Source organism: Adlercreutzia sp. CNCM I-6207 (genome assembly GCF_977072305.1).
The window spans coordinates 1-57,671 of the sequence record NZ_CDRVLZ010000012.1 but is presented as its reverse complement, the minus strand read 5'-3'; the positions used below and the strand labels follow the sequence as shown (position 1 = coordinate 57,671).

Genomic DNA, 57,671 nt, shown 5'->3' with positions numbered 1-57,671 from the left:
TGGCCCCTCGTCGGCTGCGGGGCGATATGCGGGGTTGCGGGAACGCTGCTCGGCTGCGCCTGGGGCGCCCGCTACTCCTTGGAGTCGAGGGATGTGTCGGCAGTCGTCATGGTCTCGTTCCTCGTGGCCTATGGGATCTATTTCGCAATTCTCTTGCTTTACGTCGCAACGCCCTTTGTCGTGGCGGCCCAGGTCGTTGTTGTCTTTCTGCCCCTAGCTTCCTGGGGCCTCTGGTTCTGGGATGCCTCGGCACGTTCGGGGCTTGCTCCCGAGGTGTTCCCCTCCTCTGCTCTCTCTACCGACATAGCGGGTTCGCCGGGTTCCTCGGGGAAGGCTCCCGGTGAGGTGACGGCCGGCTCGCGCGAGCTACATGCGCTTCCGTGGCGCTCGCTGGGGGTGATTGCCGTGGCGGCCCTTGTGGGCAACGTGATGGCCTCGGTCATCATGGGCACTTCCTACGAGGGGGCCGACAGCCTTTACCCGGGTGGCATCGCTCTTTGCGCCTGCATCGCCACCATGGCGCTCGTGCCCCTGACGGCTGAGCGGACGGCCTTCTCCGTAGCGCAGCTGTATCGCATCACCGTCACCTTCAGCGTCGTGGGTCTTGTGGCCATTCTGGTGCTCGGTGCGGCGGCGGTGCCGGTCGGAGGGGCGCTCGTTCAGGGCTGCACGCTGTTCTTCCAGCCGCTCGTCTATGTGGTGGTGACGCGCAGCACCCGCCTTCAGGGCTTGTCCCCCTTGGTGGCCTTCGGTGTGGGCCAAGCGCTGATCAGCGCCGTGGTGCTCGCGGGGAACCTGGCGGGAAAGCTGCTGTTTCAGGTGGCGGGGGAGACGCCTTTGCTGCTGTCTGCCGTATGCGGTGCCGGTGTGCTCGCGCTGTTCTTCATGGTGGTGGCCCGAGCCGCGCAGGTGGGGGAAGAGGGGAACGAGGAGAAAGACGGCGGTACGGAAGAAATGGAAGCCGAAACGAGAGGCGCCGATCGGGTTAAGGCTGCTGCTGCCGGACGCGGCTCTTCTGGTGTTGCGGCAGGAGAACGGCTCTTTGAGGACGGCGGCACCACCGAGGCTGCAACGCTGCCGAATGGTGATTGTGCCGCTGGCGTCGGAGCGCAGGGAGAAGATTCCGCCGCTGTTTTTGCGCGGGCAGTAGGACTAACGGCCCGCGAGACGGAGATCCTCTCACTGCTGGTGCGCGGTCGCACCCTTCCTTACATCGCCAACGAGCTGTTCGTGACCACGGGCACCGTGAAGACCCACGTGCGCCACATCTACGAGAAGGCCCTGGTCAACAACCGACAGGAACTCCTCGACAAGGTGGAGGCCCGCTAGACACATCTCCCGAAATCAGGCGGTCGCGACCTTCTTTGGGCGGCCAGCGGTTCGGGGGCTATTGAAATAGTCTATGACATCGTCGGCTGACACAAGGCGGGCGCTGCCAACTTTCTCGGTTCTCAGAATGCCGTCGCGAATCATGGCGTGTATGCGCGAGGTGCTGACATCGAGGGTATCCGCCGCTTCTTGGACGGTCATGGTGGTGAGGGAAGGCGTGTCGGCATCGCATTCCACGGCAACGGCGATGGCCTTGCCGTTTGCGGGGGTGGGATGGTCCATCCGCGGCTCCGGCAAGGGCCGTCCTTCGCGAAGCGCTTGGGAGATCCAGAGGGTCAGCAGATCTTGCGCCATGAAAGCCGCATCGAACAGAGTGTCCCCCTGGGTGCAGATACCCAGGTCGGGAAACTCTGCCTCCCACCCGCCGCTCCACGGGGTGAGGATGGCTTCGTAGAGAAACTTCATAGGTCGCTTCCTCTCTATTAGGTGAAGTATTAGAGAAGCCCTAGCTTTTCTTTGATGGCTCGCTCGACCCCCGGCGAAAGATCTCCGGGATGCCGGGGGATAGGGAACTCTTCGCCAGCAGCATTCGCGAAAATGTCATGTTTCGCTCCGTGTCTGACGAAGCGGCCGCCCATTTTCTTGGTGAGCCGTATCGCTTCTCTAGCTGTCATGGGCATGTCTCTCGACCTCCTGCATGGCGCAATTTATTGTAACAATTAGTAACAATAAATGCAAGTACTGCCGTCTTCTCAAAGCGAATTATAGCAAACAAATGTTCTTAGAACAATAGTTCATTTCAGGATAATCGAGGGGGTCTCGGCAGAAAGCTCTCGGATTTTCCGATGACATTCGCTGGGGACTTCCTATAACCGGGGTGGCCCGGGTGCCCCTATAATGGGCGAGCGAAAAAATGCGAGACCCAAAGGAGCCCTGAATGAGCGAGCGGATTGGAACGACCTGCGTGCAAGGCGGATGGCGGCCCGGCGACGGCGAGCCGCGCCAGGTGCCCATCTACCAGAACACCACCTGGAAGTACGACACGAGCGAGCATATGGGGCGCCTGTTCGATCTGGAGGAGTCCGGCTACTTCTACACGCGCTTGGCGAACCCCACCAACGATGCGGTGGCGGCGAAGATCGCGGAGTTGGAAGGCGGCGCGGCGGCGATGCTCACCTCCTCGGGCCAGGCGGCGAACTTCTTCGCGGTGTTCAACATCGCCGGCGCGGGCGATCACGTGGTGGCCTCCTCGGCCATCTACGGGGGCACCTACAACCTGCTCGCCCACACCATGGGCCGCATGGGCCTGGAGTGCACCTTCGTCGATCCGCACTGCACCGACGAGGAGCTTAAAGCCGCTTTCCGGCCCAACACGAAGTGCGTCTTCGGCGAGACCATCGCAAACCCGGCGCTGGCCGTGCTCGACATCGAGCGCTTCGCGGCGGCGGCCCACGGCCACGGGGTGCCGCTCATCGTGGACAACACCTTCCCCACGCCGGTGCTGTGCCGGCCCATCGAGTGGGGCGCCGACATTGTGACCCACTCCACTACCAAGTACATGGACGGCCACGGCGCTTCCGTCGGAGGCGTCATTGTGGATTCGGGCCGCTTTAATTGGAACGCCCACGCCGACAAGTTCCCGGGGCTCACGACGCCCGATGAGAGCTACCACGGCGTGGTGTATACCGAGCGCTTCGGCTTGGAAGGTGCCTACATCACCAAGGCGACGGCGCAGCTCATGCGCGATTTGGGCTCTATCCAGTCGCCGCAGAACGCCTTCCTCATCAATCTGGGGCTGGAGAGCCTGCACCTGCGCATGGCCCGGCACGCCGCCAACGGACGCGCGGTGGCCGAGCACCTGGCGAGCCACCCGAAGGTGGCTTGGGTGCGCCATCCGTCGCTGGAAGGCGACTCGGAGGCGGCGCTCGCGGCGAAGTATCTGCCGGAGGGTTCCTGCGGTGTGGTGAGCTTCGGCGTGGCCGGCGGGCGCGCGGCGGCCGAGACGTTCATGAAGAACCTGAAGCTGGCCCAGATTGCCACCCATGTGGCCGACGCCCGCACCTGCGTGCTGCACCCGGCCAACGCCACTCATCGCCAGATGAACGACGCGGAGCTTGAGGCGGCCGGCATCAGCGCCGACCTCATCCGCCTGTCCTGCGGCATCGAGGACGCCGCCGACCTCATTGCCGACATCGACCAGGCCCTGGCTGCCGTGGAATAGGAGGACGCATGCCCATTCGCATTCCCGATGCGCTGCCGGCCACGGCGGCGCTGGAGAACGAGAACATCTTCGTCATGACCGAGCATCGCGCCATGCACCAGGACATTCGTCCGCTGCGGCTGCTGCTGCTGAACCTCATGCCCACCAAGATCACCACGGAGACCCAGATTCTGCGGAAGCTGTCGAACACGCCGCTGCAGGTTGAAGTGGAGCTGCTGCAAACGGCGAGCCACGACTCGAAGAACACGGCCGCCGAGCATCTGGAGGCCTTCTACACCACCTTCGACGCGGTGCGCGACGAGCACTTCGACGGCCTTATCATCACCGGGGCGCCGGTGGAGCGGCTGGAATTCGAAGAAGTGGACTACTGGCCGGAACTCTGCGAGATCATGGAGTGGTCGAAGACCCACGTGCACTCCACGCTGCACATCTGCTGGGGCGCCCAAGCCGGCATCTACTATCACTACGGCGTGCCCAAGCACGAGCTGCCCGAGAAGATGTTCGGCGTGTTCCCCCACGAGGTGGTCAAGCGCACCTCGCCTTTGGTGCGCGGGTTCGACGATAGGTTCTTCGCGCCCCATTCGCGCTTCACCGAGGTGCGGGCGGCCGACATCGAGGCGCATCCCGCGCTCGAGCTGATCGCGGTGTCCGACGAGGCTGGGGTGTACGTGGCGAAGTCCACCGACTCGCAGAACTTCTTCGTGTTCGGTCACCCCGAGTACGACCGCGAGACGCTGAAAGCGGAATACGACCGCGACATCGCCAAGGGGATGAGCATCGCCGTGCCGGCCCACTACTTCCCCGACGACGACCCGACGCGCGAGCCGGTTTCCACGTGGTTCTCCTGCGCCCAGTTGCTCTACACCAACTGGCTGAACTACTATGTGTACCAAACGACCCCCTACGACATCACCCGCGCTGGCGATAGGGAATAGGGGAGATGGGCGTTCGGGCAGCTTCCGTCTGCGCGAAATGAGCAAACGAGGGTACTTCTCGTAGTTTTCTGCAGGGCGATTTCTGTTGCTGGCGCTATTTCACCTGGTGGGGAATTAGCTGTAGAGTGATTTCGCTATCGGCGACTACGAGAAGTAGGCCATTTTGCCCATTTCGAAGGACTCGGGCTTTTCGGTTGTCCGAAAAGGTAGGCAGCGAGACGCGTTTTTGAAAGGTGGAAATCTGTGGCAATCGATCCAAAGAACGACCCCCATGCTCGTATCGTGGTGAAGCCGCTGCCGAGCCAGCGAAAGGGGGAGGGCCGCCCTTCTGCGGTGCTAGGCGAGGGCCAACGGGGGCGCGATAGCCGTGCGGCCACTTTCGCCGACCCCTTCGTTCGCGCGGAGAACGAGGACGACGACGGCTACGACCCCTATTCCGATCGCCCTGCCGAACGAGAGCCCTTGTTCTCGGAAGACCCCTGGAATTAGCGAAGGCGCCCTGGTTTTCGAACCGAGGCGCCCTCTGCATTTGTGCGCTGTCGCATGGTCGCGCTGTGAAACGGTCCGAGCGTCGAACGACCGCTAGCTCGCGTACATGGCCGCGTAAGGGCGGCTGGAGGCGGGGCGCAAAGCGACGAACTCGCTCACGCTCGCGTGCTCGTGGGGCTCGGTGCCGAAGCAGGCGTCGTAGCGGGCGAGCAGCGCGCCGAGGGTCGCCGTGTCCTCGTCGGTCAGCTCCCTTAGATCCAGCCCGTCGGGCACCACGGCCGGCGTGTTGTTGCGGCGCAGATAGATGACCCCGCCGTGCATGCCGGAGGCCAAATGATCGCCGGCGCGGCCCATAAGCACGATGATGCCGCCGGCCATGTACTCGCCGAGGAAGTTGCCCGCGTCCCCGCCAATGACGATGACCGGGCACTTCCCACCGTACTGCTTCATGTTAATGCCGCCGCGCCAGCCGCAGCCGTCGCGCACGATGAGCTCGCCGCCGCGCATGGCGTAGCCGGCCGCATCGCCCACGCGCCCGTGCACCACCACGGTGCCGGCGTTCATGGTGTTGGCGGTCTGGTCCTGGGCGCTTCCGAACACTTCCACCTCGCCGCCGTCCATATAGCAGGCCAGATCGTTGCCCGGGGTTCCGTGAATTTCCAAACGCTTGCCCGCGGGCAGGGTGCAACCAAGGTAGCGCTGGGCGTAGGCCTCCACGATGCAGACGGTGTCGGCTTCGGCAAGGGCCGCGCGCACGGCGGCATTGGCCTCCTGGAAGTGCTTCGTTCCCAATTCCACGATAATGGTTTCAGCCATGCGATCACTCTCCCGCGTACTTCACGCCGAGGATTTCCAGTTCCTTCTCGTTGAGCCCCACGCCGCGCAGCATCAGCCGGTTGCCGCGCAGAGAGTCGATGGCGTTGATGCCCATGCCGCCCATCATCTCCTGAATTTCGCGGTTCCAGCCGGACACGAGGTTCACCACGCGCTCGGCGGCGGCCTCGGGGGCGAGGCGGCTCACCAGATCGGCCCGCTGGGTGGCGATGCCCCAGTTGCAGCGGCCGCTCGCGCAGTCGCCGCACTGGTGGCAGCCCATGGCGATGAGCGCCGCCGACCCGATGGAGACGGCGTCGGCGCCCAGGGCCACGGCCCGCACCACGTCGGCGGCGTTGCGCAGGGTTCCTGAGGCCACAAGACTCACCGTCGATCGGATGCCCTCCTGGCGCAGCCGCTCGTCCACAGCGGCCAGGGCCAGCTCGATGGGAATGCCCACGTTGTCGCGGATGCGCTTGGGGGCTGCGCCCGTGCCGCCGCGGAAGCCGTCCAGCACGATGATGTCGGCGCCGGCCCGAGCCATGCCGGAGGCGATGGCGGCCACGTTGTGCACGGCGGCCACCTTCACGGCCACGGGTTTGGCGTAGTCGGTGGCTTCCTTCAGCGAGAAGATGAGCTGGCGCAAGTCCTCGATGGAGTAGATGTCGTGGTGCGGCGCCGGCGAGATGGCGTCGGTGCCCTCGGGGATCATGCGGGTGCGCGACACCTCCTCGTTGATCTTCTCGCCGGGCAGATGCCCTCCGATGCCGGGCTTGGCGCCCTGGCCGATTTTGATCTCGATGGCGGCGCCGGCGTTCAGGTAGTGCGGGTCCACGCCGAAGCGCCCGCTGGCCACCTGCACGATGGCGCGGTCGGCGTAGGGCTCCAAGTCGCGGTGCAGGCCGCCCTCGCCGCAGTTGAAGTAGGTGCCGAGCTCGCGTGCGGCTAGGGCCAGCGCCTTCTGGGTGTTAAGCGACACCGAGCCGAAGCTCATGGCCGAGAACATGACGGGCACGTCGCACGACAGCTGGGGCGGCAGGGGAGAGACGACGGTGCGGGTGCGCTCGTTCACGCGCAGCTTGCTCGGGCGGCTGCCCAGCACCACGCGGGTCTCCATGGGCTCGCGCAGCGGATCGATGGAGGGGTTCGTCACCTGGCTCGCGTTCAGCAGCAGATGCTCCCAGTAGATGTGGTAGCTCTTCGGGTTGCCCATGGAAGCGAGCAAAACGCCGCCGGTCTGGGCCTGGGCGGTGATGTCGTCCATGGCGCTCTCGGTCCACACGGCGCTTCCGGCGTCCACCTGGGGCCACCGGGTGATGGCGAGAGCCCGGGTGGGGCACAGAAGCGTGCAGCGCTGGCAGTTCACGCACTTCATGGAATCGGCGCGAAGGGCGCCAGTTTTCTTGTCGCGGTAGTGCGCCTCGTTGGCGCATTGGCGCACGCACAGGTCGCATTTGATGCACTCCTCGCGGTCGCGCAGCACTTTGTAGCGGGGGTTGCGGAAGTCGCGCATGATTTAAGCCTCCTTCCGGCGGGGCAGCACGCCGACCTCGTGGGCCAACGGCGCGTTGTGCGGATCGTTCTCGGCGTCGGCATCGGCGGCAGCCTTGGCGGCGACCACGGAATCAAGCTGCACCACGAAGGGCTCGCCGCCCCCGATGGCGCGCATGTTCTCCGCGTCGGGGCACACCAGCTCGATGGCCGCCTGCTCGCTGGCCATGTACACCATGGAGCCCTTCTCGGCGGCCATGAGGGCTCGCAGCTTCAGCCGGTCGTTGATGGCGAGCAGCCCCTCGCTCGAGCCCAGAATCACCGAGAAGGGCCCGTTCACGAGAGCGCTCGCGTAGGTGGTGCGCAGGGCAGTTTCGAAGGCGGCGTCGGCCGCATCCATGGCGTCAATCTCATCCCACGCCGGCGCGGTCATGATGTGAGCGGCCAGCTCCGGCGACAGCCCGTGGCGGCGGCTCAGCAAATCGAACAAGTAGGTGATGACCTCGGTGTCGGTCTGCAGCTCGCAGTCGTAGCCGAACTGCTCCACGTAGCGGCGGTTCGCGTCGTAGCTGGAAATCTCACCGTTGTGCACCACCGACCAGTTCAGCAGCGTGAACGGATGCGCGCCGCCCCACCAGCCGGGGGTGTTGGTGGGGAAGCGTCCGTGGGCCGTCCAGGCCCAGGCGTCGTAGTCGCAGATGCGGTAGAACGCGCCGATGTCCTCGGGGTAGCCCACGCCCTTGAAGGCGCCCATGTTCTTGCCCGACGAGGCGACGAAGGCCCCGTCGATCTTCCCGTTGATGTGGAAGACGTGGGCCATGGTGTACTCGGCCTCGTCCAGGCCGCTGGCCGCCAGGCGCATGGGGTGGGGCGCGGCGAAGTAGCGCCAGATGTCCGGCGGGTTCTTGATGGAGGCCACCGGCTCGGTGGGGATGCGCTCCTGCTTCTCGCTCATAAAGTAGGTGTCCAGGTAGGCCTCGGTCTCACGCCGGGCCTCGTCGGACTCGTACATGATGTGGAAGGCGTACAGCTCCTCGTACTCCGGGTAGATGCCGTAGGCCGCAAACCCGCCGCCCAGGCCGTTCCCGCGGTCGTGCATGAGCGCGATGGAGCGCAGGATGTCGCTTCCGTCGTGGCGCGCGCCGCTTCGGTCCATGATAGCCGCGATGGCGCACCCAGCGGGAATGCGCACATCGCCCTCGCGGGGCGCGCGCGGGTGCCGGTCGCAGGGCGCAAGGCGCGCGGAGCCGGCGACGACCCCAGTGCCGGCGGCGTCGGGACGCGCGGTGCGCGGTCGGTCGAAATCGTACATGGCGTTCTCCTTGTGCATTGTGCGGAATGCTGTATCGTCAGCATAGGAGAGCAATGTTTCGCGAAACCGACCCCGGTGTTTCGCCTTTGTTAAGCCTTGGGGTGAAGGTTAGGAGGCGCGCGTTCTTGCGCGATGTCTTTTGGAGGAAGATCTTGAGCATACCCAGTGTGGAGGTGCTATGACGATCCAGTTACGGGAGAGCTGCTGGCAACAGCTATGGTGTTCGGAATAAACTGATTTGGAAAGAATGTCGAGCAATGAGGGTTGGTTGACCATGGGCGATAAGACGCCGGAGCGCAAGGGGCTTCTGTGGTGGATCGAGCACGAAAACACTAACGAGGCTTGGACAATGAAGAACCCCTGGGCCGTCGGTGCGATTGTCCTGACGATCCTCATTGTGCTGTGCATGTTGGCGACGTTTTTCTGGGGGCTGCCCCGTCCGGTGGCCAATGTGATCGTGAATGTCGCCTTCTACGGTTATTGGGGCGTTCTTCTTGCCTTTGAGATTAAAGCCAAGCACCGCGTCGCTGCCGCGGGCACCGCGTTCACGATGGTATTCTTCGCCTTCTTATGGTGGCTATGAGCTATCTCTTCTCGCGCGCTCTCGTAGGTTTATGGCGTTCGGTTGCCGAAGGGGGCGTTTTCTGCACGAGATCTCGAGTTATAAGCCCCTGAGGAATCAGCGGCGGGACGCGTTACTAAGAAGCATTTTCAAAACCTCAGGTCAGATTGTTGTCTGCAAGGATGAGCCATTCGGGGTCGGCAATTAGACACCTCCGAGACGCTTATAACTCAAGATCTCGTGCATTTTTCGACCAGTTCGTTGACGGATCGCTTCTTGGCGGACGCCCGCACCGCTGTTCTCAGGTGCGAATGGCGCCTAGAAACGCGTAGGATCATTTTGCCTGCCGATTGGGATGACGAAGAGGACGGACGGGGCCTACGATGCCCTCGCATGATTCGAAGCCCGGGGAGATTTGGCTTGCCTACGTTGAATTTCTCGATCATCCAGGCATCGGCAAGGTTCGCCCAGCCTCGCTAAAAGAAGATCATGAACATGCCGAGGGCTAGGCCAACCATGACGGCGAAGGCGGGGAGTTTGCTGCGGTAGATGAGGTAGCTCTCGGGCATGATTTCGCCGAAGACCACGTAGAGCATGGCGCCCGAGGCGAACCCGAGCGACATCGTGAGGCCCAAAGGCCCGATGTCGCCGAGCCAGAAGCCGAGCCACGCGCCGAGCACCGTGGGCAGACCGCATGCGGCCGTGAGCAGCGTCGCTTTCACGCGTCCCGTGCCCCCGGAGATGAGCGGCACGGCCACGGCCATGCCCTCGGGGATGTTGTGCAGGCCGATGAGCACGGCCATGATCATGCCGGTGCCCCACATGAGGTTGTCGGACACGGCGAAGCTCGCGCCGATGGTCATGCCCTCGGGGATATTGTGCAGCGCGATGGCGCAGGCCATGACGACGCCGGCCACGAACAGCGACAGCCTGGAGTCGTTGTGGCGCTTGTGCATGTTCAAGTGGTCGGCGTGCACCAGTTCGTCGATGTCGTCATGGGTCTCGGGATGATGCTCATCGGCGGTGTGCGACACCTCCTTGCGGGTCTTGCGGTCGATGAGGTGGTTCAGCAGGTACACCACGGCCACGCCCAGCGCCACGGCGAAGATGACCAGCACCACGCCGTGCTCGGCAATCTGGCTGGCGGCTTCCTCGGCCTCGGCCAGAAGATCGAAGCACACCATGGCGGTCATGACGCCGCCGGCGAAGGCCAGAAGCAGGCTGATGGTGCGGTTCGACTCGCTTTTGAACAGGGCGCCAATGAAGCCGCCGAGCCCCGTTCCCCCGGCGCCGGAGATGAGCGTGACCAACGTGACAAATGCGAACGGCGACAGCGTTTCCATAGCGAACAGGCTTCCTTAGACCCCGGGATTTCACAAAGCATCCCGTATTGTGCTCCATCGCCTGCGCCCCTGCGAGCGCAACCGCCCGCGTGTAAGCCAACGGAAACAATTCCCCTCGCAACGGCGCAGGCGGGGATGGACTACGCGAGCTTTTCCAGCGCTTTTTGATAAGCGGCTTTTTCTTCAGCGCGAGACGCCTTCGGTTTCTTTCCCGCAAGCGCACCTGCGGCCTTCAGTTCGCTTGATGTCGGTTCGGGGATAGGTGCGATCTTGGAGCACGACCGATTTCCTGCAGTGACAACGAATTCGGCTCCTGTTTCATCTACATGTTGTAAGGCGGAGGGAAGATTCGCCTCCGCTAGGGCAATGCTTGTTGCCACGAAAGCTCCCTTCTAAGGCACCCTGAAGATTTTGGCTATGTTACTTTAATCATGATCATCTGGCTAGTCTGTCGTTCGTATTGATGCGTTGCCAATGACTTTTCAGCAACTATCTCATCTGCGATCGCGCGAAGAGTCGAGGGTATGAAATAAAACCTCCTTCTGAAACGTGTTATTGGTTGAAGGTGAAGAACGCACGCGAAGAAAGGTGGCACGACGGTGACGGAGGAGGATCGCATCGAGCGGCTTGTGTGCGAGTATGGTCGCATGCTGGTGCGGCTAGCTGCCTCGCGGCTTGATTCCGTCGCTGACGCTGAGGATGCGGTGCAGGACGTATTCTGCACGCTCGTGTCCAAAAAGCTCGTGTTCGTGGATCCCGAGTATGAGAAGGCGTGGCTTATCCGCGCGACGATTAATCGGGCGAGCGACTTGCGCCGGCGCAAGTCGCGACTCAATGTGCCGCTCGATGAGGCTCGCGCGGTGCCGGACGATGCAGCCGAGACCGAGCGCCGCGGCCGCGAAATGCTCGCTTGTGTGCGAGCCCTTCCCGAGAAATACGCGGTCGTTCTTCATCTCCATTACTATGAAGGCTGCGGCTTGCGTGAGATCGGAGTCATGCTTCGCGTGCCCGCGGCTACCGTGGGCACGCGGCTGGCGCGCGGTCGTGCGCGGCTGAAAGCGCTCCTAGAGGAGGAATCGCTATGAGTTGGAACGATTATCGGGCTGCTATGGACGAGCTGCCGATTTCCGAGAATTTCGAAGACCGCATCTGCGCGGCGGTGCGAGAAGCGCGCCGCGAAGACGCACGAGCGGTGGTCGTGCGGCCTTCGCCTGCCAGAGCCAAACGTCAGAGCCGTGTCCTCTTCCCGCGTGCTACGACGCTGGGGAAAGTGGCCGTTGCGGCTGCTATTTGCTTAGCTATCGGAGGAACAGCTTACGCCACCGCGTCTTTTGAGGATTTGGCGCGTATTGCCGCCGATGCCGACCAAGCGCAGGTAGCTGAAGTATTCGAACAGGGGGCGGGCGAGCGCATCGATGAGACGCAGCGCGTTGGCGATTTCGACATCACGTTGCTCGGTCTTACCTCGGGTCAAGCGTTGGTGCCCCTGACTGAAGGGGTGAATGCGAACCGCACCTATGCCGTGCTCTCGTTAGCACGTGCCGATGGGTCGCCGATCGATCAGGCCTACCTTGACCAATCGGCAGAACGCTGGCTCGCGAACGGCGTAGATCAAGGGGACGGTAGTATGGAGGTTGATGCCTCTCGCCTTCCCAAAGACGAGCACGGCTTCTCGGCTGACGCTCTTGTTCTTGAGAACCTCGACTTCACGCCGGTCGCTGTTGGCTCCGATGGTGCGATAGCTGCCCGAGGAGAGCAGGGGGTGGCAAGCTATATTGAAGACGGTGCGATCTACTTTGTTGTTGATATGCCCGCGGAAGAGAATGGCCTTCCTGTCAACTATCTGGCAATCTGGCTTGGTGCATTTGCCGACAGCGACAGCCCTGGCAATCGGCTGTCGGATCGCCTTGAGGTGAGCGAACGGGGAACGCTGTCCTTCGTCGGCGGCATCGCTGGTGCCCTTTTTGAGCTACCGCAACGATGATTCTGCTAATTTCCTCAGCGGTCGGTTGCTGAAGGGATCGCTTTTTGCACGAGATTGACGGTTATGAGCGTCTGGAGGGGTGCGAGGCTGTCAGCTGTGAAGGTGCTCCTGCACGTGCGATGCTCTGACCTGGGGTTTGTCAAGCGTCTTCCTGAAATGTGCCTCGTCGCTCGGCCTTTAGACGCTCATAACCGTCGATCTCGTGCATTTTTCGACTGGTTCGTCGACGGAGCGCTTCCCAAGGACGGTCCTTCTCTGCGATGGTGGTGCTCTTTCCGCAACGACGGCCGTCCATCACCCCCACAATGCTCCCATCCTGCCGTTCGCGGGTGGAGTTTTGGCGATTCTTCGCATTCTCGGAGCGGTTTCGTTGACATTCGCGCGCGGGCGGGTGAGAATGCAAAAGTTCGCTTTCAAAAGCCCCGTAAACGCATGGGTTCAAGGAAACGCAACCGCCGAGGGTTGTCCAGGCCCGAAGCACCGCGTGTCGGCGTAGGAAACCGACTTCCAAGGATCGTGCACTTTTGAAAACAAACACTCTGGCGGACGGTTCCACCCCGGCTATCGCGGCTGCCACGCCGACGCAGGGGAGGAGGCTTCAGCCGCCCGACAGAACCTGCAATCTATTGGAGGAAAACAGTGAAGACGTATCATGCAAAGCCCGGTGAGGTTGAGCGCGAGTGGGTCATCATCGACGCTGAGGATCAGGTTCTCGGTCGTGTGGCCACCAAGGCTGCTCAGATTCTGAAGGGCAAGCACAAGCCGCAGTACACCCCCCATGTGGACACGGGCGACTTTGTCATCATCATCAATGCTGACAAGATCAAGGTCACCGGTACCAAGGCTGCCACCAAGACCTACTATCGTCACAGCGGGTTCCCGGGTGGGCTCAAGCAGGAGACGTTCACCGAGGCCATGACCAAGCACCCCGAGCGCGTCATCGAGCATGCCGTCAAGGGCATGCTGCCGAAGAACACGCTGGGCCGTGCGATGGGCAAGAAACTGAAGGTGTACGTCGGCGCTGAGCATCCCCATGCCGCTCAGCAGCCCCGCAAGATCGATCTGGAGGGTTAATCATGGCAGATGAGGCTTTGTACTACGGCACCGGCCGCCGCAAGAACGCGGTGGCGCGCGTCCGTCTCGTTCCCGGCACTGGCAAGGTGACCATCAACGGTCGCGACGGCCAGGAGTACTTCGGCCGCGAGGCGCTGTTCAACTACGCGATGACCCCCTTCAAGGTGACCGACACCACCGGCCACTTCGACGTGAAGGCTCGCATCGACGGCGGCGGCGTGTCCGGTCAGGCTGGCGCCCTGCGTCACGGCATCTCCCGCGCTCTGCTGGAGGCCGGCGACTACCGCGCCGAGCTGAAGAAGGCTGGCTACCTCACGCGCGACGCCCGTATGGTGGAGCGCAAGAAGTACGGTCTGAAGAAGGCCCGCAAGCGCCCGCAGTTCTCCAAGCGCTAAGGCGAGGAGTTGCGCATCGTTTATCGGTGCTGCCGCAATACTGCAACCGAAAGCCCGCTGTCCGCAGCGGGCTTTTTTGTGCCCAGATACTTTCGCGATGGGCGGAAAGGCTTCTCGAGGGGGCGCCGAGGGGGTGGTAAAAACTTTCTAGCGCGCGCCCAACCTCTTGAAGTGGGGCGCGTCTTTCTGAGAACATAGCTTCGTTCGGAGGAAAAATGGGAGAGCAAAGGGGAGGGGACAATCGTGGAATCCAAACCGGCATTTCGCTCGGCACCGCTGCTCGATCGGGCTCTGCGCATCGCCTCCCAGCGGGCGCAAACCTACGACAGTTTGGCGGAATCGCTCGGTGTCACTCCCGAGGATGCGGCGCTGTATTGGTTTTCCATCAACAGCTTGCGCCGCGGTCTCGGGCACGATCTGCCGCCGCTTTCGGCTTCGGCCCGCTGTTGGTACGATCCCACTTGGCACCTGGAGGCTCTTCTCGAAACGTTCCAGATCAACGAGGGGCTTGCGTCCCATTACGGGCGCATCTTCTACGATCCGGAAGGCGGCCATCTGGAGCTGAATATGGCGGCCAACGAGGTGGTGTACGCCATCGGCCTCGAGCATCCCGACATCGATGTCGCGCGGCTGCGGCGCGTGTGCGTGCATGCTTGCGAGCCGGAATGCGGCATCGAGCTTCTGGCAGCCAATGCGGGCAAGGTGCTGTTGTCGATAGAGGAATACCGCGACGAGGCGATCACCCCCGCTTTCGTTGAGATGCTCTACGCCAGGCTGGTGGCCGGCATCGAGGCGGTTCCCGAGGACGTTTCCGCTCGAGTCGAGGGACTCGAGCTGCTCTGCTCGTTCATCAATGGGGACACCGGCCCCCTCAAGGGCCAGTGCGGCGACCATCGCCTTATTGTGGCGCTGACGGCTCTGTTCTTCGTGAGCGCATCGGGTATGTTCCCCGTGGGCAATGCCCCGTTCGCCTACCTGCTGTACTTGCTGCTCCTTCATCGCTCGGGCTACCATTTCTCGGCCCATGTCCCCGTTATGCGCTTGCTCTACGGTACCGACAGCGCCCTGTGCACCCAAGAGCGCGGGCGCTACGCCGCCGAGGCGGACGCGCCGACGCTGCCGTTCGAGCCGGGGGATCTGGCCGTGGAATACGACGGCACCTACGATTGGACGTTCGTGTTCGAACGTGCCGTCGAGCTTATTTTGGAAGAGCAGCGCTGGGTGATGACCAAACTCGAGGGCATGAGCCGGCGACGCGATCGGCTGCGCGCCATCATCGACGCCGACGGCTCGATGAACGCCCGCCAGAAGGAAGTGCTGCTCGAGGCGGTGCTGCATAGCAACGCGGAATTCACCTACGACATCCATATGAAGCGCTATGCCATTTCCTATCCGAGCGCCCGCAGCGATTTCGGGCGCCTGATGGATCTGGGCTTTCTCCAACAGAGCGACGATGGCGTGCGGCACTTCTTCTTCGCCAACGACGACTTGCACGAGCGGTGCCGGGCCTATTTGCGCGAGCATTGCGCTGAAGCCTATCTGCATTACTACGACGACGAGGGGCGGCTGCGTCCGGAATTTCGCGCTACCGACGAGGCGTCCGCGCTGTACAACCGCGACATCGGTTTCTACGAGAAGGCGCTGCTCGACAAGATGTACACCGAGCACTACGACTTTCGACGTGCCTCTATCGCCGACAGCGACGGCCTGATACGGCGAAGTCCAACCCGGGATTAAGCGCTGCGGCCGCACACCGGTGCCGGCGCAGCGCCCATTCCAATTCCATCAAGTTTCGAAAGCCCGGAAAGGAGGCGCGAAGCGTCAGGGGAACCTATTTTCCAAAACCTAAGGAGGAGCTATGAGAGAGCAAGCAACGAGAACGGGGCGGCGCTCGCGCAAGGGGATTGCGTGCGCGGCGGTGCTCGCGTGCGTTTTGGGAGCGGGATGCCTGGCCTGGGGCTGCACTCCGGCTGCCGCGCCGAGCGATGGGGCCGACAAGACGGCTGACTCCACGACAACAACCGAGCCGGCACCGGCGACAAGTGACGGCTACAGCGATCAGCTGGCCAGTATCAGCGGGTTCCCCACGGAGGGCCGCTTCGTGGACGGCGTGACCGCCCTGCCCGGTTTCTATAAGAACAGCGAGAAGAACGCCGCCAACGCCGAGGCCAACGAGCCGCTTCGCTACACCGACCGCAACGGGTTCACCGTGCAGCCGGTGCCTTCCGACGATCGCGCGTTCAACATTACGTACCTGAACGCCGAGAACCGCGGCTGCACCTCGTGCCACACGCTTGAGAGCGCCATCATGAGTCTGCCCACCTACCATCGCCTGATCTTCTTCGGCTATCCCACCGAGCAGACCTTCGCGAACTGCATTGCGTGCCATTCCAAGACCTACCAGGGAACGAACTACCTGGGCGAGGCCATCCACAACACCCACATGACGAACGCGATGTTCACGAGCCAGGGTGGCACCTGCTTCTCGTGCCACTACAACGACGTGGAGACGCAGACCCTCGGCCGTTGGGACGACTACAAGTACAACCTCTACCACGGCATCACCGATGTGGCCGCCGAAGAGGTTCAGGTGACGACGAGCTACGACCAGACCACGATCACTCCGGCCGAGAACCGCTTCTTCAAGACGGTGAAGGACGAGCCGTCCGAGTGGCTCGTGGACGACACGCAGGTGGATCCGTCCATCTACGAGAACTGGACCGTCTCCATCGACGGCGACTGCGACAATCCGGTGACCATGACCCTTCCCGAGATGGAAGAGCAGTTCGGTACCGTGAAGCAGGTCATGAAGATGGACTGCACCATCAACGGCGTGGGCCAGGCCACCATCATGCAGAGCGAGGTGGAGGGCATTCCGCTGTCGAAGGTCATCGAGTTCGCGAAGCCCAAGGCCAGTGCGAACATCGTGAGCCCCATCGGCTCGGATGGCTACGACTACGCCCAGATGCCCATCGATTGGGTGGTGGACAACAACGCCATCCTCGTCACAAAGATGGATGGCGAGACGCTGCCGAACACCCAGGGCTACCCCTGCATGGTGTGGGTGTACAACACCTCCGGCGGCAATTTCGTGAAGCGCATCAGCAACCTCACGTTCATGACTCAGCCTGAGGATGCCGCCATGAGTCAGGTGTACCTGGGCGAGTTCGCCGACGACTGCACGGGCGAAGTGTACTCCAAGCCCAACAGCGGCGTGCTGAACTACCCCACCAATGTGGTGCTCACGGGCGACGAGGCCAAACCGGTGCATCTGGAGGGCTTCGCCGACGCGTGGAACGAGCCCATCAAGAAGCTCGAGTTCTCCTTCGACCACGGCGCGACCTGGACGACGCTGGACACGCCGAATAACGATTCCAAGTACTGGACCTACTGGCGCATGGACTTCACGCCGCCCGAGGCCGGGACGTACCTGATGGATATCCGCACGACGAGCATCGCGCCGGACGGCTCCGATCACGTGAGCCAGTACGATACCCAGTTCATGTTCACGGTGGAGTAGGGGGAGACCATGAAAGATTTGAAATCGAAGGGCCGGGCCGCGGCTGGCGCCTTGGCGAGTTTGACGATGATCGCGTCCATGTCGGCGGTGCCGGCCTTGGCGGTGGCGCCGGGCGATGGCGCTGACGGGAATGCAGCCGCCGACCCGCAAGCGGAGGTGGGCGAGAACGCCGCCGTGGCCGGTGCGGTGAAGGTGGCCCGAGCCGAGGGCGTCTTCTCCTACGACCAGGAGGCCGTCACACCCAACGAGACGATCCGCACGATGTTCCAGAAGGCTGTGCGCGTGGTGTGCGGCGCTGGTATTGCGTTTGCTTCGGAGAACCCGCTCGACTGGCAACTGACGGTGTCGGGCGCGGTGAATGACGCCTACACCGCCTCGGTGGGCGATCTTGCCGGCGACGAGTCGGTGCAGCAGAAGATGACGTGCACCTGCGGCGGCAACCCTGCGGGCGGTCGCGCCATCGTTACGGCGAACGTGAAGGGCATTCCGATCGAGTCCATTCTGGAGCGCGCCGGCGTGCAGCCCGGGGCCAACGCGGTGACGTTCGTGTCGGCCGATGGCACCGAGACCATGCTGCCGCTCGGCTACGTGATCGGGCGCCACGGCGTGCTCAGCTACGAGATCAACGAGGAGGCGCTCACCGCCTCGGTGGGCGGGAGCAACCAGCTGTGGATGACCCGCACGCCCGCGAACTACTTCGTGCGCGATGTGGTGGAGATCGTGGTGTCGGCCGAGGACGAGGCGCCGGCCGTGCCCGGCGAGGCCGACGAGCATCCCAACAGCCCGAACGCCGGCGTGCTGACAGGCGCGCAGGAGTAGATCGCGATGATAGCGCCGCTGTCGGTGGAGGTGGGGCGCCCGGTGCGCTTCGAGGGCTACGCCGAGGACTACGGCGTGCCCATTGTAACGGTGCAGTTCTCGTTGGACGACGGCGAGAACTGGACCGACTACGACGTGTCCGCCTCCACGGGCGATCGATGGGTTCACTGGACGTTCGAGTACACCCCCGAGGTGCCGGGAACCTACTGCCTGCTCGTGCGCTCGGTCAACGAGCGTGGCGGGGTAAGCCCGGAGCCGGATACCGCTACCTTTATCGCCTTCGCGCCGGAAGGCTAGGGGCGGCTGTTTGAAGCTGCACGATTGGCTACAAGGGAGGGCATCCGAGCAGGTGTTCTCCCTCGAGGGGCCCGGTTCGTCCGGGCCCCTTTCAATGACGACCCATGAAGTCATTGTTGTTGATTTGTTACAGGCCGCCACCTCTTTGGGCGCGCGCCCTTGCAGAGGGCCCCTTTGCTGGTACACTGTGCGCCGCATTAATGGCTTGTGCGTTTTCCCAGGTAAAAGTTGAGAAATACGCTCATGGTCAGCGGGGTTCGCCCAAAACGGGGGCCCTACTGGCGTGCGAAGATAGGAATGGCGACATGGCGCATTCTGCCCGTGATCTGCGGCGCGACTGCTATGCGGCGGTGGACATCGGAGCCTCCTCGGGCCGCGTGGTGGTGGGCTTTGTGGAAGACGGCCGCATCCATTTGGAAGAGGTGCACCGATTCGACAACCGCCAGGTGCGCCGGGGCGGCCACGATTGCTGGGACATCGACCTGCTCTACGGCGAGCTCGTGCGCGGGCTTGCCCTGTGCAAGGAGGCGGGGTTCGCGCCGAAATCCGTCGGCATCGACACCTGGGGCGTCGATTTCGTCCTGCTGGATGCTGACGACAACCTGGTGGGCGACGCCGTGGCCTATCGCGACGAGCGCACTCAGGGCATGTTCGAGGTGGCCGACGCCATCATGAGCCCCGAAGAGCTCTACCGCCGCACGGGCATCCAGCGCCAGCCCTTCAACACCATCTATCAGTTCCTGGCCCTGCAGCGCGAGAACCCCGAACAGCTGGAAGCGGCTGAGACCTTCCTTATGATCCCCGATTACCTGGGCTTTCTGCTGACCGGCGAGAAGGCCCTCGAGTACACCAACGCCTCTACGACCGGCCTTCTGAACGCCGAGACCGGCGCTTGGGACGAAACGGTGCTGGCCCGCTTCAACATCCCGCGGCGCCTCTTCCGCAACGTCACCATGGCCGGGGCGTGCCTGGGGCCGGTGAAGCCCTCTATCGCCGAGAAGATCGGCTACGACACGTGCGTGGTGCTGCCCGCCACCCACGACACCGGCAGCGCGTTTCTGGCGGTTCCCGCGTGCGATTTGCCCGCGGTGTTCCTCTCCTCGGGCACGTGGAGCCTGCTCGGCGTGGAGAACCGCAGCCCGCTCACCACGGCGGCGGCCTACGGCGAAAACTTCACCAACGAGGGCGGCTACCACTTCCGGTACCGCTTCCTGAAGAACATCATGGGGCTGTGGATGATCCAATCCATTCGCCGCGAACTGAACGGCATCACCTACGTTGTGGACGAGAAGGCCATCCGCAAGGGCCGCCTGCACCAGTACATGCGTGTGGAGGGCCTCGGTCAGGAAGTGGGCTTCGAGGATCTTATCCGCGCCGCTGACGAGGCGGAATGCGCGGGCGTTCAGGCTTCTATTGTGAACGTGAACGACGATCGGTTCCTCTCGCCTGATTCCATGATCGAGGAGATTTTGGAAGCCTGCGAGGAGACGGGCCAGGCGGTGCCGCAGACTTTGGGAGAGCTGATGCTCTGCGTCTACGAGAGCCTGGCGCGCTGCTACCGCGACGCCGTGGAAGGCTTGAGCTCGCTGGCGGGACACGGCTACAAATCCATCAACATCGTCGGGGGCGGCTGCCGCGACGGCCACTTGAACCGCCGCACTGCCGAGGTGTGCGGCCTTCCCGTGTACGCCGGTCCCGTGGAGGGCACCGCGCTCGGCAACCTAGCCGTGCAGATGCTCGCCGACGGGGTGTTCCCGCACCTCAAGGCCGTGCGCGCCGCCATTGCGGAGTCCTTCGACGTGCAGAAGGTGGAACCCTAGCGATTTTTGTGCGCGAACGAGTAGTTTCTTGATACGGCAACGAAAGCAACCATTCGAATCGACCGAACCAACAAGCAGAAGCAACAGAAAGGAAACCCGATGACTACCATGTACGATTTGGCCCGCGAGGAGTACGCCGCCCTCGGCATCGACACCGAGGCGGTGATGGAGAAGCTGGCCGCCAAGCCCATCTCGGTGCACTGCTGGCAGGGCGACGACGTGCTCGGCTTCGATCAGGAAGGGGGCCTCTCCGGCGGCATCCAGACCACGGGCAACTACCCTGGCCGCGCTCGCACCTTCGAGGAGCTGACCTGTGACTTCGAGGCCGCCATGGCCCTCGTGCCCGGCGCCAAGCGCATCAACCTGCACGCCTCCTACGCCGTCTTCACCGACGAGAACCCCTGGGTCGACCGCGACGCCATCGAGTACAAGCACTTCGAGCCCTGGGTCGCGTGGGCGAAGGCGCACGGCTACGGCATCGATTTCAACCCCACCATCTTCGGCCACCCCATGATGAACAACGAGCTGTCGCTGTCCTCGCCTGATGCGGCGACGCGCGACTTCTGGATCCGCCACTGCAAGGCCTGCCGCAAGATCTCCCAGCAGATCGGCGAGGCGCTGGACGACCAGACCCTTTGCAACATCTGGATTCCCGACGGCCTGAAGGACGTGCCCGGCGACCGCTTTGGCCTGCGCGAGCGCCTGCGCGATTCCCTCGACGAGATTTACGCCGTGAAGTACGACCGCGTCATCGACTCTTGCGAATCGAAGGTGTTCGGCATCGGATTGGAATCGATGACCGTGGGTTCCAACGAGTTCTACCTGGCCTACGCCGCCACGCACCCCGGCGTGTACGATCTGCTGGATCTGGGTCACTTCCATCCCACTGAGAACGTGGCTGACAAGCTCTCGGCCCTGCTGCTGTTCTTCGACAAGGTGCCGCTGCACGTGACGCGCCCGGTGCGCTGGGACTCCGACCACGTGGTGCTCTTCGACGACCCCACCAAGGAAGTGGCCATGGAAATCGCCCACATCCCGGGCGCGTGGGAGAAGGTCATCATCGGCCTCGACTTCTTCGACGCCTCCATCAACCGCGTGGGCGCCTGGGCCACGGGCACGCGCGCCATGGAAAAGTCGCTGCTCTACGCGCTGCTGCAGCCGGGCGAGCGCCTGAAGGAGCTGCAGGACACCTACCAGTTCACCGAGAAGATGATGCTGGCCGAGCAGGCGAAGAGCATGCCCTTCGGTGCCGTGTGGGACGAGTACTGCCGCCGCGCCGGCTGCCCGCTCGATGGCGAGCTGTACCCGGCCGTGGCCGCCTACGAGGCCAAGGTCCTGCCCGAGCGCATGTAAGGAGCAATCATGGCATTTTTCGATCAGGCACAGGAGATGCTTTCCCAAGGCATCGACACGGCGCGCGGGGCGGTGTCCGGCGTGGCCATGGAGCAGCTGGGGTTCGTGCGCGGGTTCGTGCGCCTGTGCAACGACGGCTGGGAGCAGGGCTGGCACGAGCGCAACGGCGGCAACCTCAGCTACCGCCTGCGTCCCGAGGATGTGGATACCGCCCGCAAGTTCTTCGACAAGGAGCCGCGTCCTTGGACGCCCCTCGGCGTTGAGGCGCCGACTATGGGCGGTGCGTACTTCCTCGTCACTGGCACCGGCAACTACATGCGCAATGTGGCGTCCGATCCCTCTCGCAACATCGGCATTGTGGAACTGTCCGCCGCCGGCGACGCCTACCGCATCGTGTGGGGCCTCGACGACGGGGGCCGTCCCACGTCCGAGTTCCCGACCCACGTCATGAACCACGCCGTGCGCGCCGCGGCCACCGACGGCACCTGCCGCGTCATCTACCATGCGCACCCCACCAACATCATCGCGCTTTCCTACCTGTTGCCGCTGGACGCGCGCACGTTCACGCGCGTGTTGTGGAAGGCCATGACCGAGTGCGTCGTCGTGTTCCCGGCTGGCGTCGGCGTGGTGCCCTGGATGGTGCCCGGTGGGGCCGACATCGCCCGGGCCACCTCCGAGCAGATGAAGACCTTCGACGCGGTGGTGTGGGCGAGTCACGGCCTGTTCGTCTCCGGCGCCGACTTCGATAGTACCTTCGGGCTTCTGCACACCATCGAGAAGGCCGCCGACATCTACGGGCGCGCCCGCGCCATGAACGGCGGCTCGGGCGAATTCCTGAACACCATCACCGACGAGGGGCTGCGGCAGATCGGCCGCGAGTTCAACGTCAAGATCAACGAGGCCATGCTGGATTTCCCCGCGGCATCGGCGACCGACAACTAAGCAACTAAGAAAGGGTCTGCAAAACTATGGCTCTGTCCCAAGAGAAAAAAGGCACCATCGCCGTATCACTCACCAACTTCCTCGACTCCGGCTGCATCGTGGCCTCGGGTGTGGCGCTGGCGGCCTGGGCGATCGCCTTCAACTTCGACAACGTGTGGGTGTCCATCTTGGGCGCCGTGGGCGCGAATGCCTTCGGCGCGGCGGTGGGCGCGCTCATCGGCGGCTTTCTGGCCGACCGCTTCGGGCGCAAGTTCATCTACACCTACAACCTGCTCGTGTACGCCACGGGCGTGTTCCTCATTATGTGCGCGGTGAACTTGCCCATGCTCTGCGCCGGCATCGTCATTTCCGGCCTGTCCGTGGGCGCCGGCGTACCGTCGTCGTGGAGCTACATCTCCGAGATGTCCTCCTCCACGAGCCGCGCCGCCAACATCGGCATCAGCCAGTTCGCCTGGTCCTGCGGCCCGGCGGTCATCTTCCTCATCGCGCTTCTGTTCTCGTTCATCTTCCCGACCTTCGGGCCGGACGGCGCGCTTCTGCCGGCGGGCACCTACGGGCCCTTCGACGGCCTGTTCGCCATGCGCCTGCTGTTCCTTATCCTGTTCGTGGTGGCGCTCATCGCGTGGAATCTGCAGCGCAAGCTGGAGGAGTCGAAGGACTGGACGGAAAAGCAGGACGCGGCCGCCGGCAAGCGCGACACCTTCATCCAGATGATGGGCCGCGCGCTGACCAACTCGGTGAACGTGAAGTCTATCGTGTTCCTGGTGGCGGTGTACCTGACGTGGAACATCGTGGCCGGCACCATGGGCCAGTTCATGCCCTACATGTACGCGGCGGCCGGGCATTTGGACGACACGACCATCTCGCTTCTACAGGCGGTCATGTGGATCCTCACGGCGGTGGGTTCGCTTGCCATCTTCTCGAAGTTCGGCGACAAGATCCCGCATCGCATCCTGTTCGCGGCCACGGCCGTGATGGCGCTGGCGGCCTGGGTGGTCATGGTGTTCTTCGGCATGCAGCTGGAAGCGGGCACGGCCGATAGCTGGGGCTGGCTTCTGTGGGTGTTCGTGGCGCTGTGGGGCATCTCAGCCGGCTTCTCGGCCCAGTGCTTCTATGCGCTGTGGTCGACGGAGCTGTTCCCGACGCTGTATCGCGGCGGCGTGCAGGGCATCATGTTCTTTTTGGTGCGCGGCGTGCTGGGCATCTGGTCGCTCGTGGCCGTGGCGGGCCTCGGCGTGGAAACCCCTGCGGGCTTCGTGACTGCCGGCATCATCATGTGTGGCTTCCTTCTGGTGTCGCTCGTGGTGGGCGTCATCTGGTGCCCCAACACCCAGGGCCGCACCCTCGACGAGATCACCGAGGAGCGCTACGGGAAACATATCGATTAGCTGCACCCCAGGCACACCGTCGTGTTGCGCCGAATACGCGCTGCCATTTGCCGAGCGCGATCTTAATTCCTCAACGACCCTGCCTCGGCGGGGTCGTTTTGCGTGGGGCGTGAAAACGAACCGCCCCTTTCGTAACGTCGGTTTCGCTTACCAGAAAACTCCTCGAAACAATGCGCCATTAACTTGGAACGTGCCGGGTGCAGCCGTTGCGGTGGCTCCGACGTGGTATCTTATTCCGATCATCGACCCGAGTGAGGAGCGAACCCGTTATGTCGAAAGTGACCGATCTGTACGGCTCCATGGTGTTCAACGAGCATGTGATGCGCGAGCGTCTGCCGAAGACCACCTACAAGCAGCTGATGAAAACCATCAAGGAAGGCGCGCCTCTGAACGAGGACGTGGCCAACGTCGTCGCCCACGCCATGAAAGAGTGGGCCATCGAGAAGGGCGCCACCCACTACACTCACTGGTTCCAGCCGCTGACGGGCATCACTTCCGAGAAGCACGACAGCTTCATCGATCCCACCGATGACGGCTGCGCCATCATGACCTTCTCCGGCAAGGAACTCATCCAGGGCGAGCCCGATGCCTCCAGCTTCCCCTCCGGCGGCCTGCGCGCCACCTTCGAGGCCCGCGGCTACACCGCCTGGGATCCCACCTCCTACGCCTTCATCAAGGACGAGGTGCTCTGCATCCCCACGGCTTTCTGCAGCTACACCGGTGAGGCGCTCGACAAGAAGACGCCGCTTCTGCGCTCCATGAAAGCCATCGAGACCCAGGGCCGCCGCGTGCTCGACCTGTTCGGCGACGACTCGTCCGATCGCGTGACCACGACCCTCGGCGCCGAGCAGGAGTACTTCCTCATCTCCGAGAAGGACTACGAGAAGCGCCTCGACATCATGCTCACGGGCCGCACGCTGTTCGGCTATCCGCCGGTAAAGGGCCAGGAGCTGGAGGAGCACTACTTCGGCGCCATCCGTCCCACGGTGAACGAGTTCATGAAGGAGCTCGACGACGAGCTGTGGGCGCTCGGCATTTCCGCGAAGACCAAGCACAACGAGGTGGCCCCGGCCCAGCACGAGCTGGCGCCCATCTTCGCCGAGACGAACCGCGCGGTGGACGAGAACCTGCTCACCATGGAGAAGATGAAGCTTCTGGCCAGCCACTACGGCCTGGTGTGCCTGCAGCACGAGAAGCCCTTCGAGAGCATCAACGGGTCGGGCAAGCACAACAACTGGTCCATCTCCGCCGGCGGCCGCAACCTGCTCGATCCGGGCGAGAACCCCATGGAGAACCTGCGCTTCCTCGTGTTCCTCACCGGCGTTATTGAGGCGGTCGACGAGTACCAGGAGCTTCTGCGCATGTCGGCGGCGAGCGCCGGCAACGACCACCGTCTCGGTGCCAACGAGGCGCCGCCGGCCATCGTGTCCATGTTCCTCGGCGACGAGCTGGGCGCGATTGTGGAGGCGCTCATCGACGATCACGACTACACCTCGGCCGAGCGCGTATCCATGGACCTCGGCGTGGACGTGCTGCCGAACTTCATCAAGGACAACACCGACCGCAACCGCACGAGCCCCTTTGCCTTCACGGGCAACAAGTTCGAGTTCCGCATGCCCGGCAGCGCCCAGAACCTGTCGGACGTGAACATGGTGCTGAACACGGCCATGGCCAAGTCGCTGAAGGAATTCGCCGATCAGATGGAAGGCAAGACCGGCGAGGAGTTCGAGGCGGCCGCCATCGACTACATCAAGCGCACCCTGCGCGACCACGAGCGCATCATCTTCAACGGCGACGGCTATTCCGAGGAATGGGAGAAGGAGGCCGAGCGCCGCGGTCTGGCGAACCATCGCACCACGGCCGACGCGCTGCCGTGCCTGGTCGACCAGAAGTCCATCGACTTGTTCGGCGAGTTCGGCGTGCTCACCGAGGACGAGGTTCGCTCCCGCTACGAGGTGAAGCTGGAGAAGTACAACAAGATCATGAACATCGAGATCCGCGCCATGAAGCGCTTGGTGCGCCGCGATTATCTGCCGGCCATCAACCGCTACGCCGCCAAGCTCGCCAACGGCATCACGGCCATCAAGAATGTGCTTCCGGAGGGCGACACGTCGTTCATGAAGGACAAGCTGGAGAAGCTCGTGGCCGGCGCCGCCGAGATCAACCGCCAGCTGGAGAAGCTGCATGAGCTGCACTACGCCTCTCTGGAAGTGGAGGATCAGCAGAAGCGCGCGGACATGAACGCCCACGAGATCATCCCCGTGATGGACGCCCTGCGCGCGGCCGTTGACGCCATGGAGATCATCGTCGAGCGCGAAGCCTGGCCGGTGCCCACCTACAACGAGATCCTCTTTTACGCATAGTCGACTTCGCCGGAAATCTTGCCTATAAAGAAAAGGCCCCCTGGAGGGCCTTTTCTTGTGCGTCTTGCTTGGGGCGCTTACACGCCCTGGCGGAGGCTGGCGGCTACGGCGTGGAGGATGTCGTTGCGCTGGGTGCTCGCCACGAGGCTCGCCAAGGGAGCGGCGGCCAGCGGCATGTTGGCGTCGCAGAGCTCGATGAGCGCGCGGCCCACCACTTCCATCACGTCGTCCAGGGGCGCCAAGGGCACGCCGGCCGTGCGCAGGCAGGCCACAGGGTCCCAGTCGCTGCCGGGCACGTTGTTGCCCATCTCGCTCACCAAATCATTGCGCTCGCGCAGGGCGGCCTCGCCCATGGGGCTCGTCTCCGGCACACGCAGGTAGCAGGCCAGCGCCTCGGGCAAACGTCCCGTCTGCCAGTAGGCGAAGGCCAGCCGGTAGTACACATAGGCGATGTCGTTCCCGGTGACGGCCACGCGCAGGGCATCGCGGGCCACGTCGATGATCCGGTCGTAGTGGTCGCCCTCGGCGAAGCAGGTGATGAGGTCGTTGTAGGCCGGGGCGCTTGTGGGGGCCAGCTCGATGCAGGCTCGGGCCTGGGCCTCGGCGGCGTCCAAGTCGCCCATGTCGCGGTAGATGCGCGAGAGCGACGAGCGGGCCGCCTGGCCGATGTCCGAGGCGCGCACGTAACGCACGGTGGGGTCGCTTTCCACGAGGCTCGTCAGATAGCGGGCGAAGACGTTCTCGCAGTACAGAAGGCGGCGCGGCTCGGCGGGCTGGGCGAGGTCGTCCGCTATGACGTCGGTCGTCGCGGCGGCGCTCGTCTCGGCGACGATGTCCTCCAGCTGGGCCACCGCCAGAAGCAGCGAGTCGTCCTTCTCCTCCATGATGGCGCGGTAGCGGGCGGCCAGATCGGCGTTCTGCTCGCTCATAACGTCCAAATCGCTCACGATGTCGGCATGCAGAAGCCCGCGCAGGTTCTCCGGCAAAGGACGGGTGTCCTCGGCCACGGGGGTGAAGGGAACCGACAGCTCCACCGGCAGCGGCTCGACGGGCTGCAAGTTGCCCGCCTCGTCGATGTTGACGGCGAACTGGGCCAGATGCAGCATGTCGAACAGCGCAGCCGGGTCGCATTCGGTGGCCGGCGCGGAGAACTCGCCGCTGCGGATCTTCGCCATGGCGCCCATGGTGAAGGGGATGCGGCCGAACTCCAGCGACATCACGGTCGGGCCCGCGATGGAACCCTCGCGGCCGTTCACGACGACGCGCGTCACCCCGACGGAGGTGCCGAAAGCGGCGGCGGCAATGAGAGCCGCCAGGCGCAGGGCGTAGGCGGCCGCGGCGGCAGGACGCTGGGCGGTGCAATCGGCCCACTGGCCCGCGGTGCTGCTCCAGCGCGACTTCGGGAACACGTCGGGGGTGGGCAGCGACACGCTGGCCACAATAGTACCCGTGTCGGCATCGCAGGCGAAGCGGTACTCCAGGCGGAAGGGGAGCACCATGGCCTCGCAAGCGGCGGCCAGGCGCGTGGAGAGATCCCAGTTGCCGCCGCGGGTGCCCGTGGTGCCGTACTGGGTGTCCAGCTTGTTGTCGCGGTCGGCGGCGGTCAGGTAATCGTTGGCGTCGTTGGCGATGGAGCGCAGCACCTGCCAGTCCAGCTCGCTGCAGGCGCCCTCGGTCGTGGCGCTCACAAAGGCGGTGCCCTCGTCGCCTTCCAAGGCCTTCGAAATGAGGGCCAAACGATCGAGCACGGACTCGATGCGCAGAATGGTGCCCCGGTTGCCGGCTGAAATCGTGCTGTCGTCGAAGATGGACCAGAACAGGCCCGTGGTGTTCAGGCGGCGCAGCTCCACCGGATGCTCCACGGCGATGGCGCGCAGGCTGGGCGCCTCGGCTTCGGAGAGCAGGCGGGCGGCGTAGGCATCGAAGCCCGAAGACGAGGTCGGGTCGGCCGGGTCGGCCATGGACACGCGGAACAGCAGGCCGTCGATGGCGTCGGGCAGCGGGGTGGCGGTGAACTCCGCCAGCGCGTCGCGGGTGGTGCGGCCCGAGGCGGTGGCGCCGGCCGCGTTCTGGGAGCCGCCGTCTTTGGCGGGCTTCTCGGGGTTGTTGCCCTTTTTGCGGAAGAAATCGAACACGGCGGAACCTTTCACCGGAGTAGTTGGATAAGTCTGCCCATTGTCCCACAGTGCGCGGCGTTTCACCGTGTCAACTTGGGAGAAAGTGCCAGACCATCACGGTTTTCAGGGGTTTTCTCGTCCCAATTGACTGAGCAAGGAAATTGTCAATAACAAAGCTGCGTGGGAAGGTCAGGAATAGGGCTCTTCGGCCCACGTCGATCAGGCATTGTGCAGTTTGTAGCCCATGCCCCACACCGTTTGCAGGTAGTTGTCGGTGCCCGTGGGCTTCAGCTTGCGGCGCAGGTTCGACACGTGCACGTTCACCGTGGAGTCCTCCACCGAGTAGGGCTCGCCCCACGCCAGCTCGAATAGCTCCTGCTTGGTGAACACCTTCTGCGGCCGCCCCATGAGTAGCTCTAAAATGTTGAACTCCGTGCGCGTGAGGGCTACCTCCTCGCCGTCGACGCGAAAGACGCGCCCGTCGGGATCCAGCTCCCAGCGGCGGAAGGCGAGCAGCCGCTGGTAGCCGCCCGCGTCTGTGGCACTCGCGCCCGTCCCGGTGTTCGCGCGCTCGGCGCGGTGGCGCCGCTGCACCTCGATGCGGGCCTGCAGCTCGTCTAGGTCGAAGGGCTTGGTCAGGTAGTCGTCGGCGCCGGCTGAAAGCAGCGCGATCTTGTCAGCGGCGGTGATGCGCGCCGAAATGACGATGATAGGCAGCGCGCTGTCGGCGTCGCGGATGGCGCGCACGATCTCCTCGCCGGGGACGCCGGGCAGCATGAGATCGGTAATGACCACATCCGGGCGCTGCTCGCGCAGAAGCATGAGGCCCTCGGTGCCCGAGAAGGCCTGGCGGCAGCGGTAGCCGCGGCGCTCCAGGTGCGCGCAGACCACCTCGTTGATGGAGGGATCGTCCTCGATGATGAGTATGTCGGCAACGGTTTCCACAGGAAGCAGGATAATACGCGCGGATGCGTTGGCGTCGGCATCTTCAAACAATCTTAACGCTTCGCCAGAACTTTCTTTAATTCCCGCGTCCACACTGAAAGTCATTGGAAATGCGGTATAAGCGAGAAAGGACAAAGCGATGGGATGTATGCGAGAAGGGAGACGGCCGTGAATGTCATTGAAGCGCGCGGGCTGACCAAGGTCTACGACGGTCGGGCTGTGGTGCGCGATTTCACCATGACCGTGGCTGCGGGCGACATCTACGGCTTTGTGGGGAAAAACGGCGCTGGCAAATCGACGGTCATGAAGATGATCTGCGGCGACGCCCTTCCGACGGCTGGCGAGGTCGTACTGTTCGAAAGCGATCGAGCTTCGGCGGGGGACGGGGAGCCCGAAGACGGCGGCGTGCGGCGCATCGGCGTGCTGATCGAAGAGCCGGGGCTGCTTTTGAACCTGTCGGCCTACCGGAACCTCATGGCGAAGGCACTCGCCTGGGGCATCGTGGACGGCCCGGCCCGCTGCGAGGAGGTGCTCAGGCTCGTGGGGCTCTCCTCGGTTGGCAACAAGAAGGTGCGCGGGTTCTCGCTTGGCATGAAGCAGCGGCTGGGGCTCGCCATGGCGCTGCTCGGCAGTCCCGATGTGCTGCTGTTAGACGAGCCTTTCAACGGGCTCGACCCCGAGGCGACGCGCGCCATGCGCAACCTCATCGTGCGCGTGAACGAAACCTTGGGCATCACGGTGGTCGTCAGCTCGCATGTGCTCGATCAGCTCGATCGCATGGCCACGCGCTACGGGGTCATCGCCGACGGGCGCATGGTGCGCGAGATGACGGCCGAGGAGGTGGCCGCCGAGTGTCGCAGCAGCCTGCGCGTTCGCACCGAGAGCCCGGCCCGGGCGCTGGCACTTTTGGAAGAGGCGTATCCCGCGCTCGCCTTCAAGGCGGAGCTGGACGGGGCCATTGTTATCACGGGGGACTACGACGATGGTGCTATCAGCCGTCTGCTTGCCGGCGCCGGTGAGGTGGTGCGTGAGTTGTCCCAAGACCACCGCGATCTGGAAGAGTACTTCGTGGAACTGATGGAAGGGGGCGCGCAGTATGTTTAACCTGTTGAAGAGCGATATCTACCGTCTCGTGCACGGCAAAATGCTCTGGGTGGCCGCTATCGTGCTGGTGGCTCTGTCCGCTCTGGCCGCCGGCATGATGCACTGGGTGTCCTCGCCGGAGTTTCTGCGCATGACGGCGACGAGTTTCGAGATGACCGTGAACGTCGGCGACGGGGTGACCGGCGGGGCCGGCGTCCTGGGCGAAGGAGATGCTGCCGCTGCGAATGCATCAGCGGAAGCTGCGGCTGCGGCCGGCGCCTCGGGGCGCGGCCTGTCGCTGGATGAGCTGGACACGCTAGGCGCTGCCGAGGCCGCCGGATCGGCCGAATCCGAAGAGGACAGCGTGCGCGACGATGAGACGGCGAGCGATTCCGCATTCGCCTCGAGCGAGCTGTGGGATCTTGTCGCTGACAATCCCGAGGCGCTCAGCGACGCCGATTTCGAAGGAGTGTCCCGCGACATGCGCACCCTGGCCTCGCCGGCCGATATGCTGGGAGATATGGCGGTGTCGGGAGGGGCGCTGGCCATGGTCGTCTCGCTGGTGACGGCACTCTTTCTTGCCCAGGACTTCTCCATGCGCTTCGCGCGCAACTTGGTGATGGATCGCCGGGGGCGCGTGCGCTACTACGGCGAGAAGCTGGTGCTCGTCGGTCTTCTCGCGGCCTTCTATCTGGCCGTGGCCGCCCTGGCCGGAGCCGCGTCCTTCGCGGCGGCAGGCTTCACCTATGCGGCGGCAAGCCCGTTGGGCGACCTGGCGCTCTTCCTCGGGCTGGCCTGGCTTTTGGCCTTCGCCTACGGGTGCACGACGGCGGTCATCGTGTGGGCGAGCCGCAGCGCCGGGGCCGGGGTGGCCTGGGCGCTCGTGGTCAGCTCCGGCATCGCCGGCTCGCTTCTCGGCCAGGTGCTGCTTCTGCTGGGCCGGGGCGTGCCCTGGATCGGCGCGTTGGAGCCGTGGATGCTCGCCTCCTGCATGCAGAATGTGGGCAATCACGCCTCGACGCTGCTCGCGACGCCTGCTGCCGCCCCGCTGACCATGGCGCCCCTCGCTGTGCAGGTGCTCATCGTGGGCGGTGTCGCAGTTGCCCTCTGCGCCGCGCTGTCGTTCGGCCCGCTGCGCAAGCGCGATTTGTAGGAGACATCTGGTGGAGTGGCGTGACAACGTCTCACTGCATGCTAGTCTCCGTAGGGGGCGACCTCGGTCGCCCCTTGCCACAACTAGAGCCATGCGACAGGTGCTCTGCAACAAACGAAACGAGAAAGGACAGTTGTGACGCTTGCCATTTGCTTCGGAGGCCTGGCGCTCTGCGGGTTCGCGATGGTGCTGCTGTACGGCCACGAGCTTCGTCGTATGGCCCGCTTTTTGCGAGCTCGCGACGGGCGTTCCAACAGCCGCCTGACCACCGAAATGCCCGGACCTGGTTTCGCCGATCTGGCCCGCGCGGTGAACGGCACGCTGGATGCCGCCGACCAACGCGAGCGCGAGCGCTCCGCCGAGCAGCGCCAGTTCCAGCGCGACCTGGCGAGCCTGTCCCACGACATTCGCACGCCGCTCATGGGTGCGAAGGGCTACGTCTCCCTAGCCGCCGAGGAGCCGGACGGCGCTCGTCGCGCCCATTACTTGCAGGCGGCCGAAGCGCGCCTGGCCGACATGGAAGGCCTGCTGGACGCGCTGTTCGCCTACGCCCGCGCCACCGATGCCGCGTCCGATCTGGATAGGCGCCCCCTTGTCGTTCTGCCCGTGCTCGCCGAAGTGCTCACCGGTCAGTTTCCCGCTTTCGAAGAGCGCGGCTGGGAGCCGGCGGTGGACTTCCCCGACGAATCCTTGATGGTTGAGGCCGACAGCGAGGCGCTGGCTCGCATGTTCGAGAACTTGGTGAGCAATGCCCTGCGCTATGGGACGTCCGCGCCGTCCATCGTTCAGCGGGGCCGCAGCTTGACCTTCTCCAACAAGGTGCCCGATCCGACGGCTATCGACGTCAATCGCCTCTTCGAGCGCTTCTACCGCGCTGATGCGGCCCGTGCCCACGGAGGGGCGGGGCTGGGTCTCGCTGTGGTGGCCAGCCTCGCCGCCGCTCAGAACATAGAGGTCGAGGCCTCTTTGGAAGGCGACGAGCTCTTCTTGACCCTCGTCTTTCCCGCCACCCCCTAAGAGGCGCAGTAGGAGAGAAGGGCACATCTGGATTCACAAGGGCCGCTATCTGCCGCAATGAAAGCGGGGCTGCAACCTCACGTGAGGTTGCAGCCCCGTGTCGTTCTGCCCGACCCTGCGTACGCTAGAGCGCGGCGATTTCGCGGTAGGCGTTCATGGCCGTCTTGCGGCTCATCTTCGACGTGTCTCCCTTGAGAAAGGCGTAGAAGTTGCCCTTGTTCAGGCGGGTGACGCGGCAGGCCTCGGCGCGGGTCATGTTCTTGTCGGCCAGAAGATCGCCGAAGGCGGTCGAGACGTACTTCAGGATTTTGCGGTCGACCTCGATGCGCGAGGAATCGGTGCGCCATTCGACGAGGATAGTTTTGAACGGGTCGCCGTCGGGCAACATGCCCAGGTACACCTCCAACGGACGCCCCGACGCATGCCAGTGTTCGACGAACTCGTCGAACATTTCGGCCGCTTTCGTGCCCTCCGCGCGCCGGAGCAGGTATTCCTCGCGTCCGTCGCAGATCGCAAGCAGAAGAAGCGGCGCGAATGCCTCGGGATGCGCATCCTCGGCGGCGGCGAAGAACTTCTTCGTGCTTGTAGTGTTTAAACCGGTCAAACCTTGGCAGCGTTTAAGTAGGAAATAGCGGAATGAACAGGCCATACTTCTCCTTTCTCTCTGAGAGCCGAAATTATTAATAGAATCAAATAATACTTTTCATGACCGAATTAATCAAGAAAAAGTTCGCGATCGCCACAAATGCCCCAAAATTCGTAGCCCGATCGGGGAAAATGTCAGAAACTCTGAAGAACTGCGGCAAAAAGCTAGGTCGGGCTGCGGATTCGAACGTGCGATCCGCAGCCCGAGGTGGATTTTTGGAACAGAACCCATAGCCAGGGAAAGGAAAATGTCAGGGAACTCAAAGGAGCGCGGCAAAATGTAGGGCCGGGCTACGGGTTGGGATGAAATCAGCTTCCCCTGTGCGGAATGAGCAGAAGCGAATGGCGATTCACTTCCGCTATGTTAAATTAGCAGAAGTGAATCTCGGTTCGCTTCCGCAATGGTTAAAGCAACAGAAGCGAAATCGTGAGCAAGGGGCATCGGCGTGAGTCCCTAGGAGATTCTGCGGCCGTTGCGGCAGGAGATGCGCGGCGGCCGCAGCTCCGCACGGGGTTACAGCTCCACTTCGTCGATGAGGTGGATGAGATCTTGCTGGCTGTGGATGTTCAGCTTGCGGTAGATGTGGCGGATGTGGGTCTTCGCCGTGCCTTCGGAGATGTAGAGCTGCTGCTGGATGTGGGAGGACTTGTAGCCGCGGGCCAGGTAGTACATGACCTCGCTTTCGCGGCGCGACAGCAAGTAGGTGTTGGCGACGATCTCGCAGCGCTGGCGGAAGCGGCCCCGGGCGGCGGGCGTGTCGTCGGCGGGCGCGGGGGCGACGGCCTCCTCGGCGAAGATGGAGCGCGAGAAGTCCATGGCCTGACGGGCGGGGGAGGGGGCAGTGGAGGCAGAGCTTGCGGTGCCGGAAGCGGCGCTTGCATCCGATGCATCGTCCTGCATGGCGTCCACGGCGGTCGGGCCTTCTGCGGCGGAAACGACAGAAGATGCGGAGGCGATCTGCCCCGATGCCGCGCCGGAGGTTTCGCCCAGCTCGGCAAGGGCGGCCACGACGGCCTGCTCCCAGTTCGCAGGGGCCTGGGTGCGCACGTCGGTCTGCTCGGGGGCAGAGGGGACCGCGCCTTCCCGGGCACGTTCCAACGCATCTGCTTTCCCCTCGTTCACCACGATGAGCGGGGCCCGCGAGGCGCTCTGTACGGCCACCTTCCTCGGTGTTACGGCCACGATGGAGGCCATCTCGTGCTCGTCGGGCAGAAGCGCGTAGGCGAGCATCGTGGCGACCAGCACGATGAGCACGGTGCCCATCTCCCCCAGACCCGTCGGCGCGCCGAGGGCGCCGGTGAACAGGGGGAGGGAGGATCCGCCGAGGGCCGCCAGCGCCATAACACCGCGGCCGAGGCCGAATACGAAGATGGGGGAGAGGCGGAAGCGCTGGGAGAGCTCCGAGAAGAAGATCCACATAAGCGCCTCGAAGGACATGTATCCGACAAGCACCACCGAGGTCCCCCAAAACGACGTGCCCCCGGTCGTGAAGGGGATGAAAATGGCCGTTACGGCGATGAACGGGATGAGCGGCCGGAAGAAGATATGCCAGCGCTCGTCGCCGCCGAGGGCGAGAAACGTCACCATAATGAGCACCGTGGCGACGCAGGCGGTGACGAACAGCAACGCCTGATCTTCGAAGGCGCTGCCGGGCAGGATGGTCTCAATGGAGTTTTGGCGCATGATGCCCAGGGCCACGCCGAGGAAGAACACCGGCAATCCGAAGCGCATCACGAAACGCGCGTGATTGATGGGCAGCGGCTGGAAAAAGAGCTGACGATTGTCGAAATCGAGGCTCACGTGGCGACGCAGCACAAGCAGGAGGGCGATTTCCGCAAAGGGGATGAGCGCGCTTGCCGCGCCGCCCCACGGGAAGGGGATCTGGTGCAGCACGAGGCCGTAGATGCCGAATCCGATGGCGATGGAGAGCGCTCCGTTAATGATGATGGAGGCTGAGTCGCGCCGCGAGAAGGCGATGCCCCAAGCAAGCAGCAAGATGGAAGAGCCCGTTCCCGTCAGGATGCCCGAAATGATTTGCAGCGTGCTGCCGTCGAAGGGCGATTCCGCGCCCGACCCGAGCAAGAGAAGCGTTCCCGTTGCGCCGAGTAGGGCGGCTGCAACGAGGGTGGGGGTAGCGTGCAGCGCTCGGATGAGCTTGGTGTCGAGGATGCTTGCGATAAGCAACAGCAGGCCGTAGATGAGGATCGAAACGAAATAGGCCAGGGACAGTTGATCGTTGAAGGGCCCGGCCTGGAGGCCTCCGGTTCCGAAAATGCCGCCTTTGTCGAACATGGAGCTGTAGATCCACGCTTGATGCAGGCCGTAGCCGAACGAAATGAGACTTAATTCGCCGAAGGATGCGCCTTCCTTGAAGTCGATTTTGATCGTAACGCGAGGAACCTGAAACCCCATAATCCCCCTCCTGTGCGCCCGGCCGTCTCACCAGGCAAGATGGTGCTTAATAGTTGAGTCAGGGGATTATAGATAGCGGATGATGCTTCGTCAACCCCGCCTTCCCAAGCCCCTTTCCCGTGGCCCGCGCTGCGTGCGAGTTCCGGCTCGTGCCTGCGACCTCGCGTGCGCGCCCTGCGCAGGATGCGCAGGGCCACCGCTGGTCGACGATGGCCCCGCGACGGTCGGCGACCTACTTGGTCACCGTGATCACCACGTTGTCGTAGCGATCGAGAACGGTCGAGCCATCGCCCTTCGCGGGGGCGGTGTAAGCCTCGCTCACGTTCTGGGACGTGGCGGCGTAGGCGCCTTCCGCGTCCTTGTAGGCCTGCACATCGCCGGTGGGGTACACGCTGATCTCAGCGTTGTAACTGTTGGCGGCGAGGTAGTCGGCCACCGACTGAACGTCATAGTTGTGAATGGCGTCCAGCCCGTTTTGGTTCTCGCTGGAGATGATGCCCTCGGTAAGGACGACATCGGCCGTGCTGCCCGCCGGAACGAACATCAGGTCGGAGTGCACGTCGCCTCCCACGGCGGTCTCGTCGACCACCATGAAGACCTCGTAGCTACCCAGACCGTCAGAGGAATCCGACACGCTGTCGTCGTGCACGTAGTAGAAGCCGTACGCCGGGACAGCGATCAGGGCTGCGCACAGGCAGGCCAGAACCGCGATGGCAAGAACCTTCTTGCCGAATGCTGCGTTGGTCATAAGTGCTCCCTCAATCGTGGTCGCCCCGCAGTTTCGCAACGCAGCCCCATTATGACGCGCGCCCGCGAAAGGTCAAGGGCAAAACCCCAGGTGCAGCGCATAATCATCCTCGCAGAAGGGCGAAATCATCATGAGAGGATGATGCCGCTTTTCGCAAAGATGGGCCTGGTCGTATGAGCTGGGTGCCGCGATGCTTCCTAGAATGTGGGACGAAGAGGATAGGAAGCGGCGTCTGCTATCGGATTGCCCGAGCGAACGAAGGGCGAAGAGAGCCTTCTGCGCATCGGGGATCGCGATGACGACCGCGCGCGAAACGAGAGAGGAAACCTGTATGGCCTATCAGCATCAGGGTTCTTGCGCGAGCGCCGGGGACACCCTCGAGCTGCTCGCCTTCGACGACGAGTTCGACCCCTTGGCGGTGGACGACTCGGAAATCGATCAGGAATGGATGGACGACGAGAACCCCTACGACACCATCGACTACCCCACTATGCGCAACATGCCCGAGACGGTGCACCACGATCCGGTGTACTCGCCGGCACGCCAAGGTAGTGCCACCGAGGCGCTTCAGGCGCTCATTGTCCGCAACCCCAACCGTCGGCCCGTGCTGCTGAACATCATCGGCCTGTGCGAGGGCGGCTGCGCCTCGAGCATCATTTCCGAGCGCGTGGATGAGTGGCAGCGCGACAACTGGTCGGTGTACGCGCCGATGACGCTGTGCCGCATGCTGGAACGCGCCGGGGCGCTCGTGTTGGAGATGCCCGAGGTGACCGACGAGCACGAGAGCGTCGAGGAAGGCGTGAGCTACCTGGAGATTCGCGAGACCGTGGATCCGGTGTGGCGCTCGACGCCCGAAGCCTTGGCCCTGCGCGAGGAATACCTCGCTGGCAAGAGCTTCCGCGCAGTCGTTCTGGGCTCCGACGAGGCGCGCTACGCCGAGGTGTACCGCGCGGTCATGGAGGCGCTCGCCGAGGCGCCCCGGAAGCTGGCCGACATCGAGAGCCTGACCGACACCATGGACATCACCAAGTCGCCGCGCCGCTTCGGCCAGCATTTCATCGACGTGCTGGAAACCTGCGATTGCGTCATCTGGGGCGATGGCGCCTGGAACTTGACCGATTTGGGGCGGGCCATGCTCGCCGAGCTTGCAGACGTTAAGGAGGCGTAAGAGCCATGGCCGTTATGGAAGAAGCCGTTGAGGAAGTTGCCGCTCCCGAGGAGGTGAATCTCGTCGAGCTGATGAATGCCCGCGCCCGATCCTACGGTATGCTGGCGCGCTTGTTCCGCGAAGAGGTGGATTTGCCGACCCTGCGCGAGCTGCAGCAGATGCGCTTCCCTCAGGCCACGGGCAACGCGGCTGCCGACGAGGGGTACCACCAGCTCTACGATTATCTGAAGCGTGCCTGGGACGACTCGGTGACCGAGCTCGCCATCGATTACGTGAGCACGTTCATCGGCCATGGCGTGAACGGGTACTCCGCCGCCTACCCCTACGAGTCGGTGTACACCTCCGAGCGGCGCCTGCTCATGCAGGAGGCCCGGGCCGAGGTGCTGGCCACCCTGCGCGAGAACGAGCTTATGCGCGGCTCCTGGAACGAGGCGGAGGACCACATTGCGCTGGAGCTGGAGTTCATGCAGCGTATGGCCCTGCGCGCCGCCGAGGCTTTGGACGATGCCGCCGAGGACGAGGCTGTCGCCTACCTGCGCACGTCCTACGATTTCCTTGAGAACCACCTGTTGAACTGGGTTCCCATGCTGGTCGCCGATATGCGCATGCATGCCCGCACCCTGTTCTACCAGGGCTTGGCCCAGCTGACGCTGGGCTCCCTCCAGGAAGACGAAGCCGTCCTGCGCGAGCTTCTGGACTCCGTGGAAGCTTAGCGGCTTTTGATGCCTCCGCTGCGACGAGGCGTCCCAACCCTACCAATCCCTTCCTTCTTTCCCCTCCTTTGTCGGCCCCGCCCCTCCTCGGCGGGGCCGACCCATTTTTGGGCGCGCGACCGCACAACGTGTGGGCTGATTTGCTTAAGAAACGAGCGCATAAGAAAAGCCCCAATCGGGGCTTTTCTTGCAGGAGGGCTTCGGGGGAAAGACTAGTCCATGCCCAAATCGGCGAGGAGGGCTTGGCCGCCGAGGGTGATGGGGGCGGCCGCGCCGGCCTCGGCTATGAAGCAGGTGGGGCGCAGGGTGGCGATACGCTCGCCGTCTTCCATGCGCACGCGGGCCACCTGCATCTTCGTGCGCTCGGCCAGCTCGAGGGGTGCTCGGCTGAACGTGGAGAACATCAGCGCGTCGGTGGCTTTGGCGACGCCGGCGGCAAACGTGCGGCGATCGGCCTCGCGCACGCGGTCGCGGTCGGCGTCGGTGGAGACCACCTCGAAGGCGTCGCGGGCGGGCATGAAGCCGTCCACGCAGCCAGTGACGTACAGGGCGCGGTAGCCGCAGCCACACAGCTGCTCGTAGGAGCTGACGCGCACGGCGCGGACGTTGGCCTCGTGGGTGGGGAAGAGCTGCGTCTCGCGGATCATGGCGTACAGGGTCGCGGCGTCCTCGTCGCCGGCCAGCGTCGCGGAAAGCGCTGCGAAGTCGCGCAGCTTGTCGGCGCCGAGGGCCGCCAGCAGGTTGCGCCCGCGGCGTCCCGCATGCGCGGCGATCATCGCGCGACCGGCCTCATAGCGCTCGGCCAGACGTTCGGCCCGGGGGAAGGGCTCCGCTTCGCCGGCGGTGCGGGCGGCCAAGGCCGCCTCCAGGGCGTCCAGAATGCCGGCATTGTGCTCGTCGCACCACTCCATCAGGAAGTGCCAGCCGTCGGAATAGGTGAGGTAGTTGCCGAAGCCCACCCACGCGCGCCAGGCGAACAGGTCGTCCGGGTCGGCCAGCAGGTTCAGCGATGTGTAGGCCACAAGTGCTCGGGCGCGGTTCGTGTCGCGCGGATCGCCGGCCAGGCGCTCGAAGCCCAGCGACGACACCGTAAAGCCGCGGCGGACGAGCATCTGCTCGAAGGCGTGCGCCCACTGCTTGTTGGGGGCGACGACGCAAATGCCGGATTGAGCCGCTTCAGGGTCGTCGGCATTCACGGCGAACAGGTAGCGCGTCAGCCCGTTGAATTCCTCGTCCGGCGTGTTCCACTTCACCGTGGCGATGTCGCGTATGGTTCCCTCGCGCTGGTCGGCCGCAAGCGCCTCCTCGTTGCCCGCGCGGACAACGGCATCGCAGAACGCGGTGACGTTGGGGTTGCCGAAGGCGGTGTCCAGCGTGAACACGGTCACGTTCCGGCGCAGGGTGTCGAAGGTGGCGAAACCCTCGGGGGCCGGGAAGCTCGTGGCAACGCGCACGGTCTCGTCCGGATTGCCGGCGACGATGAGCTGGTCGCGGGCGAGCAGGCACAGGCAGGTCTGCTGAGCTGCGGAAAGGTTCTGGAAGTCGTCGGCGAGCACGAGGGCAAACCACTGTCGCGCGCCAGCGCCCGCATCACTTTGCAGGTAGCGCCCGCAGAGGTAGGCCACCTCATCTTCCAGCATGGCGTTCGTGGCGCTAAGCAGGCGATGGGCCAAATCCAGCACGTCCTTCTCCTCGCCGACGGCCCAGTCCTCTTCGGGGGCAAGCGCGCACCATTGCTGCTTGATGTGGCCGAGCTCCGAGCGCAAGCGGCGGGCGGGCGTCCCCAGGGTTTTCATATCCTCCAGGAAGAAGTTGTACTCGAAGGGCGCGAGCACACGGGGAGTGCGGCCGGTGGCGGCGCGGGTCTCGGGCGCCTCCAGCACGGTGAGGCACACCTGCTGCGCACAGGCCACGGTGATGCGGCCGGCGATGTCTTCCACATCCTGCATCCCGGCGGCGGCCAGGGCGTCCACCAGGCGTCGACGCGCCACGCGGGCCGCCTCGGCCGTGGAGGTCTCGATGAGGATGTCCTCGGGGGCGCATCCGGCGGCCACGGCGGCAGCGGCCCGGCGCAGCAGCGCCTCGGTCTTGCCGGAGCGCGCGGGGCCGACGATTTTGGCCGTGCGGCCGTCGAAAGCGGCGATTTCAGCAATCCTGTCAGTCATCGGTGCCTCCTAATCAGCCAGCGTGCCGGTCGTGGCGTCGAAGTCCCGGGCGCTGCCGTCGGCATAGGTCACCGTCCACTGGTCGAAGGCGATGGCGAAGTCGGCGTCGGGCAGGGCGTACTTCTTCTGGATGTCCTCGCCCAGATGTGCCTCCTCGGCGATGCGCTCGGCCACGATTTCCTCGGCGGTCTTGTCAAGCTCGCCGCGCTCGATTTCTTCCAGGTCGTGGGCGATGCGGGCGCGCACGACGATATCGGCCGCCTCCTCGGCCTCAAGCGCCGCTTCGGCGGCCTCAGCTACCAGAGCGGGGGAGGCCATGAACGACTCCTCGGCGGCCCTCTCGGCAGCCTCGGCCTCGGCTGCGGCCGCCTCTTCGGCGGCGCGGGCCGCAGCGGCCTCGGCCTCTTTGCGGGCCTCAAGCGCTACCATACCGGCGGCGTGCTGCTTCTCGTAGGAGGCCGCGGAAGGCAGCGTCACGGCGACGACATCCTGGCCGAGGGCCCCTGCGTTCAGGGCCTCGCGCACGCGGCTCACCCACTTGCTCTCCTCGGGGTCGATGCCGCAGGTGGAATCCAGCCGCATGCGCACCACGAGGCGACCGCCCTGCAGCTCGATTTCCAGCCACGTGAACACAAGCTCGGGCTTGCTCTCCTCGCGCTGGCGGCGGTTGAAGATCTTCATCTGGTTGTCCACGGCATGCACCTGGTTCAGCAGCCAGTGCTCAATGTAGTCGTTCCACAGTGCGTCGGCGCCTTCCACGGAGGAATCCAGGTACTCGCGGGCTCCCACGCGCACGGTCATGCGGAGGGTGTTCACCGGCTCGCCGTCGGCCGCCGGGTGGGAGCGCACCACAGGCGTTCCCAGGTAAGAGTAGCAGCGGTCGATCTCCAAGCGCAGCTCATGATCGACGATCGACTCGTCCAAATCAAGCGTGAGGGCCATGGAAGGATGGGGCTTGCTCATCCGTCTCTCCTTTCTTTTTGGCAGGTTCCGCAAAAGATCCTTCAGCCGGCTTCGGCTCGTCTTGAATCTTGGGGAAACTGCCGCCTATCCTCTTCGCCATCCAGTATAGAGAGGCCTCGAACAGGTAAATCATCCCATCAAGATGAGCGCGCGGGATGATTGCCGCCCCCTAAATCGGCCTGCTCTTATGATTGCGCGGCCCGCGCGGCCCATACCATTTGCAACCGTTGGGCAACAAAACATCGGTGGCCGCTCGACAGCGGAGGCGACTCTTCACCCCTCCACTCGCGAAGGCCGCCGACGCCGCCGAGGGCCGCCGGTGTTTTGTTGGAAAGCATCGAACGAAAGAGAGAGGAGGACCCATGGCTAAACTTTCACTGACTCGTCGCAGCTTCCTGAAGGCGGCCGCCGTCACGGGCGCTGCGAGCACGCTGAGCTTCGCCGCGGCACCGTCTGCGGCTTTGGCCGAGGGCGTCGACGAATCAGCTGGTGAGGTCAAGCGCATCCGTTCCTGCTGCCGCGCGTGCGGCAAATGCGAATGCGGTGTGTGGGTCACCGTGCAGGACAACAAGGTCATCAAGGTAGAAGGTGACGAGTCCAACGCACACAGCCGTGGACACTGCTGCGCCAAGTCGCAGGCATCCATGCTGGCGCTGTACCACCCCGATCGTCTGCGCTACACCATGAAGCGCACCAACCCCAAGGGCGAGGACGATCCCGGCTGGGTGCGCGTGAACTTCGCCGAGGCCATGGACGAGATCGGCGCCAAGTACAACGAGCTCATCGACAAGTACGGCGGAAAGTCGATCTTCTCCATGGGCGGTACCTCGCGCGTGTGGGCGCAGCCGCCCTACGGCACCCTGAAGTCCGTCTTCGGGACCCACAACTTCCATTCCGCCTACGAGATCTGCAAGGGGCCGCGCCACTTCGGCGGCGTGCTCACCGACGAGAAGGGCTCGCCGTGGATGGAGGTGGAGCAGGGCCCCATCGTGTACGTGCAGTGGGGCACCGCGTCCGAGTATTCCAATTACGACTCCACCAACCGTACCGTCGTGGACTGCTCGCAGCGCGCCTACAAGCACATTCTCGTTGACCCGCGCATGAGCCCGCTTGGCAAGGAGGCAGACATCTGGCTGCCCATCCGCGTCGGCACCGACCTGGCCATGTCGCTCGGCTGGCTGAAGTGGATCGTCGACAACGACGCCTACGACAAGAACTTCGTGAAGCGCTGGTCCAACGGCCCGTTCCTCTACAACCCCGAGGCCGACGGCAAGACCTACAAGGGCTACTTTTTGGAGATGAACGGCGGCATCCACATGACGAGCCGTCTGCTCACCGAGGCCGATCTGGACCGCGAGTGGGTTTCCCAGTTCTGGGAGCCGGCGCCGGAGCAGTACTCCTATCGCCGCTTTATCTGCTGGGACGCCGCCAACGAGAAGCCGACCTACTGGGACGCCGAGGAATGCCAGTGGGAGGGCGAGAAGCACAAGATCCCCACGACCGGCACCTGGATCGAGCACCCCTACAAGCCGATCATCGCCGACGCCTGGCTGCCCGATCCCTCCAAGTTCGCCGATCCGGCCGATCCGGCCTACGACGCCTACTGGACGGGCGAGGGCAACGAGAAGGGCGCCAAGAGCAACCCGAAGGGCCTGCCGAAGGATCCGGAGCTGTGGCCCGACGGTGTGCAGGTCAAGCTCAAGAGCGGCAAGATGATCGAGGCCAAGTCGGTCTGGCAGGAGTGGGAGCACAACCTGGAGGAGTACACGCTCGAGCGCGTCTCCGAGATCACCGAGGTTCCCGCCGACAAGATCGAAGAGGCCGTGCGCACCTACACCACGCGCCTGAACCCGCTTCACGGCAACGGCGGCATCCACTACCAGCTGGCCCCCGACCAGACGGGACATGCCGTGCAGAACACCCGCGCCCTGCAGCTCATCGCCTGCCTCACCGGCAACTCCGACGAGCCGGCCGGCAACCGCGGCTCTTCCAAGGCCCAGGTGGACGGCTGCTGCGGCCGCGCCAACATGATGGTCACCGATCACGACCCGGTCGACTGGGGCATCCGCGAGGGCATCGGCACCATGGAGCTCGGCAACACGCCGCGCGACCTTTCCGTGGAAGACCAGATTCCGCTCATCCAGAACTTCGTGAAGTACCTGCAGGACGAGAACTCCCCGCTCATGGAGCGCTACGGCAACCATATCCCCACCGATGAGGAAGCTCGCATCATCGCCATGCGCAAGGGCGGCGACTACAAGGGATCGCGTTCCTTCCCGGGCCTGAAGACCCCGTTCGAGAACAACGCCGACCAGATTTCCGCCGAGCGCTTCCCGCTTCTGCGCTTCTGGAACTCCTGGACCGACGCCTCCTCCATCTGGGACGCCATCCGCGAGATCGATTCCCCCTACAAGCTCTACGGCGGCATCTGCATGTCCGGCGACTTCATGAACCAGTCGAATTTGCTGGAGGCGTGGGACGCGCTGACGCAGCTCGACTTCTGGGTCGACATCAACCTGTGGTCGTGCCCGAACAACGGCACCGCCGACTACGTCTTCCCCTGCACCCACTGGCTGGAGACCAACACCGGCCGCGTGTCCCAGGGCGCCGGCGGCATCTTCGGCGCGGGCCAGCGCTGCGTCGAGCCCATTGGAGACGTGGTCTTCGACCCGACCTTCGTCGTGTGCCTGCACAAGTCCATGGGCGTGCCATTCAACGACCGCGACCCCGAATACGACGAGTGGCTGAACCTCGACTACCATGACTTCATCCAGGCCGGCGGCTCGGTGGGCTACGAGGAGCAGGAGTACCGCGTGCTGAAGGACGCCACCGACTGGTGGAAGACCGAGGAGTACCCCGACGGCCCCGACTTCCCGCAGTACGCCGCGAAGTTCCAGGAAGAGGGCTGGTTCGACTGCCGCAAGTGGCATCCCGAGCGCTGGGGCACCTACCGCCGCTGGGAGATGGGCTACCGTCGCCAGCAGGCCGGCTACAACCTGTACGCCGCCGTGGACGAGAAGTGCGCCTTCGGCACCCCCACCGGCAAGGTGGAGATCTGGTCGACCATCTGCGAGTCCTACATCGGCGACACGGTGAGCGAGTCCTACGTGCTGGAGACCCCGGGCACCGCGGCCAAGGTGGGGGAGAAGACCCCGTACTTCGCGAACGTGTGCTCGCCGGATCGCGACGCCTATGCCGGCGACATCCCGGACATCGACAAGTTCCCACACTGGTTCGAACCGAAGAACTCGCGGGTGCAGGCGCCCGAGTGGTACGACGCCAACCTGGTGGACGGCGCGTCCTACAACAGCGACAACTACCTGAACAAGCCCTACCACGGCATCGCCGGCGTGGGCACGGGCCAGGCGACCGACAACGGCACCACCGACAACCTCGAGGCCTACAAGCAGGCCGTGAAGGAGAACCCGGAGGCCACCTTCATCTGCACCTCCGGCGCCCGCCAGCCCGTCTACTTCCACTCCGAGCACCGTCAGCTGCCCTGGTGCCGCGAGCTGTGGCCGTCCCCGCGCTTCGAGATGAACCCGAACGACGCGGCGCGCCTCGGCATCGAGCAGGGCGACTGGATATGGGTGCGCACCCCGTGGGGTGCCATCCGCGAGGTGGCCGATCTGTACTACGGCATCAAGGAAGGCACCACCAACGCCAACCACGCCTGGTGGTATCCGGAGATGGACCACGCCGCCCACGGCTTCGAGCTCGTCGGCATCAACTGCACCATGGACAAGTACGCCCAGTGCTGGATCTGCGGTGCCTCCCAGCTGCGCGGCAACCCGATGGTCGTCTACAAGGCCACCGAGGAGAACTCGCCGTTCGGCAACCCCGTGCCGTGCGACCCGTGGGGCAACGAGGCGATCACCAACGCCAACGACCCGCGTCTGAAGGAATGGCTGGCCAACGACCCGCGTCTGGACGACTCCAAGGTGGAGCTCACCTACGCGAGCGCCGATGCGAAGGGCCTGCAGGCGATCAGCCTCATCAAGGAATAGGAAGGAGGAAACACGATGTCCAACTACGCAATCATCACGGATCTCAACCGTTGCACGGGCTGCCTCGCCTGCACCGTGGCCTGCAAGGCCATCAACGGCGTGGACGTGGGCAACTTCTGGATCAAGACCCTGCGCGTCGGCCCGCATCCCATCGAGGGCGGTTCCGGCACCTTCCCGGACGTGGAGATGTACTTCCTCCCCGTTCAGTGCCAGCACTGCGAGAACCCCGAGTGCGTGAAGGTGTGCCCGACCGAGGCGTCTCATGTCGCCGAGGACGGCACCATCCAGATCGACAAGGACAAGTGCATCGGCTGCCAGTTCTGCGCCATGGCCTGCCCCTACGGCGTGCGCTACCTGAACCAGACCGAGCGCGTCGTCGAGAAGTGCACCTTGTGCGAGCAGCGCACGAGCCAGGGCGAGCTGCCCCAGTGCGTGGCCCAGTGCGGCGCCCGCGCCCGCTTCTTCGGCGACCTCGATCAGGGCGTCGAGAACTTCGAGGCCCCGGCGCACCCGGACACCCCCGGCTGCCAGTACGACGACATGACGAAGACCCGCGTCAAGCTCAAGGACTACGTGGAAGCCTTTACCGAGAACGACATTCATCACCTCACCAACAAGGGCAACAACCCCAAGCTCATGTACTTGTTGCGCGAGGGCCGGAAGTGGAGGGAGTAACAACCCATGGAAATTCAGTGGCCCCTTATTCTCTTCACCTTCTTTAATTGCCTGGCCGGCGGCATCTTCTTGATGCAGGGTATTCTCACGCTCGCCGGCAAGGGCAAGGCTATGCAGCTCGCGTCCTGTGTGAGTGCCATCGTGGCCCTCGCCATCGGCGGCCTGTCGGTATTCTTCCACCTGCAGCACCCGCTGCGCATGCTGAACGGCTTCGGGCACATCACCTCGGGCATCACCATCGAGCTCATCTTCGTGATCGTGTTCGCCATCGCCGTGGTGCTGTACTTCCTCATGATGCGCCGCTCCGAGGAGGGCGTGGCCCCCAAGTGGTGCGCCATCCTGGCCATCGTCGTGTCCCTGGCGCTGCCCTTCGCGACGGGCGACTCCTATCTGATGAGTGCCATTCCCGTGTGGGACACCATGCTGCTGCCTCTGTACTACGTGGTGGCCACGGTGATGCTCGGCGGCCTGGCTGCCATGATCATCGCTGGCGCCACGAAAGCTGAGGACGCCGTGAAGCTGTCCGCCACCGTGGCCTTCATCGGAGCCGTGGTGTGCGCCATCGTGAGCGTCATCTACGCGGTCGCTATCTCCGGCATGGGCGCGAACTATACCGAGATGGAGTACTACTTCGATCCGACGCTGCCCGATGTGGCCATGCGCCAGTCCGAGCAGATCACCGGTGCCATTCTGGCCGGCGAGCATGCCGTGGCCTTCTGGCTGGGCAACGTCGTCATCGGTTGCGCGGTGCCGGCGGTGCTTGCGGCTCTCGTGATGGTGGGCAAGATCCCCGCCGAGAAGGCTCTGGCCGTGGCCGTGATCGCCCTGGTGTGCGCCGTGATCGGCACCATCGTGTGGCGCGTGCTGCTCTACGAAGTGGCCGTGAACGCCCTCATCCAGTTCCAGTGGGCGCTTCAGTAAGAGGTTGAACGTGAGAAGGGCCATCTCTGGTCGGTTGGCCCTTCTCTGAAGACGAGTGTTGGACAGGGCGGCTTGATGTAACGGCTTAAGCCCCGCAGGCGACGCAAGTAAACCGCCCTGCCTGTTTCGAAATGGCTTGCAAATAACGATTTTGCGGTTGGAGAACGCGGCAACCGTTATTTGGAAGCCATTTAAGCAAAGAGTGAAGAGGAGACTGCTATGGCTCAAGAGGAAAAGAAGGACGAAGCCGAAGTCAAGCGTGCGCCGCGTGGCGGCATCACGCGGCGCGGGCTGTTCATCGGCGTGGGATCGACGGCGGCGCTGCTAGGTCTGGGCGCTTTGCGCTACGCGGGCCACAACCCGCTGAACCGACCGCCGGGAGGCACCGACGAGGCCCATCTGGTAAGCGGCTGCATCCGCTGCGAGCGCTGCTACGAGGCGTGCCCCCGTGAGGCCATCGTGCCGGCGAAAATCGAGGACGGGCTGCTGGGCATGCGCAGCCCCATGCTCGACTTCAACACGGGAAACTACTGCGATTTCTGCTACGAGGAGAACGGCGGCAACCCCTTGTGCGCGGCCGTGTGCCCCACGGCGGCCCTGGAGCTGCCCGCCAGCTACACGGTGGGCAACCCGGAGACCGGCGAGACGGGCGACATCATCATCGGCACGGCGGAGATCGATCCGCGCACGTGCTTGGCCTATCGCATGACCGGCTGCCGCGATTGCTACGACGCCTGCAACTACAGCGCCATCGAGCTTAAGGACGAGGGCGGCGCGAACCCCATTCCCTACGTCGTGGAAGACAAGTGCAACGGCTGCGGCGCCTGCCAGGCCGCCTGCCTGTCGCTGTCGTCCGGTTCCATCAAGTCCACCGAGCGCGCCATCGTCGTGCGCCCTATTGAAGCCTAAAGGGGGTAAGTTATGGCTCAGAAGAAGGAAACTACGGAAGCGTCCGTTTCATCTCAGGCTGCGGGCGTGAAGGGGAAGGGCTCTGCGAACGCGCTGGCCGCGAAGCTGAAGACGCGTCGGCTGCGCACGGCTGTGGGAGCCGTGGTGTTCGTCGGCATGGCCGCCGGGCTTGTCGCCGGCGTGAGCATGGGCACGATGTCCGGCTTCGGTTGGGACACGTTCTCGATGCTGTGCCCCTTGGGCGCGCTGGGCACCATGATCGCCACGAAGACTATGATTCCCCGCGCGGTGGTGTCGCTCGTGCTTATCGCCGCCCTCGTGCTCGTGTTCGGTCGCGCGTTCTGCTCGTGGCTGTGCCCGACCATGCTCATCGATCGCATCCGCGACTTCTTCCGCTCGCCCAAGAAACGCCGCGAGTTGACGGAGAAGAAGAACTCCGAGATCAAGGCCATCTCGCAGCAGGAGCTGACGAGTTTGAAAGCTGCGAAGGACGGCCACGCCTGCGGCGCCTGCGGTAAGTGCCAGCCGGTTCATCACGGCAAGGTGGACTCGCGCCACGCAGTGCTCGGCGGCGCGCTGCTTTCCACGGCCGTGTTCGGGTTCCCGGTGTTCTGCCTCGTGTGTCCGGTGGGCCTCACGTTTGCCACGGTGCTCGTCATCTGGCGCGCCTTCGCCCACGGCGACGCGACCATCGGGCTCATCCTCATTCCGGCCATGCTCGTCATCGAGCTGGTGGTGCTGCGCAAGTGGTGCTCGAATTTCTGCCCGCTCTCGGCGCTCATGAACCTAGTCGGGCGCTTCTCGCGCACGTTCGTGCCTACCATTAATGATGAGAAGTGCCTGGAGACGGCCCGTGCCACCTCCTGCAGCAAGTGCGCCGAGGTGTGCGACGCCGACATCAACATCCGTCATCCGGAATTCGGTCTGCGCGCCATGGCCGACTGCACGCGCTGCCGCAACTGCGTGGACGTGTGTCCTACGAAGGCCATCACGATGCCGGTGTTTGTCGGCAAGAAGGCGGGCAAGACGGTCGTGGAAATTCCCGATCCGGTCATGGACGACTTGGAACCAAAGTTGGACTAGCGACTCGTTGGGGGGCGGCCCGACCGTCTTGGAAGAGGAGTGATAATGGTTGAGACGATTGATGCGGGGGCCCATCGCTATGTGGGGGCCGCGTTTACGGTCGTGGACAGCGGGGCCATTCGGGTGCATCGGGAGCGGTGCGCGAAGGTGCGCAACCGCAATGTGGACTGCCTGAAGTGCGCGGCGGCGTGCACTTCAGGGTGCATTTCTTTGGATGATGGCGAGTTGGTGATCGATGCCTCGAAATGCGTCGGCTGCGGCACCTGCGCCACGGTGTGCCCCACGTGCACTTTGGAATCTTTGAATCCGTCGGACGCCGAGTTGAAGGTCGCCTGCCTGCGCGCCGCGCGCGGTGACGAGGTGGTCATTGTCTGCAGCCAGATGGAGGCGGCCTTGGGCGATTTGCTGGTGCCTGGTGTTGCGGCGTCCGTGATTTGCGCAGGGCGCGTAGATGAGTCGCTTCTGGCGGGGCTCGCCGCCGAGGGCGTGGGCTGTGTGACGGTGCTCTGCGGCGACTGCGAGCGTTGCGCCCAGCGCCACGGTCGCGACACGGCGGAGCTCGTGGCCGAAACGGCGCGTCAGGTGCTCGGCGCTTGGGGCAACGAGCTGGAAATCGTCGTGACCGACGTGCCTCCGGTGGGCGTTCTTGCTGATGGCGTCGATACCGGAGCCGTCGAAGCTGCCCGCGACGCCCACTTTGCCCAAGAGCCGGCTTGTCCGCCTGTTCGCGAAGCTGAAGAATTTCTCACCGGTTCATCTGTAGAGGCGGATGCCCTGCGCCGTCCCGCCCATTCCCTCCATGTCATGAAGGACGGCACGCTGCCGCACTTTATTCCCGATCGGCGCGAGCGATTGCTGGACGCATTGGCGCAGCTAGGGGAGCCTGCGAGCGGCAAGCTGGAGACCCGCCTGTGGGGTGCGGTGGTCATCGACGGCACGAAGTGCGTTTCTTGCCGCATGTGCGCGACATTCTGCCCTACCGGCGCCATCGCGAAGTTCGACGACGCCGACGGCACCCTAGGCGTTGCCCACACCCCGGGCGACTGCGTGAAGTGCGGCAGCTGTGGGGACGTGTGCCCGGCCGGCGCCATCACGCTGCTCGATGCCGTGCCTGTAAGCTGGCTCACCGACGGCAGCCGCCACCGTTACGTCATGACGCCGCGCCCCGTGAGCCTTACCGACAACCCACACCAGATCCTCGACACCTTCCGCCTCGACTTCAACGGAGACATCTTCGAACGGTAGGGGAGCCGCACCGATCGCCGGGGCCCTCCGCGCAGGGAGTCGGCGAGCCGTTAGCGAGCCGTCCTTCCACGGCGTCTCGCCGAAGCCCGCACGGCGGCGACGGGATCGTCGTGCGGCGAACTTCAGACTTCTCCGCAAAGCAGGAGAGGTCGCATCTCCCGACTGCCCCGGCATCCGCCCCGGCAGCCACGCGACCTCGATCTGCCCCAGCCCCCCGGCGCCCCTATCCTCTTCACGGCGCCGGGGGCGTTTTATACCAAGGGCAAGCGCAGAGTGAAGGTGGTGCCTTCTTGTGCGGTGCTGGTGACGGCGATGGCGCCCTTGTGGGCTTGGGCGATGTCGCGGGCGATGGCCAGCCCCAGCCCGTAGCCGCCGGCGCCGTCGTTTTCGCTGTCGACGGCGTTGTGGGTGCGGGCTTTGTCGGCGCGATAGAAGCGGTCGAACAGGTGGGGCAGGTCGGCCGCATCGATGGGCTCGCCGCTGTTGCGCACGGAAAGGACGGCATCTCCCGTCGCAGCCCGCAGCGTCACGGCCACGGTGCCCCCGGGGTCGGTGTACTTGCAGGCGTTGTCCAAAAGCACGGCCACGGCCCGTTGGAGGCGCGCGGCGTTGCCCCGTACGGCAATGCCCGGCGCGACCGTGCATTGCCAGGTAAGATCCCGTTCGAAGGCCACGGCCTCGAAGGTGAGGGCCTCGCCCTCCACAAGGCGGCTGAGGTCGACGACGGCCGCGGGGCCTTCCGAGGTTTGGGCGCCTTGCGGGGTCGGTCGGGCCAGATCGAGCATATCGGTCACGAGGCTCTGCATGCGCTCCGCCTCCATCTGGGTGCTCTCAATCCACTGGCGCTGGCTGGCGATGGTGTCACTGCCGCGCTGCCGCAGGATGGCGTTGTTGGCGAGGATGACCGTGAGCGGGGTCTTCAGTTCGTGGGACGCGTCGGCTGTGAACTGCTGCTGCTGGGCCCAGGCCTGCTGAACCGGGCGCAGCGCCCAGCGGGAGAAGACGAGATTCAAAAGGAACAGCAGCCCCAGCGCCCCTAGGCCCACGGCGGTGAGCACGAGGGCCAGCGAGCGCCAGCCGTCGGCGGCGCTTCCGTCGGCGAAGGCCACCATGAGGTCGGGGCCTGCCTCATGCTTGGCGAAGTACAGTCCGACGTCGGGCAGATACCCCCAGGGCGCTTCAGCGCTGACGACTTCAGGAATGGCGTGCACGAGCAGCGCCTCGGGCACGGTGGCTCCCGAGCGGTCGGTCAGTTGCATGACCGTGCGGTCGGCAATGTAGTAGACCGCCACGGGCAGCGAGGCCTCCTCGGCGGTGCCGGGGCCTCCGATGCGGGGCGGCGCGAAATCGGGATCGCTGGTGCCGGCGCCGATATCCTGGGTGGGAGCGGGGGCCGAGCCGTCCTCTGTGGGTGCTTCCGCGCCTTCAACGCTTTTGCCCGGGTTTGCGTTGCCGCTCGTGGTGCCTTCCGCGTCGTTGTCCGCGTCGGTGCCACCGGCCGCCTCGTTTCCAGCGCGATTGTCGTCATCGTCCGCGCCATCGGCGCCTGCGGCGTTCTCGCCGTCTTCCCGGGGGCCTCGCCCCGATGGAAAGGCTCGGCGTCGGGGATGAGCTGCGGTTCGTGCAGGGAGCGGCTCGTGGCGGCCATGAGCCGGTTGCGCACGTCGTCGATGTCGGCGCGGTAGTCGGCGTAGCAGATAGTGGCGAACGAGGCGGCCAGCACGAGGGCGGCCAGCGTCATGTTCAGGGCTATGAACTTCGTTCTCAGCTGGCGCAGCATGGGGGCGGCTTCGTCGGCTGCGCGCTTCGGAGTCCTGACGCCCTTCGGGTTCAGCCAGGAGGCGAGGCGCGGTTTCGGAGGGAGGCCCATGGGCGCTTAGCCCTCCTCGGCGAGCCGGTAGCCCACCGAGCGGATAGTCTCGATCTTCGCCTTCGACCCCACGTGGGCCATCTTCTTCCGCAGAAACGAGATGTATGCCTCTACGTTGTTGTCGCTGGCGCTGGATGAGGGCCCCCAGGCGCGGCTGATAAGCTGTTCTTTCGAAAGCACTGCTCCCGGCGAGCCGAGCAGGATGCGGGCGATGGCGAACTCCTTCTGCGACAGGCGGATGGATTCGTCGCCGCAGGTGAGATCCATGGATTCAAGATTCAGCGTGAGATCGCCCACGGTGAGCGTCTCGAAGACGACATCGCCCTGGCGCCGCGTGAGGGCGCGCAAGTGGGCCAGCAGCTCGGCGGGGGAGAAGGGCTTGGTCATGTAGTCGTCGGCGCCGGAGTCGTAGCCGCAGATTTTGTCGCTTATGGCATCGCGGGCGGTGAGCAGCAGAATGGGCGTGCCCACATGCGCTCGGCGCAGGCGCTGGGCCACGGTGAAGCCGTCGGCCTTCGGTAGCATGACGTCCAGGATGATGACGTCGTAGGTGCCGGTCTCGCCGTAGCGCACGCCGGCCTCCCCGTCGTGCACGACGTCGGTAGTATAGCCGTTGTCCTCAAGGATGCGGGCCAGCGCCTCGGCGAGGCGAGCGTCGTCTTCCACGACCAGAACGTGCATGGTGATCCTTTCCGTAAGGGGCTGCCGCCGAGAACCGTCGCGCGCCGACATCTCGGGCCTCGTTGCGGTATTTCGCGGTGCGCGCCGGGACCGTTGCGGCCCCATGGAGCGCCCAGGTTCATTGTAACGGCCCAGCTGAAGGCAACCTGAAAGGAATTGGCTGCTTCAGGCGGTTTTCAGGAAGTCCCCTTATTGTTGGGGCCGGCTCGCGAGGGATCCAGGTTTCGCGGACCGGCGAGAATCAGGATCCGCGGCCAGCGAGGAAGGAGTATCCGTGACCGCCTACAACAGCGTGTTCAAGCGCGTGGAGAAGAAATACCGCATCGATGTGGCCGAGCGTGCGGCTGTGGAAGCGGCGGCGGAGCGCCTCATGGCTGTTGATGATTACGGTCGCACCCGCATCACAAGTTTGTATCTGGACACGCCCGAGCGCGCCATGATCGCCCGTTCGGTGGAAAAGCCGCTCTATAAGGAGAAGCTGCGTCTGCGCGCCTACGGGGATGCGGCTGGGGTGGCCCTCATGGGAGCTTTCGGTGCCGGGCCGATTGTGCGTGAGCCAGGCGGCCTGCCGCTTTCCGATGGGGAAGTGGAAACGCGGGTGGCTGCGGGGCTACGAGTGGCGAGGACGGCCGCAGGGCTGCAAGTGGCGCCTGCTGCCGCCGGGCTGCAGACGATGGGCGATGCTGATGGGGATGCCGTGGGAAGTGTCGAGGCGTGCAGGCCGTGCGCTGGAGAGGCGCTTCGGGGCAACGGTTTGTCAGCGGGCTTCCCTGTGTTTTTTGGCATCGAGAAGAAGTTCAAGGGCATCGTGTACAAGCGGCGGCTCGCCCTGACGCTGCCGGCGGCGCTGGCCTTCGTGAGCGGCTTGCCCTACGAGCAGGCCTGTGCCCGTTGGCCGCTGCCGGATGCGGGGCTTGCGGCCGTGGCGCTCGCGCCGGCCACGCGCCAGATCGCCCGCGAGCTAGAGGCGGCCATGAACCGTTGGCTGCCCCTGGCGCCCTCCATGGGCATCGCCTGCGATCGTGTGGCCTGGGCCTATCGGCCCGAGGTACGCGAGGCGCGTGGGTGCGATGAGCTGTTCGACGCCGATCTGCGCATCACCTTCGACGACTGCTTGGCGTATTTCGACTGTCATCGCTTCCGTTCGCCATGGCGGCCCATCATCGAGTCGAGCGAGTCCGTCATGGAGATAAAGAGCGCCGTGCCCTACCCGCCGTGGCTGGTGGACGTGCTGTCGGCCGAGCGGATCTACCCGGCTTCATTTACCAAGTATGGCAACGCTTATCAGATGGCAACGGCTGTGCCGCGCGCTCGAAATCATCGAAGGGCTATGCGTGGTGGTGCGTGAACCGTTCGGGAAATGCGAGTCCTGGAAATAGGCGAAAAAACGGAGTTGTTAGACATGGGCTAAGCTTCAAGGTCCTTCAACGGAGGAAAAGTGATTCGATCTGAGGCGAAAAACCCACTCGCAGACCCTCTTTTCGGCGAAGCTCAGAACAAAGAAGTCTAACAAGTCGGAATTCCTGCCCAAAACGAGGGAGCGCATTGTCTGGAAGGTTGCTCGCAAGAGTAGGCAGAGAATGAACAAGAAAGGAAACTCATGCTTGAATCAACGTTCTCGTCAGTGTTCGGAACAGCGGAATCGCTGGTAGGGGCCGTCTCGGCGGCGGACTTCTTGCTCTGCTGCGTGTTCTCGGTGGTGCTGGGCGCGGTCTGCGCCGGTGTGTACATGTTCCGGCACAGCTACTCGAAGAACTTCGTGGTGACGCTGGCGCTCTTGCCGCTCATCGTGCAGATGGTCATCACGCTGGTGAATGGGAATTTGGGAGCGGGCATCGCGGTCATGGGCGTGTTCAACCTTGTGCGGTTCCGCTCGATTCCCGGCTCGGCGAAAGATATCGGCAGCGTGTTTCTGGCCATGGCCATCGGCTTGGCCACGGGCATGGGTTTTCTGGGGCTTGCCGTCGTGTTCACCGTGGTGGTGGCTGTGGTGAACCTGCTGTTCGTGCTGACGCCCTTCGGCCGCCCGCGCGAGCCGGGCAAGACGCTGCGCATCACCATTCCCGAAGACTTGGAATATGACGGCGTGTTCGACGCGGTGCTCGGGCGTTATGCGGCCGAGTCGGAGCTGGTGGAGGTGACGACTACCAACATGGGCAGCCTCTTCCAGCTGACCTACCAGCTCCGCCTGCGCGAGCGGGGGCTTGAGAAAGCGATGATCGATGAGCTGCGGTGTCTGAACGGGAATCTGAAGATATCTCTGGGGATGACGCCGCAGGGGCGCGAGACGCTTTAGGTCCTCGGGGCACTCCGCGGGGTGCTTTCCGGCATCGGTGCTCGCCGCCCGCTGATCGCTTTATCCCGCTGCGAACGCGGCAAAAGAAATAGCGGAAGGAACGCACATGAGTCGGTACCATCCCAGCATCGCTGCTGCTGACGTGGAAGCTATTTCTTAACGGCCGCGTTCTTCGCGGGGCGATCAGAGGTCGGCGAGCACCGATGCTGGAAAGCACCTAGGGAGATAGACCCAATAGCAGCGCAAGATCATAAGGACGAACGATCAAAGGGAGAAACATGTTGAAGTTGAAGACGAACGAGATAATGGGCGCTTGCGTGGCGCGACGACGGGCTTGGGGTCGCGGGGCCTTGGCCGTGGCGTTGGCGGGATCGCTGGCGCTGGCGGGGTGCACCGGGGGCACCTTCGAAGAGGCCGCCGAAGGTGCCGGCGAGAAGACCGAGCAGGGACAGAGTGGCCAGGCCCAGGGCGACAACGGCGCCACGGGTGCGACCGATGCGGTGGACTGGGCGTCGCTCATCGACATCCCCGGTATGGATTTCGCGTACTCCGACCGCGACCGGGACGCCTCCTACGATGAGGCCGCGGCAACGAAGATTGCGCTGACGGGCCAGGGCGCGACGGTGTCCGGCGAAGGGGCTGCGGTGGAAGGCTCCACGGTGATTATTACCGCGGCGGGCACCTACGTGGTGAGCGGCGAGTTGACGGCCGGGTCGCTCACGGTGAACGCGGGCGATGCGGACAAGGTGCAGATCGTGCTTAGCGGCGCCTCCATTCGCAACGAGGCGGGACCGGCGCTGAACATCCAGCAGGCCGACAAGGTGTTCGTGACCTTGGCCGCAGGTTCGCAGAACACGTTGGCCGACGGTGCAAGCTACACGTTGGCGGAAGGGGAGGACGAGCCCAACGCCGCGCTGTATTCCAAGGCTGACCTGACCATCAATGGCACGGGCGCGCTGACCGTCGAGGGCAACTACCGCCACGGCGTGAACTCCAAGGACGATCTGGTTGTCACCGGCGGCACGCTTACCGTGACCGCCAAGGAGGACGGGCTGCGCGGGAAGGACTGCGTGAAAGTGGCCGACGGCTCCTTCGCCATCACGGCTGGAGGCGACGGCGTGAAGTCGAACAACGACGAGGATCCGACGCGCGGTTTTGTGTCCATCGACGGAGGCACGTTCGCCGTGGAGGCGGGCGACGAGGGCTTCCAGGCGGCCACGTACCTGCGCCTGGCCGGCGGCGATGCGCAGATCAAGGCGGCCGATCACGCCCTGCGCTCCGATGTGGAGGCGGCCATGAGCGGCGGCACCTACGTCGTGGAGGCCGGCGGCAAGGGCATGAATCCCGAGACGAAGTTCACCATGGATGGCGGCACGTTCACGGTGGCGGGCTGCGAAGAGGGCATCGAGGCCCAGGAAGTGATCGTCAACGACGGCGAGCTGAACATCACTGCGTCCGATGACGGCATCAATGCCGCGGTGGCCGAGCGTTCCGACGAGACCGCCGAGGCGGCTGTGGCGACCAATGCGAGCGAGGATTGCCTCATCCAGATCAACGGCGGCATGGTAACCGTCGACGCCGGCGGCGACGGGCTCGACTCCAACGGGTACGTGGAAGTGAACGGCGGCGTGGTTCTTGCGAGTGGCTCGGCCGGCGGCGGCGATAGCGCGCTCGACTACGAGTACGGCGCCAAGATCACGGGCGGCGCGGTGATTCTCGCCGGCGCAACTGGCATGGCCGAGACCTTCACCGAGGGCACTCAGCCCTTCGCGATGGTGGCGGCCGAGGGGGCCGCGGGTACGAATCTGGCCGTGACCGACGAGGCGGGCACCGTGCTCGTCAGCTATACCGTGCCCAAGGCCTTCCAGTGTGCCGTCGTGTCCGCTCCCGGCCTGACCGAGGGTGCAACGGGCAAAGTGATCGTCGGGGGTACGGTGACGGGCGCCGATAGCGCTGGCTATGCCACTGGCGCTGCGGTCGAGGGTGGCACGACGGTGGACTTCACCGCCTCCACCACGCCGAGCAACGAGGTGGGCCGCATGGGTGGCGGCGACGGCGGTCGTCGCGGTGGCGGTCCGCGCGGAGGCGGCGCGCGTGACGCCCAGGGCAATGCGACCGAAGGCGAGGGCGCCACGGCTGGCGAGCAGAACGGCACCGCCCCGCAGCAAGGGCAGAATACCGGCGCCGACCAGCAGGGTACGAGCGGCCAGGGGCAGCAGAGCGCCTCGGCGCAGACCCCGCAGCCCGAGGTGGTCGCCTAGCGCCAGTGTCGGCGCTCCTTTTTTTCGCGCGAATTGGCTTGGTTGGGGGTGCGGACAGTTACTTGGACAGCGGCCTACGCCGCCAGCCCCAACCGCCTCCTGCGGTTGTCTATCGTATCGTAGACGGTCCTGCCGCCCTCCCG

The 57,671-nt window shown here is 64.4% G+C and carries 48 protein-coding genes (1 of these 48 running past the window's edge); 32 read left to right on the top strand and 16 right to left on the bottom strand.

Translation table 11 applies throughout. The features are described from left to right. On the top strand, positions 1 to 1,329 hold the 3' portion of the coding sequence (locus ACW4QM_RS07455; RefSeq protein ID WP_181869738.1) for a response regulator transcription factor. 345 nt of this gene lie to the left of the window's left edge; the window shows 1,329 of its 1,674 coding nt (coding positions 346-1,674); its start codon lies beyond the left edge, outside the window; its stop codon occupies positions 1,327 to 1,329. Between the two features lie 15 nt (positions 1,330 to 1,344). Here the strand turns inward: ACW4QM_RS07455 and ACW4QM_RS07450 are convergent, their stop codons facing one another. Continuing rightward, positions 1,345 to 1,794 carry a type II toxin-antitoxin system HicB family antitoxin gene (locus ACW4QM_RS07450; protein ID WP_114540428.1) on the bottom strand — a complete coding sequence of 150 codons (450 nt, stop codon included), beginning with the start codon at positions 1,792 to 1,794 and terminating at the stop codon, positions 1,345 to 1,347. 29 nt (positions 1,795 to 1,823) lie between these two features. Continuing rightward, a complete protein-coding gene (locus ACW4QM_RS07445; protein WP_227069497.1) occupies positions 1,824 to 2,003 on the bottom strand; it encodes a type II toxin-antitoxin system HicA family toxin in 180 nt (59 codons plus the stop codon). A 263-nt stretch (positions 2,004 to 2,266) separates the two neighbouring features. Between ACW4QM_RS07445 and ACW4QM_RS07440 the strand changes: the two genes are divergently transcribed. The 3 genes from ACW4QM_RS07440 to ACW4QM_RS07430 all read left to right on the top strand — a co-directional run bounded on the left by ACW4QM_RS07440 (position 2,267) and on the right by ACW4QM_RS07430 (position 4,974). After that, complete coding sequence (locus ACW4QM_RS07440; protein WP_114540430.1) at positions 2,267 to 3,550, top strand: O-acetylhomoserine aminocarboxypropyltransferase/cysteine synthase family protein; 1,284 nt, start codon at positions 2,267 to 2,269, stop codon at positions 3,548 to 3,550. An 8-nt stretch (positions 3,551 to 3,558) separates the two neighbouring features. Continuing rightward, positions 3,559 to 4,485 carry a homoserine O-acetyltransferase MetA gene (metA, locus tag ACW4QM_RS07435; RefSeq protein ID WP_114540431.1) on the top strand — a complete coding sequence of 309 codons (927 nt, stop codon included), beginning with the start codon at positions 3,559 to 3,561 and terminating at the stop codon, positions 4,483 to 4,485. A gap of 243 nt (positions 4,486 to 4,728) precedes the next feature. Further along, positions 4,729 to 4,974 carry a hypothetical protein gene (locus ACW4QM_RS07430; protein WP_227069472.1) on the top strand — a complete coding sequence of 82 codons (246 nt, stop codon included), beginning with the start codon at positions 4,729 to 4,731 and terminating at the stop codon, positions 4,972 to 4,974. A gap of 93 nt (positions 4,975 to 5,067) precedes the next feature. Here the strand turns inward: ACW4QM_RS07430 and ACW4QM_RS07425 are convergent, their stop codons facing one another. Genes ACW4QM_RS07425 through ACW4QM_RS07415 form a run of 3 tightly spaced genes read right to left on the bottom strand, consistent with a single transcriptional unit; the run spans position 5,068 to position 8,590 of the window. After that, positions 5,068 to 5,790: a GltB/FmdC/FwdC-like GXGXG domain-containing protein gene (locus ACW4QM_RS07425; RefSeq protein WP_114540432.1), complete on the bottom strand. Its 723-nt coding sequence runs from the start codon at positions 5,788 to 5,790 to the stop codon at positions 5,068 to 5,070. A 4-nt stretch (positions 5,791 to 5,794) separates the two neighbouring features. Next, entirely contained in the window at positions 5,795 to 7,300 is a 1,506-nt protein-coding gene (locus tag ACW4QM_RS07420; RefSeq protein WP_455798340.1) for a glutamate synthase-related protein, read from the bottom strand. Positions 7,301 to 7,303: 3 nt separating this feature from the next. Continuing rightward, positions 7,304 to 8,590, bottom strand: a complete 1,287-nt coding sequence (locus ACW4QM_RS07415) for a class II glutamine amidotransferase (protein WP_288219484.1) — start codon at positions 8,588 to 8,590, stop codon at positions 7,304 to 7,306. A 274-nt stretch (positions 8,591 to 8,864) separates the two neighbouring features. Between ACW4QM_RS07415 and ACW4QM_RS07410 the strand changes: the two genes are divergently transcribed. Then, positions 8,865 to 9,173: a hypothetical protein gene (locus tag ACW4QM_RS07410; RefSeq protein WP_114540435.1), complete on the top strand. Its 309-nt coding sequence runs from the start codon at positions 8,865 to 8,867 to the stop codon at positions 9,171 to 9,173. 455 nt (positions 9,174 to 9,628) lie between these two features. Here ACW4QM_RS07410 and ACW4QM_RS07405 read toward each other — a convergent pair whose 3' ends face one another. After that, positions 9,629 to 10,495: a ZIP family metal transporter gene (locus ACW4QM_RS07405; RefSeq protein WP_173114591.1), complete on the bottom strand. Its 867-nt coding sequence runs from the start codon at positions 10,493 to 10,495 to the stop codon at positions 9,629 to 9,631. 140 nt (positions 10,496 to 10,635) lie between these two features. Next, positions 10,636 to 10,875 (bottom strand): hypothetical protein, encoded by a 240-nt coding sequence (locus tag ACW4QM_RS07400; RefSeq protein ID WP_147272720.1) that lies wholly within the window; start codon positions 10,873 to 10,875, stop codon positions 10,636 to 10,638. 219 nt (positions 10,876 to 11,094) lie between these two features. On the opposite strand from ACW4QM_RS07400, the gene ACW4QM_RS07395 reads away from it, so the two are divergent. From ACW4QM_RS07395 to ACW4QM_RS07335, 13 genes are all read left to right on the top strand, one after another. Continuing rightward, complete coding sequence (locus ACW4QM_RS07395; protein WP_198161077.1) at positions 11,095 to 11,580, top strand: RNA polymerase sigma factor; 486 nt, start codon at positions 11,095 to 11,097, stop codon at positions 11,578 to 11,580. Further along, entirely contained in the window at positions 11,577 to 12,479 is a 903-nt protein-coding gene (locus tag ACW4QM_RS07390; RefSeq protein ID WP_114540436.1) for a hypothetical protein, read from the top strand. The genes ACW4QM_RS07395 and ACW4QM_RS07390 overlap by 4 nt, the downstream gene beginning before the upstream one ends. A 639-nt stretch (positions 12,480 to 13,118) precedes the next feature. Then, on the top strand, positions 13,119 to 13,553 hold the full coding sequence (rplM, locus tag ACW4QM_RS07385; protein WP_022740957.1) for a 50S ribosomal protein L13: 435 nt from the start codon (positions 13,119 to 13,121) through the stop codon (positions 13,551 to 13,553). 2 nt (positions 13,554 to 13,555) lie between these two features. Continuing rightward, on the top strand, positions 13,556 to 13,948 hold the full coding sequence (rpsI, locus tag ACW4QM_RS07380; protein ID WP_022740956.1) for a 30S ribosomal protein S9: 393 nt from the start codon (positions 13,556 to 13,558) through the stop codon (positions 13,946 to 13,948). Between the two features lie 243 nt (positions 13,949 to 14,191). Next, positions 14,192 to 15,685: a Fic family protein gene (locus tag ACW4QM_RS07375; RefSeq protein WP_455798339.1), complete on the top strand. Its 1,494-nt coding sequence runs from the start codon at positions 14,192 to 14,194 to the stop codon at positions 15,683 to 15,685. A gap of 121 nt (positions 15,686 to 15,806) precedes the next feature. Then, complete coding sequence (locus tag ACW4QM_RS07370) at positions 15,807 to 17,468, top strand: molybdopterin-dependent oxidoreductase (RefSeq protein ID WP_157012882.1); 1,662 nt, start codon at positions 15,807 to 15,809, stop codon at positions 17,466 to 17,468. Between the two features lie 9 nt (positions 17,469 to 17,477). After that, the gene (locus tag ACW4QM_RS07365; RefSeq protein ID WP_114540627.1) at positions 17,478 to 18,287 is read left to right on the top strand and encodes a molybdopterin-dependent oxidoreductase; all 810 of its coding nucleotides are present in this window, start codon (positions 17,478 to 17,480) and stop codon (positions 18,285 to 18,287) included. 6 nt (positions 18,288 to 18,293) lie between these two features. Beyond that, complete coding sequence (locus ACW4QM_RS07360; RefSeq protein ID WP_114540628.1) at positions 18,294 to 18,584, top strand: molybdopterin-binding protein; 291 nt, start codon at positions 18,294 to 18,296, stop codon at positions 18,582 to 18,584. 305 nt (positions 18,585 to 18,889) lie between these two features. Continuing rightward, positions 18,890 to 20,404 (top strand): rhamnulokinase, encoded by a 1,515-nt coding sequence (locus tag ACW4QM_RS07355; RefSeq protein WP_114540629.1) that lies wholly within the window; start codon positions 18,890 to 18,892, stop codon positions 20,402 to 20,404. 99 nt (positions 20,405 to 20,503) lie between these two features. Further along, a complete protein-coding gene (locus ACW4QM_RS07350; RefSeq protein ID WP_452040365.1) occupies positions 20,504 to 21,757 on the top strand; it encodes an L-rhamnose isomerase in 1,254 nt (417 codons plus the stop codon). 9 nt (positions 21,758 to 21,766) lie between these two features. Further along, entirely contained in the window at positions 21,767 to 22,699 is a 933-nt protein-coding gene (gene rhaD, locus ACW4QM_RS07345; protein WP_288219476.1) for a rhamnulose-1-phosphate aldolase, read from the top strand. Between the two features lie 26 nt (positions 22,700 to 22,725). Next, on the top strand, positions 22,726 to 24,087 hold the full coding sequence (locus ACW4QM_RS07340; protein WP_173114570.1) for an MFS transporter: 1,362 nt from the start codon (positions 22,726 to 22,728) through the stop codon (positions 24,085 to 24,087). A gap of 269 nt (positions 24,088 to 24,356) precedes the next feature. Beyond that, on the top strand, positions 24,357 to 26,450 hold the full coding sequence (locus tag ACW4QM_RS07335) for a glutamine synthetase III family protein (protein WP_455798338.1): 2,094 nt from the start codon (positions 24,357 to 24,359) through the stop codon (positions 26,448 to 26,450). Positions 26,451 to 26,527: 77 nt separating this feature from the next. Here the strand turns inward: ACW4QM_RS07335 and ACW4QM_RS07330 are convergent, their stop codons facing one another. Next, positions 26,528 to 28,585: a tetratricopeptide repeat protein gene (locus tag ACW4QM_RS07330; protein ID WP_455798337.1), complete on the bottom strand. Its 2,058-nt coding sequence runs from the start codon at positions 28,583 to 28,585 to the stop codon at positions 26,528 to 26,530. A gap of 201 nt (positions 28,586 to 28,786) precedes the next feature. Beyond that, a complete protein-coding gene (locus ACW4QM_RS07325; RefSeq protein WP_455798336.1) occupies positions 28,787 to 29,563 on the bottom strand; it encodes a response regulator transcription factor in 777 nt (258 codons plus the stop codon). 117 nt (positions 29,564 to 29,680) lie between these two features. Between ACW4QM_RS07325 and ACW4QM_RS07320 the strand changes: the two genes are divergently transcribed. From ACW4QM_RS07320 to ACW4QM_RS07310, 3 genes are all read left to right on the top strand, one after another. Continuing rightward, positions 29,681 to 30,616, top strand: coding sequence for an ATP-binding cassette domain-containing protein (locus ACW4QM_RS07320; protein ID WP_455798335.1), 936 nt, complete (start codon positions 29,681 to 29,683; stop codon positions 30,614 to 30,616). Beyond that, on the top strand, positions 30,609 to 31,748 hold the full coding sequence (locus ACW4QM_RS07315) for a hypothetical protein (RefSeq protein WP_455798334.1): 1,140 nt from the start codon (positions 30,609 to 30,611) through the stop codon (positions 31,746 to 31,748). Before ACW4QM_RS07320 ends, ACW4QM_RS07315 begins: the two co-directional genes overlap by 8 nt. 135 nt (positions 31,749 to 31,883) lie before the next feature. Next, a complete protein-coding gene (locus ACW4QM_RS07310; protein ID WP_455798333.1) occupies positions 31,884 to 32,765 on the top strand; it encodes a sensor histidine kinase in 882 nt (293 codons plus the stop codon). A 124-nt stretch (positions 32,766 to 32,889) separates the two neighbouring features. On the opposite strand, the gene ACW4QM_RS07305 is transcribed toward ACW4QM_RS07310, so the two are convergent. The 3 genes from ACW4QM_RS07305 to ACW4QM_RS07295 all read right to left on the bottom strand — a co-directional run bounded on the left by ACW4QM_RS07305 (position 32,890) and on the right by ACW4QM_RS07295 (position 36,571). Continuing rightward, positions 32,890 to 33,414: a hypothetical protein gene (locus ACW4QM_RS07305; RefSeq protein WP_022740922.1), complete on the bottom strand. Its 525-nt coding sequence runs from the start codon at positions 33,412 to 33,414 to the stop codon at positions 32,890 to 32,892. Positions 33,415 to 33,924: 510 nt separating this feature from the next. After that, the gene (locus ACW4QM_RS07300) at positions 33,925 to 35,823 is read right to left on the bottom strand and encodes a response regulator transcription factor (RefSeq protein ID WP_455798332.1); all 1,899 of its coding nucleotides are present in this window, start codon (positions 35,821 to 35,823) and stop codon (positions 33,925 to 33,927) included. Positions 35,824 to 36,055: 232 nt separating this feature from the next. Beyond that, complete coding sequence (locus ACW4QM_RS07295) at positions 36,056 to 36,571, bottom strand: hypothetical protein (protein WP_114540356.1); 516 nt, start codon at positions 36,569 to 36,571, stop codon at positions 36,056 to 36,058. 331 nt (positions 36,572 to 36,902) lie between these two features. On the opposite strand from ACW4QM_RS07295, the gene ACW4QM_RS07290 reads away from it, so the two are divergent. After that, positions 36,903 to 37,739: a hypothetical protein gene (locus ACW4QM_RS07290; RefSeq protein WP_302683097.1), complete on the top strand. Its 837-nt coding sequence runs from the start codon at positions 36,903 to 36,905 to the stop codon at positions 37,737 to 37,739. Between the two features lie 5 nt (positions 37,740 to 37,744). Continuing rightward, a complete protein-coding gene (locus ACW4QM_RS07285) occupies positions 37,745 to 38,452 on the top strand; it encodes a TorD/DmsD family molecular chaperone (RefSeq protein WP_302683098.1) in 708 nt (235 codons plus the stop codon). 212 nt (positions 38,453 to 38,664) lie between these two features. On the opposite strand, the gene ACW4QM_RS07280 is transcribed toward ACW4QM_RS07285, so the two are convergent. Continuing rightward, positions 38,665 to 40,617 (bottom strand): UvrD-helicase domain-containing protein, encoded by a 1,953-nt coding sequence (locus ACW4QM_RS07280; RefSeq protein WP_302683099.1) that lies wholly within the window; start codon positions 40,615 to 40,617, stop codon positions 38,665 to 38,667. Between the two features lie 9 nt (positions 40,618 to 40,626). Then, complete coding sequence (locus ACW4QM_RS07275; protein WP_302233444.1) at positions 40,627 to 41,580, bottom strand: hypothetical protein; 954 nt, start codon at positions 41,578 to 41,580, stop codon at positions 40,627 to 40,629. A gap of 362 nt (positions 41,581 to 41,942) precedes the next feature. Here ACW4QM_RS07275 and ACW4QM_RS07270 point away from each other — a divergent pair, with 362 nt between their 5' ends. From ACW4QM_RS07270 to ACW4QM_RS07245, 6 genes are all read left to right on the top strand, one after another. Next, the gene (locus ACW4QM_RS07270; protein ID WP_455798331.1) at positions 41,943 to 45,587 is read left to right on the top strand and encodes a molybdopterin dinucleotide binding domain-containing protein; all 3,645 of its coding nucleotides are present in this window, start codon (positions 41,943 to 41,945) and stop codon (positions 45,585 to 45,587) included. A gap of 15 nt (positions 45,588 to 45,602) precedes the next feature. Continuing rightward, positions 45,603 to 46,262 (top strand): 4Fe-4S dicluster domain-containing protein, encoded by a 660-nt coding sequence (locus ACW4QM_RS07265; protein ID WP_114549334.1) that lies wholly within the window; start codon positions 45,603 to 45,605, stop codon positions 46,260 to 46,262. Positions 46,263 to 46,268: 6 nt separating this feature from the next. Beyond that, positions 46,269 to 47,183 (top strand): dimethyl sulfoxide reductase anchor subunit family protein, encoded by a 915-nt coding sequence (locus ACW4QM_RS07260; RefSeq protein ID WP_417175562.1) that lies wholly within the window; start codon positions 46,269 to 46,271, stop codon positions 47,181 to 47,183. 219 nt (positions 47,184 to 47,402) lie between these two features. After that, positions 47,403 to 48,092: a 4Fe-4S dicluster domain-containing protein gene (locus ACW4QM_RS07255; protein WP_227069483.1), complete on the top strand. Its 690-nt coding sequence runs from the start codon at positions 47,403 to 47,405 to the stop codon at positions 48,090 to 48,092. A 12-nt stretch (positions 48,093 to 48,104) separates the two neighbouring features. After that, positions 48,105 to 49,175 (top strand): 4Fe-4S binding protein, encoded by a 1,071-nt coding sequence (locus tag ACW4QM_RS07250; protein WP_455798330.1) that lies wholly within the window; start codon positions 48,105 to 48,107, stop codon positions 49,173 to 49,175. 45 nt (positions 49,176 to 49,220) lie between these two features. After that, the gene (locus ACW4QM_RS07245) at positions 49,221 to 50,420 is read left to right on the top strand and encodes a 4Fe-4S binding protein (RefSeq protein ID WP_455798329.1); all 1,200 of its coding nucleotides are present in this window, start codon (positions 49,221 to 49,223) and stop codon (positions 50,418 to 50,420) included. A gap of 251 nt (positions 50,421 to 50,671) precedes the next feature. Here ACW4QM_RS07245 and ACW4QM_RS07240 read toward each other — a convergent pair whose 3' ends face one another. Further along, entirely contained in the window at positions 50,672 to 51,712 is a 1,041-nt protein-coding gene (locus tag ACW4QM_RS07240) for a sensor histidine kinase (RefSeq protein ID WP_455798328.1), read from the bottom strand. Between the two features lie 584 nt (positions 51,713 to 52,296). Continuing rightward, positions 52,297 to 52,971, bottom strand: a complete 675-nt coding sequence (locus ACW4QM_RS07235) for a response regulator transcription factor (protein ID WP_302222455.1) — start codon at positions 52,969 to 52,971, stop codon at positions 52,297 to 52,299. Positions 52,972 to 53,245: 274 nt separating this feature from the next. Here ACW4QM_RS07235 and ACW4QM_RS07230 point away from each other — a divergent pair, with 274 nt between their 5' ends. From ACW4QM_RS07230 to ACW4QM_RS07220, 3 genes are all read left to right on the top strand, one after another. After that, positions 53,246 to 54,319, top strand: a complete 1,074-nt coding sequence (locus ACW4QM_RS07230) for a VTC domain-containing protein (RefSeq protein WP_455798327.1) — start codon at positions 53,246 to 53,248, stop codon at positions 54,317 to 54,319. A gap of 252 nt (positions 54,320 to 54,571) precedes the next feature. Next, positions 54,572 to 55,267: a DUF4956 domain-containing protein gene (locus ACW4QM_RS07225; protein ID WP_302383987.1), complete on the top strand. Its 696-nt coding sequence runs from the start codon at positions 54,572 to 54,574 to the stop codon at positions 55,265 to 55,267. A gap of 278 nt (positions 55,268 to 55,545) precedes the next feature. Beyond that, positions 55,546 to 57,528 (top strand): carbohydrate-binding domain-containing protein, encoded by a 1,983-nt coding sequence (locus ACW4QM_RS07220; protein WP_455798326.1) that lies wholly within the window; start codon positions 55,546 to 55,548, stop codon positions 57,526 to 57,528. Positions 57,529 to 57,671 lie beyond the last annotated feature (143 nt).

Coding starts and splice junctions, on each gene's coding strand:
- ACW4QM_RS07360 (WP_114540628.1), top strand. CDS start 18,294: ATGATAGCGCCGCTGTCGGTGGAGGTGGGGCGCCCGGTGCGCTTCGAG.
- ACW4QM_RS07280 (WP_302683099.1), bottom strand. CDS start 40,617: ATGACTGACAGGATTGCTGAAATCGCCGCTTTCGACGGCCGCACGGCC.
- ACW4QM_RS07235 (WP_302222455.1), bottom strand. CDS start 52,971: ATGCACGTTCTGGTCGTGGAAGACGACGCTCGCCTCGCCGAGGCGCTG.
- ACW4QM_RS07290 (WP_302683097.1), top strand. CDS start 36,903: ATGGCCTATCAGCATCAGGGTTCTTGCGCGAGCGCCGGGGACACCCTC.
- ACW4QM_RS07245 (WP_455798329.1), top strand. CDS start 49,221: ATGGTTGAGACGATTGATGCGGGGGCCCATCGCTATGTGGGGGCCGCG.
- ACW4QM_RS07440 (WP_114540430.1), top strand. CDS start 2,267: ATGAGCGAGCGGATTGGAACGACCTGCGTGCAAGGCGGATGGCGGCCC.
- ACW4QM_RS07355 (WP_114540629.1), top strand. CDS start 18,890: ATGGCGCATTCTGCCCGTGATCTGCGGCGCGACTGCTATGCGGCGGTG.
- ACW4QM_RS07305 (WP_022740922.1), bottom strand. CDS start 33,414: ATGGCCTGTTCATTCCGCTATTTCCTACTTAAACGCTGCCAAGGTTTG.
- ACW4QM_RS07260 (WP_417175562.1), top strand. CDS start 46,269: ATGGAAATTCAGTGGCCCCTTATTCTCTTCACCTTCTTTAATTGCCTG.
- ACW4QM_RS07300 (WP_455798332.1), bottom strand. CDS start 35,823: ATGGGGTTTCAGGTTCCTCGCGTTACGATCAAAATCGACTTCAAGGAA.
- ACW4QM_RS07265 (WP_114549334.1), top strand. CDS start 45,603: ATGTCCAACTACGCAATCATCACGGATCTCAACCGTTGCACGGGCTGC.
- ACW4QM_RS07255 (WP_227069483.1), top strand. CDS start 47,403: ATGGCTCAAGAGGAAAAGAAGGACGAAGCCGAAGTCAAGCGTGCGCCG.
- ACW4QM_RS07270 (WP_455798331.1), top strand. CDS start 41,943: ATGGCTAAACTTTCACTGACTCGTCGCAGCTTCCTGAAGGCGGCCGCC.
- rpsI (WP_022740956.1), top strand. CDS start 13,556: ATGGCAGATGAGGCTTTGTACTACGGCACCGGCCGCCGCAAGAACGCG.
- ACW4QM_RS07370 (WP_157012882.1), top strand. CDS start 15,807: ATGAGAGAGCAAGCAACGAGAACGGGGCGGCGCTCGCGCAAGGGGATT.
- metA (WP_114540431.1), top strand. CDS start 3,559: ATGCCCATTCGCATTCCCGATGCGCTGCCGGCCACGGCGGCGCTGGAG.
- ACW4QM_RS07405 (WP_173114591.1), bottom strand. CDS start 10,495: ATGGAAACGCTGTCGCCGTTCGCATTTGTCACGTTGGTCACGCTCATC.
- ACW4QM_RS07420 (WP_455798340.1), bottom strand. CDS start 7,300: ATGCGCGACTTCCGCAACCCCCGCTACAAAGTGCTGCGCGACCGCGAG.
- ACW4QM_RS07225 (WP_302383987.1), top strand. CDS start 54,572: ATGCTTGAATCAACGTTCTCGTCAGTGTTCGGAACAGCGGAATCGCTG.
- ACW4QM_RS07425 (WP_114540432.1), bottom strand. CDS start 5,790: ATGGCTGAAACCATTATCGTGGAATTGGGAACGAAGCACTTCCAGGAG.
- ACW4QM_RS07315 (WP_455798334.1), top strand. CDS start 30,609: ATGTTTAACCTGTTGAAGAGCGATATCTACCGTCTCGTGCACGGCAAA.
- ACW4QM_RS07365 (WP_114540627.1), top strand. CDS start 17,478: ATGAAAGATTTGAAATCGAAGGGCCGGGCCGCGGCTGGCGCCTTGGCG.
- ACW4QM_RS07220 (WP_455798326.1), top strand. CDS start 55,546: ATGTTGAAGTTGAAGACGAACGAGATAATGGGCGCTTGCGTGGCGCGA.
- ACW4QM_RS07450 (WP_114540428.1), bottom strand. CDS start 1,794: ATGAAGTTTCTCTACGAAGCCATCCTCACCCCGTGGAGCGGCGGGTGG.
- ACW4QM_RS07285 (WP_302683098.1), top strand. CDS start 37,745: ATGGCCGTTATGGAAGAAGCCGTTGAGGAAGTTGCCGCTCCCGAGGAG.
- ACW4QM_RS07250 (WP_455798330.1), top strand. CDS start 48,105: ATGGCTCAGAAGAAGGAAACTACGGAAGCGTCCGTTTCATCTCAGGCT.
- ACW4QM_RS07295 (WP_114540356.1), bottom strand. CDS start 36,571: ATGACCAACGCAGCATTCGGCAAGAAGGTTCTTGCCATCGCGGTTCTG.
- ACW4QM_RS07390 (WP_114540436.1), top strand. CDS start 11,577: ATGAGTTGGAACGATTATCGGGCTGCTATGGACGAGCTGCCGATTTCC.
- ACW4QM_RS07445 (WP_227069497.1), bottom strand. CDS start 2,003: ATGACAGCTAGAGAAGCGATACGGCTCACCAAGAAAATGGGCGGCCGC.
- ACW4QM_RS07350 (WP_452040365.1), top strand. CDS start 20,504: ATGACTACCATGTACGATTTGGCCCGCGAGGAGTACGCCGCCCTCGGC.
- ACW4QM_RS07340 (WP_173114570.1), top strand. CDS start 22,726: ATGGCTCTGTCCCAAGAGAAAAAAGGCACCATCGCCGTATCACTCACC.
- ACW4QM_RS07335 (WP_455798338.1), top strand. CDS start 24,357: ATGTCGAAAGTGACCGATCTGTACGGCTCCATGGTGTTCAACGAGCAT.
- rhaD (WP_288219476.1), top strand. CDS start 21,767: ATGGCATTTTTCGATCAGGCACAGGAGATGCTTTCCCAAGGCATCGAC.
- ACW4QM_RS07410 (WP_114540435.1), top strand. CDS start 8,865: ATGGGCGATAAGACGCCGGAGCGCAAGGGGCTTCTGTGGTGGATCGAG.
- ACW4QM_RS07275 (WP_302233444.1), bottom strand. CDS start 41,580: ATGAGCAAGCCCCATCCTTCCATGGCCCTCACGCTTGATTTGGACGAG.
- ACW4QM_RS07415 (WP_288219484.1), bottom strand. CDS start 8,590: ATGTACGATTTCGACCGACCGCGCACCGCGCGTCCCGACGCCGCCGGC.